The organism is Streptomyces sp. NPDC104307 (genome assembly GCF_055584045.1).
The window spans coordinates 110525-167081 of sequence record NZ_JBVJMU010000018.1; the positions used below are offsets into that span (position 1 = coordinate 110525).

The following is a 56557-nucleotide window of genomic DNA, read 5'->3' on the forward strand; positions in this document are numbered from 1 at the left end:
CGGTACTGCCTGCGTCTCTCAGATCCCGCCGAACTCGCCGGCCTTCACGCCCGCCACGAAGGCAGCGAACGAACCGACAGGCACGTTCAGAGCAGGGCCGCTCACGTTCTTCGAGTCACGGACCGGGACAATGCCGGGTACGGCGGCGAGGTTGACAGCTACCTCGACGCAGTCACCGCCGTTGGAGCTGTACGAGGACTTGAACCAACGGAGGGATTCGGTCGTCACGGAGTGCCCTTTCGTACCTCACGGATCATGGCTACGGAGTCCGCTTGAGACAGCGATGCAGCCTGTAGTTGATGGTAGCCCGTAAGCAGGGGCAGAACAGCGGAGCTCTCACGGTCAACGTGCCCCTGAGCATGAGACTCGGCGTACGCGACCATGGACCGGTCCGGCAGGGTGAGGAGGTTGACCGGTAGGTTGAAAGGTCGCCGCTCGCCTATGTCGAAGGGGGCCACCTGGAGCACACTATTCGGCAACTCAGCAAAGCGGCAGAGATGTTGAAACTGGGCGTCCATCACTTCGTCGCCGCCGATCGGCCGACGGATACAGCTTTCGTCCATCACCACAAGCATCATGGGCGGGCGGTCTCGCAACAGCGCCGCCTGTCGTTCCGCCAGGAACGCAACGCGCTCAGATGCTTGCTCGGCCGTGATGCTGCCACGCCGCACGTCACCGTCCGCCAGGGCTTGCGCGTACTCCGTGGTCTGCAACAGGCCTGGGACGATACCAATTTGGAACAGCCGGATCTCCACGGCCCGAGCCTCATAGCCCACGTACTCCGGGAAGCCCTCCAGCAAGATGCCGTGCTTGATCTCCCGCCACTCGCGCTCGAACGACTTGGTAGTGCCCGCCGTACCTAATGCCACGTCAGCCCGACGTGAGAACGGCAGGGTTGGCGACTTGCGACCAGTTTCGATTGCCGAAATGTGCCTGCCCGAGCAGCCAACCAACGTGCCCAGGTGGTCCTGGGTCCAGCCGCGCTCCTCGCGCAGTCTGCGCAAACGCGCCCCGAAGGCTGCCTGGGCGCTTGCTTCGGGGTTCAACTCTTTGCGGTTTACCAATGTGCTCTCCCTTGGAGCCACGTTGAAGACAGCCCCACCCTAGGCCACGCTGAACGCCCTTGGTAGTGGAATGACTACAGAGAGGTGCGGCGATGCCTGAACACAAGCGCGTCCAACTCCCGCCCGCCGGGGCACTCCTGGTGGACCGGGGCCGTAACGACCGCGTCGGGGAGTTCCGGGGCGCCTCCGGGCCCTACTGGTCGCTGCGGCCGGTCGGCGGGGGGCCCGAGTGGGAAGCCATCCCCGAGTACGTCCGGCCCGCCACCCGCGACGAGCGCCTCCACGCCCGTACCGCGTACGAGAACGCCAGGAGCCGGGGGGACGTGGCATGACCGCCAGCGACAACAGCGCAGCCGAGCCCGCCGAGCCCGCCGCGTGCCGGGTCTGCCAGGAGTTCGAGCTGGCCGAAGCCGTGGCCCGGAGCCAGCGGGACGAGAGCCGGGCGACCGACTGCCGGGTGCTGCGCAGGCGGCACCGGGCGGCCGAGCACGGAGAGCACCCCGAGCACCGGGAGCCGTCGTGAAGCGCGTCCCTGATCATGCGAGCGCGCTGCCCCCGGTGGGCGATCGTGTCCGCGCGGAACCGGAGTCCTGCGCACAGTTCTTCGCCGCGCTGGATGCCGCGATCGATCGGCGCGTCAGCGAACGCGAGGCCGAGGCGGCCGGGCTTGAGGTGCTCGCGGCCGCCGTCGAAGCGGCGGCCGCGATCCTGAAGGCCGAGCGGGAGAGCGCCGCGTGACCGGGCTGGGCTACGGGGCGGAGATCACCGTGACCGACGGGCAGCGCGCCGTTTCGCTGGGGGAGGTCGTGGTGCGCAATCGCCGGCTCGCCCTCCGGTGGCTGCGGCGGCGGGCGCCCCGGCTCGCGGAGGGGATCAAGGGGACGCTGGGGCATCGCGGGGGAACGGACGTACGGGCGGCCGTCCTCCGGAGCTCCACCGTGCTGGACGGACTCCGGGCCTGGGCCGAGGATCATGAGCAGCAGGAGGAGGCGATGGCGCGGCTGGAATCCGGGTGCCCCGACGCGTTCACCCTGGTCGACCCCGCCGCCGGACTGCTGGTGACACTCGCCGTACGGCGCGTCCGGTCGACGGCGGCCGCTCACGTACCGCGCGTCCGGTCGAGCCGGGCCGCTGCCCTGCCGAGCGTCCGGTCGACGGCGGCCGCCGACGTACCGCGCGTCCGGTCGAGCCCGGGTGCCGTGATGGCGCCGGTCGGCGCCCCCGCGCGCTTCGCCTCACGGCAGCACCCGTACGAGCGCGTCCAGTGTGCCCGCCCAGGCGCTGTCGGTCGGGGTTCCGTAGCCGATGACCAGCGCCTCGCGGCTCGCCTCGGCGTCCGGGTGGCGATAGCGGGACAGCCCCTCCACCGACAGTCCCTGCCAGGCCGCGGAGCGGACGACGTCCGCCTCGCTGCCCTCCGGGAGTTCGAGTACGGCGTGCAGTCCGGCGGCGATCCCGCTGACCCTGATGGACGGGGCCCGTTCCGCCAGGGCGGCGACGAGCTGGTCGCGGCGGCGGCGGTAGCGCAGCCGCATGGAGCGCACGTGCCGGTCGTACGCGCCGGAGGCGATGAACTCCGCGAGCGTCAGCTGGTCCAGCGCGCTGGACGACCAGTCGCTCAGCCCCTTGGCCTCGGTCACCTCGCCCACCAGTGCCTGCGGGACCACCATCCAGCCCAGCCGCAGCCCCGGTGCCATGGACTTGCTGGCCGTGCCGAAGTACACGACGTGTTCCGGGTCCAGTCCCTGGAGGGCGCCGACCGGCTGTCGGTCGTAGCGGAACTCTCCGTCGTAGTCGTCCTCCAGGATCAGGCCACCCGTGCTCCGGGCCCAGTCGACGGCGGCCGCCCGCCGGTCGGGGTGGAGCGGTACCCCGGTCGGGAACTGGTGCGCGGGTGTCAGCAGCACCGCGCCCGCGCCCCGTATGCCGGGTAGTTCGCCGGTACGGGAGCCGAGTTCGTCGAGCGGCAGGCAGGGGATGCGCAGCCCGGCCTCGGTGAGCAGGCGGGTGTGCACGTCGAGTCCGTACGATTCGACGGCCACCTCCCGCACGCGGCGCTCCCGCAGCACCTTGCCCGTCATCATCAGTCCGTGGACGAAGCCGGCGCAGATGACGATGCGTTCGGGGTCCGCGTACACGCCTCGGGCCCGTGACAGGTAGTCGGCCAGCACCGTGCGCAGTTCGACGCGGCCGCGTGGATCGCCGTAGCCGAGGGCGTCGTTGGGGGCCGAGGTGATGGCGCGGCGGGCGGCCTTGAGCCATTCGGCGCGCGGGAACGTCGAGAGGTCGGGCGAGCCGGGCATCAGGCTGTAGGCGGGGCTGGTGCGGGGCGGCCGGGAACGCGGCGCCCTGGTCGCCGCGCGGCGCGGCTCGGCGCGCCGGGCGACCCGGGTGCCGGAGCCCTGGCGGGCGGTGAGCCAGCCCTCCGCGACCAGTTCCGCGTAGGCGTCCGCGACGGTGTTGCGGGCGATGCCGAGGTCGGCCGCGAGGGTGCGGGACGACGGCAGCCGGGTGCCCGGTGCCAGCCGTCCGGTCCGGGCCGCCTCGCGCAGGGCGTCCATGAGCCCGGCCCGCAGTCCGGTTGCGCCGGTCGGGTCAATGTGCAGGTCGGCACCGAAAGTGGCCCAGGGATCCGTCATGAAAATGGACCATACCGCTGCGCCATCCCGCGCGTAGCGTCGTATCCATGACCACGAACGAGCACCACCACGCAACGTCCGAGTACACCGCAGAGCACACGCCCCGCATGCAGTGGGCCGAGCACGCCCCCGACGTCTACAAGGCGATGGCCCGACTGGAGGCCGCGTCCCGCAAGGGAACCGACCCGGTCGTGGCCGAGCTGGTGAAGATCCGGGCCTCGCAGCTCAACCACTGCGCGTTCTGCCTCGACATGCACACCAAGGACGCGCTGGCGGCGGGTGAGTCCGTGGAGCGGATCGTGCAGCTCAGCGCCTGGGAGGAGTCGCAGCACTTCTTCACGCCGAAGGAGATCGCGGCGATCGAGCTGACCGAGGCGGTGACCGTCCTGACCGACGGTTTCGTGCCGGACGAGGTGTACGCGAAGGCCGCGAAGCACTTCGACGAGACGGAGCTCGCCCACCTCATCGCCTCGATCATCACGATCAACGCCTGGAACCGGTTCGCCGTGTCCACCCGGATGGTCCCGGGCCACTACACCCCGGGCGACCACCGCTGACCGTCCCGCCCCCCTCCCCCGTCTGGAGCCCCGCGATGACCGCGTCCGAACTGCTCGCCCTGCACCACGGCCGAACCCCCGGCGATCCGCTGGTCCTGCCCGGCCCCTGGGACGCCGCGAGCGCCCGGGTCTTCGCGGACGCCGGGTTCCCGGCCCTGGCCACGCCGAGCGCGGGGGTCGCGGCGTCGCTCGGGTACGAGGACGGGGAGACGCCCGCGGCGGAGATGTTCGCGGCGGTGGCGCGGATCGCCCGCGCGGTCGCCGTCCCCGTCTCCGCGGACATCGAGGCGGCGTACGGGCTGGCGCCGAAGGAGCTGGTGGAACGGCTGCTCGCCACCGGGGCGGTCGGCTGCAACCTGGAGGACTCGGTGGACGGTGTCCTGATGGAGCCGGACCGGCAGGCGGACCGGCTGGCGGAGGTGCGGGCGGCCGCCGGGGACGCGCTCTTCGTCAACGCGCGGGTCGACACGTACGTGCGCGGCGTCCCGGCCGGTACGGACCAGGAGGCGGAGACCGTGCGCCGCGCGCTGCTGTACGTGGCGGCGGGCGCGGACTGCGTCTACCCGATCGGTGCCCCGGCCGAGTCGCTCCCCCGGCTGGCCGCCGCCGTGTCCGCACCGCTCAACGCGCTCGCCCGGCCGGACGGTCCGGGCCCGCGCCGGCTCGGGGAGCTGGGCGCCGCCCGGATCACCTTCGGCCCGGGGCTTCAACGCAGGGCCATGACCGCCGTACACGGGATCGCGGACGAACTGCGCGGCAACTGAGTTCCCGGTGCGCACGGAAGAGGCGTAAGGCCCTAACACCACGCCCCCGGCAGCGAGCGGCTGCCGGGGGCGTCTGCGTACCCGCGAACGGGCGGTGGATCAGATGAGGCCGAGCTCGCGGACCGCGTCGCGCTCCTCGGTGAGCTCCTTCACCGACGCGTCGATGCGCGCACGGGAGAACTCGTTGATGTCCAGGCCCTGGACGATCTTGTACGTGCCGTTCTCGGTGGTGACCGGGAAGGACGAGATGATGCCCTCGGGGACGCCGTAGGAGCCGTCCGACGGAATACCCATCGAGGTCCAGTCGCCGGCGGCGGTGCCGTTGACCCAGGTGTGCACGTGGTCGATGGCGGCGTTCGCGGCGGAGGCGGCCGAGGACGCGCCACGGGCCTCGATGATCGCGGCGCCGCGCTTGGCGACGGTCGGGATGAAGGTGTCGCCCAGCCAGGCCTCGTCGTTGACGAGCTCGGCGGCGTTCTTGCCCGCGATCTCCGCGTGGAAGATGTCCGGGTACTGGGTGGCCGAGTGGTTGCCCCAGATCGTCAGCTTCTTGATGTCGGAGACGGCGGCACCGGTCTTGGCGGCCAGCTGCGAGATCGCGCGGTTGTGGTCGAGGCGGGTCATCGCCGTGAAGCGCTCGGCCGGCACGTCCGGGGCGGCGGCCTGCGCGATGAGCGCGTTGGTGTTGGCCGGGTTGCCGACGACGAGGACCTTGATGTCGTCCGCGGCGTTGTCGTTGATCGCCTTGCCCTGCGGCTTGAAGATGCCGCCGTTGGCGGAGAGCAGGTCGCCGCGCTCCATGCCCTTGGTGCGCGGGCGGGCGCCGACGAGCAGCGCGACGTTGGCGCCGGCGAAGCCGACGTTGGCGTCGTCGGTGATCTCGATGTTGCGCAGCAGCGGGAAGGCGCAGTCGTCGAGCTCCATCGCGGTGCCCTCGGCCGCCTTGAGTCCCTGCGGGATCTCCAGGAGACGCAGGTTGACCGGCACGTCCGGGCCGAGCAGGTGGCCGGAGGCGATGCGGAAGAGCAGCGCGTAGCCGATCTGGCCGGCTGCGCCGGTCACGGTGACATTCACGGGAGTGCGGGTCATGGCGATCTCCGTTAGACAGCTGGCGGTGGGGGCTCCTGGCCCCTGGTGCTGGACATCCCTGAATCTTGATGTGAAGAGATATCCAGCGATCAGGCTATCCGACCCGGAACCCCATGGCCGCCCGGCCCCCTGTGGCACCGCACACAACTCACGGTCACGGTCACGGTCACCCGGTCGCTTCGGCCGTGCATCCCTTCGTGCCGGTGGTGAGGGTGGCGCACGCCTTGACGTCCGCGACCCGCTTCACGGCGACCATCGGGGTGTACGTGTCCAGCGCGGTGGACACCTTGCCGTCCTGGCCCGCACCGCCCGCGCTGATCCGCACGGTGTCGCCGGCCGCCGCCTTGGTGATCCGGGCCCACGCCGCCCCGCAGGGCTCGCTGTAGCGCACCTCGACGACGCTCGCGCCGACGGTGGCGCTGGCGACCGTACGGACGTGCGTGCCGCCGCAGCCCATGTCCTCGGGGTCCTGTCCGGCGCATGCGGAGCCGCTGCAACCGATCCCGGCCGGCAGTCCCGGGGCGCTGGTCTTCGGTGTCGGGGAAGGGGCGGCAGCCCGGTCGGCGTCGGAGTCACCACCGGGGCCGGTCAGCAGCACGGCAGCGGTCACCGCCGCCAGAACGCCCAACGCGGCCACGGCGATCACCAGCTGTTTACGGCGACTGCCGTCGCGGCCCCCGCCATTGCCCCGACCACCGCGGCGGCTTTCGGGCTCCGGGTGCGCGAACGGCGGCTGACCGGGCCCCGCGCCCGTGCCCATGGCCGTGCCCGTGCCCGTGCCCGTACCCACGGCCTGAACCGGCCAGGTCAGCGGCTGCGGCTGGGACTGCTGCTGGGATTGCTGCTGCGGCTGGGACTGCGGCTGTTGCTGTGACTGCGACTGCTGCTGCTGCTGCTGGGGAATGTGCGGAACGGTCCCGCGCTGGACGGGCACGGACGGCGAGCGGCGCCCGCCGCTCGCACCGGCAGCGTCCTCGGCCGTGCCGACGGCACCTGAGGGGCGGCTCCTGCCATGGCCGCGCGACGGCTGCCCGTTCTCACCGAGCGCCGCACGCGCCTGGATGATCCGCATGCCCTCCATCGTCATGTCGTGACGCATCTCGGCCCGGCTCCAGGCCCGTTCCGTCAGCTCCCACATGGTGTTCAGATGGACGTGGTTGGTGCCCGTCACCTCGGCCAGCGCGACGATCGCACCCCTGGGGGCGAGGAGCCGCCCGTTCAGGTACCGCTCCCACGACGTCTTGCTGTACCCCGTGCGGTCGGCCAGCGCGGCGATGCTCAGGCCGCTGCGGTCGACGAGTCTGCGCAGCTGGCCCGCGAATTCCCGTACCTGTGGGCCGAGATCCTCCGGCAGCGCCTTCCAACGAGGCATTACTTCCCCCCTGCTTCCCAATTCCCGCTTCACGTCGATTCGGCTTCCGCTTTCCCGTTTCCGGATGCGCCCCGCGCACCGCTCGCCCCCTGCCCGGAAGCAGTGGTCTTCCGTTCCGGGCTACCCAGGGAGATACGCGAACGCGGGCTGTCAGTTCCTCGCGAGGCAGCGCACGGTTGCACTCGTGCGTCCGGCACGCACCCTCGCGCGCCCCTGCCCCGCCGGCCCACGGCCATCCGTCGGCTGTCGTACACCGGCTGTCCGCCATCGTTGCCTGGCGATCACACCGTGGCGGAATGGTCACTTCCGTGCCACAGGCCACAGTCATCCCTTGAACAGACCTTCCCCAACCACAAGGCTGGGACCAGGACGGGGCAAGGCCGCTCAACTCGCCGCATTCCGGAGGATTTCGCTCCGGCGCGCCCCGCCCCCGGTGTCCGTCCCTTCTCGGGGGAGGGGGCGGGCACCGGTGAGCGGAACGGTTCAGCGGATCGTGAAGTGGACCGCGTTCTCCAGGAACGGGATGTCCAGCCACGGCTTGGGCTGGGCCATCAGCGAGAGCATCACGATGAGGACGCCGAGCAGTCCGTACGTCACCAGGTCCGTGAAGCGGGAACGCACCGCGAGCATGCCCACCGAGGGGATCACGAGCCGGAGCACCGCGCCCCCGATGAGGGCCACGCCGATCAGTATCGTGCCGATCCGGAAGGCCTCCTCGAAGGGGTCGGTGGCCACCACCAGCAGCCCGATCGCGGCCGTGCAGAGCACCGCGAGCAACGGCCACTGCCTGGCGGGCGCCGGCGCGTCTCCGCCCGCCGCCCGGCCGCCGCCCTCGGGGCGCGCGGTGTCCGTGGTGAGCGACGCCGCCTCGCGCGAACGGCCCGTCGTGGACCCCTCGGCGGGAGCGGGTGCCAGGTGGCTGCCGGTGCGGCCGTCCGCGGCGGTGTCGTCTGCCGCGCCACCCGGCGCCTCCACGGCTTCGGCTTCGGCTTCCGCTTCCACTTCCGCGTCATCGCTCTCGGCGGCCGGCCCGTCCGCGGCGGCGGCGCGGTCGGCCGGACTCGTACCAGCACCCATGGGGTTCCTTCCGGTTCGGATCAGCCCGCGGCCGGGGCGGAGTCGCGCTCGGCCGCCTCGACCACGTTGACGAGCAGCTGGGCGCGGGTCATCGGGCCGACGCCGCCCGGGTTGGGCGAGATCCACGCGGCGACCTCGGCCACGCCCGGGTGGACGTCTCCGACGATCTTGCCGTTCTCGTCCCGGCTGACGCCGACGTCGAGCACGGCCGCGCCCGGCTTCACGTCCTCGGGCTTGATGATGTGGGGCACCCCGGCGGCCGCGACGATGATGTCGGCCTGCCGCAGCTGGGCGGACAGGTCACGCGTACCGGTGTGGCACTGGGTCACCGTGGCGTTCTCCGACTTGCGGGTCAGCAGCAGCGGGATCGACCGGCCGATGGTGACGCCGCGTCCGACGACCACGACGTGCGCTCCGTTGATCTCCACACCGTGGTGGCGGAGCAGCTGCACGACACCCTGCGGGGTGCAGGGCAGCGGGCCCTTCTCATTGAGCACGAGGCGGCCGAGGTTCATCGGGTGCAGACCGTCGGCGTCCTTGGCCGGATCCATCAGTTCCAGGACGCGGTTGGTGTCGATTCCCTTGGGGAGCGGCAGCTGCACGATGTAACCCGTGCACTCGGGATCGGCGTTCAGTTCGCGTACGACGTCCTCGATCTCCTCCTGGGTGGCGGTGTCGGGGAGTTCGCGCTGGATGGAGCCGATGCCGACCTGGGCGCAGTCGCGGTGCTTGCCCGCCACGTACCACTTGCTGCCCGGGTCGTCCCCCACCAGGAGGGTTCCCAGGCCGGGGGTGATGCCCCGCGCCTTGAGGGCCGCCACGCGGACGGTGAGATCGGACTTGATCGCGGCTGCGGTGGCTTTGCCATCGAGAATCTGGGCAGTCATGGGGGGCATTCTCGCGGATGACCCCACCCGGGGACCAATCACAGGTAGCGGCCGTGGACACAAGGTTGCACTTGGACAACTTCTCACGCAGCGGCTGGACAAACTTACGTCCCGCTTATAACGATGAAGGCCGCAGTGCCGCAGAAGTACCCGGGGGGCGGACCACTGATGTTTTCTTCCTCCGCGCGGCCGCATTCGTCCCCGTATGTCCGTTGGAGGAAACACCCACATGAGCTTCGGCGACCCGAACCCGAACAACCCCTACGGGCAGCAGCCCGGCCAGCCGCCGCAGGACCAGCCGGGCTACGGCTATCCCCAGCAGGCTCCCCAGGGCGTTCCGCCGCAGGGCCAGCCGGGCTACGGCTACCCCCAGGCACCCGGCATCCCGCCGCAGGGCCAGCCCGGTTACGGCTACCCGCAGCAGCACATGGGCCAGCCCGGCGCCCCGGTGCCCGAGGGCTACGCGAACGTGCCCGGCCTGGGCATGGTCGAGGTCGGCACGTACGGAGCCCGCTTCGGCGCCCGTCTGCTCGACATGATCTTCGCGTACATCGTGGTGTTCATTCTCAACATGATCATCTTTGGCTCCGTCGCCGCCGGCGTCAGCGGGGACGATGACGGGTCGTCCGCCGGACTGGCCGTCGGGTCCTTCATCGGCGCCGCGATCCTCTCGGCTCTGACGGTCATCTTCTACGACGTCATCTTCGTCAGCACGATGGGCTCGACGCCGGGAAAGATGATCCTCGGCATGCGGATCGTCAGTTCCCGGACCGGCCAGAAGCCGTCCTTCGGCCCGGCGCTGGTCCGTTGGGGCTTCCCGATCGGCCTCGGGTACATCACCTGCTTCCTGGGCTACATCCTCATCGTGATCTCGCCGTTCTTCGACAACACCGGACAGCTGCGCGGCTGGCACGACAAGGCCGCGAACACCCTGGTGATCAAGAAGTAACGCCGTACGGCGACGCACGAAGGGCCGGTCTCCCCGAACTTGTTGGGGGAGACCGGCCCTTCGTGCGTCGGACTCAGTGGAAGAAGTGCCGGGTGCCCGTGAAGTACATCGTCACGCCCGCCTTCTTCGCGGCCTCGACCGCCAGCTCGTCACGGACCGAACCGCCGGGCTGGGCCACGGCCTTGACGCCGGCCCCGGTCAGGATCTCCAGCCCGTCGGGGAACGGGAAGAAGGCGTCGGAGGCGGCGTACGAGCCCCGGGCACGCTCCTCGCCCGCGCGCTCGACGGCGAGCTTCGCGGAGTCGACGCGGTTGACCTGGCCCATGCCGACGCCGACCGAGGCACCGTCCTTGGCGAGCAGGATCGCGTTCGACTTGACCGCGCGGCACGCCTTCCAGGCGAAGGCCAGCTCCCGCAGCTCATCGGCGGAGAGCGCCTCACCCGCGGCGAGCGTCCAGTTGGCCGGGTCGTCGCCCTCGGCCTGGAGCCGGTCGGTGACCTGGAGCAGCGCACCGCCGTCGATCGGCTTGACCTCGACCTCCGCGGACGGGGCCTCGGGACAGCGCAGCACCCTAATGTTCTTCTTGCGGGACAGCACCTCGACGGCGCCGTCCTCGTACGCCGGGGCGACGATGACCTCGGTGAAGATCTCCGCGACCTGCTCGGCCATGGCGACGGTCACCGGGCGGTTGACGGCGATGACACCGCCGTACGCGGAAAGCGGGTCGCAGGCGTGCGCGTTGCGGTGCGCCTCCGCCACGTCGGCGGCGATCGCGATGCCGCACGGGTTGGCGTGCTTGATGATCGCGACGCAGGGCTCGGTGTGGTCGTACGCGGCCCGGCGCGCGGCGTCGGTGTCCGTGTAGTTGTTGTACGACATCGCCTTGCCGTGCAGCTGCTCGGCACCGGCCAGTCCGCCGGTACCGGAGGTGTAGAGCGCGGCGGGCTGGTGCGGGTTCTCGCCGTAGCGCAGGACGTCCTGGCGCTCGTACGTCGCACCGAAGAAGTCGGGGAAGCCCGAGTCGTCGGCGGCGGCGTAGTCGTCCGCGAACCAGGAGGCGACCGCGACGTCGTACGCGGCGGTGTGCTGGAAGGCCTCGGCGGCGAGCCGCTTGCGGGCGGTCAGGTCGAAGCCGCCCTCCTTGACGGCGGCGAGCACGTCGGCGTAGCGCTCGGGGCTGGTGACGACGGCCACCGACGGGTGGTTCTTCGCGGCGGCACGGACCATCGACGGGCCGCCGATGTCGATCTGCTCCACGCACTCGTCGGCCGAGGCGCCGGAGGCGACGGTCTCCTTGAACGGGTAGAGGTTGACGACCACCAGGTCGAACGGCTCCACGCCCAGCTCCGCGAGCTGCTCGCGGTGGGCGTCGAGCCGGAGGTCGGCCAGGATTCCGGCGTGGACGCGGGGGTGCAGCGTCTTGACGCGGCCGTCGAGGCACTCGGGGAAGCCGGTGAGCTCCTCGACCTTGGTGACCGGCACTCCGGCGGCCGCGATCTTCCCGGCGGTGGAGCCGGTGGAGACCAGCTCGACACCGGCCTCGTGCAGTCCGCGGGCGAGGTCTTCGAGCCCGGTCTTGTCGTAGACGCTGACCAGGGCGCGGCGGATGGGCTTATTCACCGACATGATCGAGATGAACCTTTCGTCCCTCAATGCGATAGCCGTCACGGGCGAGCCGCCCCACGGCCTCGACGAGCAGCTTGCGCTCGACTTCCTTGATGCGTTCATGGAGGGCCGCTTCGCCCTCCGGGGTGTCCTCTTCGGTCACCTCGACCACGCCCTGCGCGATGATCGGACCGGTGTCGACGCCGTCGTCGACGAAGTGGACGGTGCACCCGGTGACCTTCACGCCGTACGCGAGCGCGTCACGTACCCCGTGGGCACCGGGAAAGCTGGGGAGCAGGGCGGGGTGGGTGTTGATGATCCGGCCGCCGAACCCGGCGAGGAACTCCTTGCCGACGATCTTCATGAACCCCGCGGACACGACGAGGTCCGGGCGGTGCGCGGCGGTGGCGGAGGCGAGCGCGGCATCCCACTCCGCACGCGTCGCGTGGTCCTTGACCCGGCACACGAACGTGGGGATTCCGGCCCGTTCGGCCCGCTCCAGGCCGGCGATTTTGTCGCGGTCCGCACCGACCGCCACGACCTGCGCGCCGTACCCCTCGGGGTCGTCACCGATCGCGTCGAGCAGGGCCTGGAGGTTCGTACCGGAGCCGGAGACCAGGACGACCAGTCGGGCCGGGGCGGCGGAGGAGAGCGGGGAGGCCACGGCTGGGCCCTTTCTCGCGTGTGGAGCAGTTCGAAGCGGCCGCGCCACGGCGGCCATGCTGTTTGTACGGTCGTACGAAAGAACCACGCCCCCCGATACGGGGAACTCTACGAACGCGCCGACCGTCAGCAACGATACCGGCACCTTGCGAGGGCCTTGCGTGACGGGGGTGAGGGACCGGTGGCGCTCCGGTCGGCGCCGGGAGCGGGTGCCGCGGGCGGCAGCTGTCGGCCACCGCGCGTGCACGCCCAGCTTTCGGCCCCTCCTCGCCGGGAGGTAGCGTCAGGGACAGCGAACCGTCCGCAGGGCGGCAATGACGAGATGGGGAAGACGTTCACCATATGCCGGACCGACGCCGCCGCACCGCCTTCCGCCACCCGCTGACCGAGCCGAGCTCACTGCTGATGCGGGAGCGCCAGTCCCCCACGCCGGGCTCCTCCTCTTCTTCGCCCTCCTCCTCTTCCTCGTCCTCTTCCTCGTCCTCTTCTTCGTCTCCTTCGTCCTCTTCGCCGTCGGGGCCCTCCGGGTCAGGGCCGCAGGACGACAATCCCTTCGCGCCGCCGCCGGAGGACCGCCCGGACCAGCCGTGGCAGCCGCGCCACCCGGTCAACGGCGGGAACGGCGGGAACAACGGAAACGGGGACGGTGGGGACGCGCCGGAGGACGGCTCCACGGACAACCGGCCCGTCTGGGGCAGCCAGTGGAGCAGCCAGCAGCCCGGACGCCAGAGCGGCGGCTTCGGCGGGCAGCCCGCCGGACCCACCGGACCGAACGGACCGGGTGGCGGCAAGGGCGGCCCCGAGGGCAAGCCCGGCGGGTTGCGCTGGGACCCGACCGACCCCGTCCAGCGCCGGGCGCGCTACTCCCTGCTCGCCGGCATGTGGGCCTTCTTCTTCGCGATCTTCGATCTGCCGGAGATCGCCCTGCTGCTGGGGGCGCTCGCGACCTACTGGTCGATCAGCGCGCTCCGGGCCAAGCCGAAGGACCCGTCAGCGACCGGCGACAAGGCCGCCGCGCAGCCGGCGGCCCCGGGCGCGGACGCCGCTCTCCAGGGGCCCGGTACCGCCGCAGGCCCGGCCCCCGCGCCGGGTTCGGCTGCCGCGCCGAGCGCACCGGGCGCAGCCGGTGCGCCGGGTTCCAATGTCTTGCAGCGCGGCAGCAGGCAGCAGACGACGGCCGCGGTCAGCGGTCTGGTGACGGCCCTGATCGCTCTGGCGATCGTCGCGACGTCGTTCACGGTGCAGCTGGTCTACCGCGACTACTACACCTGCGTGAACGACGCCCTCACCAAGTCGGGCCAGGTGGCCTGCAACGACCTGCTGCCGAAGCCGCTGGAGCCCCTCTTCGGCGTCAAGAAGTAGCGTCCGGAGCCGGCTTCAGGAAGTGGTGTCCGGCGGGCGGACCGGTCCGGCCTCGGCCGGCTGGTCCGCCCTTTCGCTGTCCGCCCGTTCGCTGTCCGCCCTCGCGTGCCAGGGATCGGTCGGCAGGAAGTCGTACAGCTCGGCGTCCTCGTCGTCCGCGCTGTCCTTCGCGTCCTTGGCGCCCTTGGTGTCTTTGGCGCCCTTGGCGTCCTTGTCACCCTCACCGTCCTTGGTCTTGGCGTCCGCGTTCCGCCCGGTGGTGCCTTCCGGGACGGGGACGGGGGCCGGTGCGGGTGCGGGTGCGGGCCCCGTGCTCTTCGCCGGCTGCTCGGGCTGCTCGGGTGCGGTACGTCCACGCAGCCGCCAGGCCCGCAGCAGCAGCGCCAGCGGTACGCCGAGTACGGCCGTCCACACCAGGGCCGCCGCCCCGATGCGCCACCACACCGGGCCGAACTCCGCCAGCGCCCGGGTCCCGAGCGGTCCGCCGGCCGCCGCCGCGAGGAGCGCCGCACCGGCCCCGCACCCCAGCGCCCCCAGCGCGGCGGTGAACGCGGTCTCCCGCAGGCTCCACGCCTCCTCGCGCTCACCGTGCGCGGGCGCCGCCCGTCGCACGGTGAACCAGGCGACCGCCAGCGCCGCCGCGACCGGGACCGCGGCCGTCGCCCAGTTCGGCGGCGTCCCCGCGCCCTCGGCCGGCATCGCGGCCAGCAGCGGGAAGTCCGGCACCGCCGGGCGGCCGGTGAACGCCATCGGGCCGACCGTGGCCCCCGTACCGAGCGCGAACCCCGGCCCGAGCCCGTACGCCGCACCCCACACCGCCGCGTTCGGCACCAGCAGCAGCGCCAGGAACAGCACCGCGAACCGGCCGGCCCAGTCGCCGGAGATCCGCAGGAACGAGTCCTGGACCGGGTCCGCGTGCCACACCAGCGCCACCGCGACCACCAGCGCGCCCCCGCCCAGCAGGACCATCACCCCGGCCGCCGCGGAGCGGCCCGCCGCCTCCGCCCGCCGGACGAACCGGGAGCGCGCCATCGCCTCGTGCAGCCGCACCGGCGCCCATGACGGTGGCGGCCCGACCGGGCGCCCGGCCGCCGTCCACACCCCGGCCGCCGCCGCGCCCGCCACCACGAGGAGCGAAGGGAACAGCAGGGACAGCGGCTCCGCAGACAGCGAGGCCCCGCGTGCGTAGAGCGCGACCGGCGCCCCGACCAGCAGGTATCCGCCCGTCACCAGGGCGAACGCGGCTCCGGGCGAGGGGGCTCCGCGCCCTTCGTCGGGCTCCAGCGCGTCCCTGACCGCGCGGTGCACCAGCCAGACCGGCATGGCGGCGAGCAGCAACGGGACGACGCCGACGGGGGCCGGGGTCCCGGTCAGGGTGTCGGTTCTGATCAGTTCGGCGCCATGGGCGAGCAGCCAGAGTCCGGCGGCCGTGTGGACAGCCTCGCCGGAACCGCTGCCGGAGGCCGGGGAACTGATCCACAGCACCATGACGAGCACCGCGATGGAGCCCAGCCCGAGCCCTGCGGCGAGCACCCCGCGCAGCAGCGCCGAGGCCAGTACGGCGGGCCGTCCCTGGTCTGCCGACAACGAGGGGCTGCGTTCGGTCACTTGGGTCACGCCGCAATGCTCCCAACGACACGCGCTTAATCCATGTAACGGGCGAATGACCGCTGTGTCGCTCAATATATGTTTATGTACTTTTTGACCCAGTGCAGACCGGGCGGGGAACCCTCATGACACAGAGCACGACCGGCACGGCCGCCGCCCAGCCGCTCCCCTCGCCCAAGGAGCGCCGCAGGCTGCGCGAGGCGAAGTCGCTGACCGAGGAGCAGGTCGCGGCGGCCGTGGGGGTCACCCGGGCCACGGTCCGGTCCTGGGAGACGGGCCGCACCAGTCCACGCGGGCGCAAGCGCGAGGCGTACGCCCGGCTCATCGGAATGGCGGACGCGACGTCCACGGCTACGCCTCCCCCGAAGCCCCCCGTGGAACCGCACGTCGAGGTGCCCGTCGAGGTGACCGGCCGGACGCCCGGCGAGAAACCCGGCGCGTCATCCGTCGAGCCTCCTGCCGACCCCCTTGAGGAGACGCCCACCGAGACACCCGGCGGGCCCCACGGCGAGAGGCCCGCCGAGCCGCCCAGCGCCTCCCCCGCCGAGGCGTTCGACGCGCTGTACCGGCACACGGCCGCCGCGCTGTTCCGCCAGACCTATCTGCTGACCGGCCGCCGCAACCTGTCCCGCGAGGCCGTCGGCAAGGCCTTCGACCTCGCCTGGCAGCGCTGGCCGGAGGTCGCCGTGGACCGCGACCCGGTGGGCTGGGTACGGGCGGCCGCCTACGAGCACGCGATGTCGCCGTGGCGGCGGGTGCGCCCCGAACACCGCCACGCCGATCCGCCGCCCGAGGCGCCCGGCCCCCGCGCGCTGCTCGACGCGCTGCTGTCCCTGCCGCCCGCGTACCGCCGCACGCTGCTGCTCCACGACGGGGTCGGGCTCGGGCTGCCCGAGACCGCAGCGGAGACGGAGGCGAGCACCCCGGCGGCGGCGGGGCGGCTGATGACCGCGCGGGCGGCCGTCGCGGAGAAGCTGCCCGAGCTCGCGACGGCGACGGCACCGGCCGAGCAGGCGGCGCTGCTGCACGAGCACCTGGGCGCGCTCGCCCGCGCCCAGCCCGCGACCTCGCTGCCGGTCCCGGAGCTGATCCGGACAGGCAGCGAGCGCAAGGCGCAGCTCTGGACGCGGGCGGCCATCGCGTTCACCGTGCTGCTGATCGGCCTGACCCTGATCACCCTGGCCACTGCCCCGAGGAAGTACGAAACGCCTCAGTCGCCCGCGCAGAAGGTCAGCGGGGTGCCGGCGCTGGGCGGGCCGCAGAAGCTCACGCCGCAGGACAAGAAGCTCCAGAAGAAGCTCGGCGGCGAGCTGGTGCGCGGCCCGGCCCGGCTGGTTCCCCGGGTGGGCTGAGCCCTGGGGCGTGTCCTGAAAGCCCCGTACACGAAAGACGCGGGCCCGTACCCCCGGCCGGGGGTACGGGCCCGCGTCTGTGCGCTCGGTGACGCGATCCTGCGGTGCTGCTCCGACGCGGTGAGGCGTCAGGCGCCGAGGATCTCGCGCGCCAGCTTGGCGGTCTCGGTCGGCGTCTTGCCGACCTTGACGCCGGCGGCCTCAAGGGCCTCCTTCTTCGCCTGCGCGGTGCCGGAGGAGCCGGAGACGATGGCGCCGGCGTGGCCCATGGTCTTGCCCTCGGGGGCGGTGAAGCCCGCGACGTAACCGACGACGGGCTTGGTGACGCTCTTCGCGATGAAGTCCGCCGCACGCTCCTCGGCGTCGCCGCCGATCTCGCCGATCATGACGATCAGGTCGGTCTCGGGGTCGGCCTCGAACGCCGCGAGGGCGTCGATGTGCGTCGTACCGATGACCGGGTCGCCACCGATGCCGACGGCGGACGAGAAGCCGATGTCACGCAGCTCGTACATCATCTGGTAGGTCAGCGTGCCGGACTTCGACACGAGACCGATGCGGCCGGGCTTGGTGATGTCGCCCGGGATGATGCCGGCGTTGGACTGGCCGGGGGTGATGAGACCCGGGCAGTTCGGACCGATGATCCGGGTCTTGTTGCCCTTGGCGTTGGCGTACGCCCAGAAGGCGGCCGAGTCGTGCACGGCGATGCCCTCGGTGATCACGACGGCGAGGGGGATCTCGGCGTCGATCGCCTCGACGACGGCGGCCTTCGAGAAGGCCGGCGGCACGAAGAGGACGGACACGTTCGCGCCGGTCTTCTCCATCGCTTCCTTGACGGAACCGAAGACGGGTACCTCGTTGCCGTCGAAGTCGACGGAGGTGCCGGCCTTGCGCGGGTTCACGCCGCCGACGATGTTGGTGCCGTCGGCGAGCATGAGCTTGGTGTGCTTCATGCCCGTCGCGCCGGTCATCCCCTGGACGATGACCTTGCTGTCCTTGGTGAGGAAGATAGCCATGGTGGTCTGAGTCCCTCTTCCTTACTTCGCAGCCGCGGCGAGCTCGGCGGCCTTGTCGGCCGCGCCGTCCATGGTGTCCACGCGCTGAACCAGCGGGTGGTTGGCGTCGGAGAGGATCTTGCGACCCAGCTCCGCGTTGTTGCCGTCGAGGCGCACGACGAGCGGCTTGGTGACCGCTTCGCCCTTGGTCTTGAGCAGTTCGAGCGCCTGGACGATGCCGTTGGCGACCTCGTCACAGGCAGTGATGCCACCGAAGACGTTGACGAACACGGACTTGACGTCCGGGTCGCCGAGGATGATCTCCAGGCCGTTCGCCATGACCTCTGCGGAGGCGCCGCCACCGATGTCGAGGAAGTTGGCGGGCTTCACGTTGCCGTGGTGCTCACCGGCGTACGCGACGACGTCCAGGGTCGACATGACCAGACCGGCACCGTTACCGATGATGCCGACCTCGCCGTCGAGCTTGACGTAGTTGAGGTTCTTGGCCTTGGCCGCAGCTTCGAGCGGGTTGGCTGCCGCCTTGTCCTCAAGAGCCTCGTGCTCCGGCTGGCGGAAGTCGGCGTTCTCGTCGAGAGAGACCTTTCCGTCCAGGGCCAGGATCCGGCCGTCCTTGGTCTTCACCAGCGGGTTGACCTCGACGAGGAGGGCGTCCTCCGCGACGAAGGTGTCCCACAGGGTCACCATGGCCTCGGCGACACCCTCGGCCACCTCGGCCGGGAACTTCGCCTGGGCCACGATCTCGCGGGCCTTCACGATGTCGACACCGTCAACGGCGTTCACCGGGACCTTCGCGAGGGCCTCGGGGGTCTTCTCCGCGACCTCCTCGATGTCCATGCCGCCCTGCACGGAGGCCATGGCCAGGAAGGTGCGGTTGGTGCGGTCCAGGAGGTACGAGACGTAGTACTCCGCCTCGATCTCCGGGGACAGCTCGGCGATCATCACCTTGTGGACCGTGTGGCCCTTGATGTCCATGCCGAGGATGTCGGTCGCACGGGCGACCGCCTCGTCGGGGTCGGCCGCCAGCTTGACGCCACCGGCCTTGCCCCGGCCACCGACCTTCACCTGCGCCTTGACGACAGACTTGCCGCCCAGCCGCTCGGTCGCCTCGCGGGCTGCCTCAGGCGTGTCGATGACTTCACCGGCCAGCACCGGTACACCGTGCTTGGCGAAGAGGTCCCTCGCCTGGTACTCGAACAGGTCCACGCGCGTCCGTCCCTTATCAAATGGTCTCGCGGTTGGTTTTCTGCGTGGGCGTGCCGCGAGGGGCAACGTGACTGCTCTGTCACTAGGAAGGCGCACACGGTGACCGAATACGCGGCATGTCCATCTCGCAGGTTATCCCCGCGCCCCGCAGGACCCTAAATCGCAGATCCCCCCTGGGCGGTGATTACGGTCACAGGCCGCCCTGGTGGCCGGGTCGCAGTGGACAAATCGGCCCCGGTACGACGGTCGGGGGACGGCCTGTCCGGGCCGGGAGACACCGCCGTCACGCAGGGGCCTCCCGGTCCGGCACGGGCACCGGTCGCTTCTCGATCGCGGCCGCCATCACCTCCGGGAAGAGGTCCGGCGTGCAGGCGAAGGCCGGAGCACCCAGCGCGGCGAGCGCCGTCGCGTGGTCACGGTCGTAGGCGGGCGCTCCCTCGTCGGAGAGGGCCAGCAGGGTCACGAACCGCACCCCGGACGCCTTCATCGCGGCGACCCGCTTCAGCATCTCGTCGCGGATGCCGCCCTCGTACAGATCGCTGATGAGCACGACGACGGTGTCCGCCGGGCGGGTGATCCTGGACTGGCAGTAGGCGAGCGCCCGGTTGATGTCGGTGCCGCCGCCGAGCTGGGTGCCGAAGAGCACGTCCACCGGGTCGTCGAGCTGGTCGGTGAGATCGACGACGGCCGTGTCGAAGACGACGAGTCTGGTCCGCAGGGCGCGCATGGAGGCGAGCACGGCGCCGAAGACCGAGGCGTACACGACGGAGGCCGCCATCGAACCGGACTGGTCGACGCAGAGGATGACGTCCTTGCGTACGGACCGCGCGGCGCGCCCGTAGCCGATGAGCCGCTCGGGCACGACCGTGCCCGTCCCGGCCGCCCCGTCCTCGCCGGGGAGGGTCAGATAGTTCTTGAGGTTGGCCCGGATGGTGCGGTTCCAGTCGATGTCGTGGTGACGCGGCCGGCTGACCTTCGCCGAGCGGTCCAGCGCACCCGTGAGCGCGGTCCTGGTGCGGGTGGTGAGGCGGCTCTCCAGCTTCTCGACGACCTTGCGCACGACGGCTCGCGCGGTCTCCTTCGTCGTTTCCGGCATGACCTTGTTGAGCGAGAGCAGGGTGCCGACGAGATGGACGTCCGGCTCGACTGCCTCCAGCATCTCCGGTTCGAGCAGGAGCGCGGAGAGGCCCAGCCGGTCGATGGCGTCGCGCTGCATGACCTGGACGACGGAGCTGGGGAAGTACGTACGGATGTCCCCGAGCCAGCGGGCCACGGAGGGCGCGGACGCGCCGAGCCCGGCCGAGCGGCCGCTGCCGCCCCGGCCGCCGGGCTGTCTGCCGCCGCTCTCGTACAGCGCGGTCAGTGCGCCGTCCATCGCGGCGTCGCGTGCGGTCAGGGTGCGGCCGGTGCTCTCCGCACTGTCCGCGCCCAGCACCATGCGCCAGCGCCGCAGCCGTTCGGCGTCCGCCGCCTTGGTGTCCGTGGCTGTGTGGGTGTCTACGTGGGTGTCCGTGGGGGTGTTCCTCTGTGTGTGCGTGTTCCTGGTCATCCCGTCGCCCCCAGTGTCTGTTCGTCGTTCCCGGTCGCCGCCGCTCCCTCGTCCAGGCCCAGCAGGAGGCGGAGCACCGGCAGCACCGCGTCCGCGCGTGGACCGTCCAGGACCGGGCCGAATCCGGGGGCCGTCGTCCCGCCGGGGACCGCGACCGCGCCGGCCCCTCCCCCGGCGGCCGGGCCGCGCCGGACGAGCTCGCCCAGCGTGCGCCGGACGCCCGATTCGTACGCCGAGAACGTGCGGCGCAGCAGGGGCAGCACGTCGGTGAAGGTGTCCGGGGCGACTCCGGACAGCCAGGTGTCGACCAGGGCGAGCAGCCTCTCGTCGTGGACCAGGAGCATGCCGCCGCCGGCCGCCCCGCCGACGAAGCCCTCGATCCACGCGGCGGCCTCTGCGGGCGGTGTGCCGGACGAGAGGGCCAGGCCCATCAGCCGGGCCGCGTCGTCCTGTTCGAGGTGTCCGTCGTCGAGCAGCAGTCGGGCGGACCGGCCCCGGATCACTCCCGCGACCGCGTCCCGGGCGGCGAGCTTGTGCAGGACCGCTCGCCAGCGCTCGCGCAGCCCGTCCGCGTTCGCCGGTACGGCGCCGGCGAGCAGGCCGACCGCTGTGTGGACGCCGTCCACCTGGCGGCGCAGCGCGGCGGCCCCCTCGTCGTCGAGTCCGGTGCAGGCGGGGGGCAGCCCGACGCAGATCCGCTCCGCGAGCCCCGCCGCGACCTCCCCGAGCGCGGCGGTGTCCGTGGACCGGACGTCTCCGTAGCGCAGCGCGCGGGCCAGGGACGGCAGGGCGTCCGCGAGGTGGCCGACGTCCGTGTCGAGCGCGGCGCGGTCCGCGAGCATCCGCATGACGACGGGCAGCGCGTCGGGCAGTCCGGCCAGCAGGCACCGTTCCGCGAGCGCGGTGACGTCGGCCAGGGCGGTGGCCGACAGGGCGTCCGACTCGGCGCGGGCGGTGGCGGCGGAGAGCACGGTGGTGCCCCAGATGCCCGCCTCCGCGACGCGTACGTACAGCTCCGGTTCCCAGCGCAGCCGCCAGCTCTCCCGGAAGGTGCCGGTGCTCCCCCGGCCCGCTGTGGGCTCGCCCCAGCCGACGCCGAGGAGCCGCAGCCGGTGCAGCAGCCGGCTTCGCGCCGCGTCGGTGTCCTTGCGGAGGTCGAGCTCGATGTCCCGTTCGGACGCCTCCGGTCTGAGCCGCAGGGTGCGCTGCCGGCGGGTGAGGTCGCGCTGGAGCGGCACGGCGGGGGCGGTGTCGGGTACCTCGCCGAGGGCGCCGCCGACGATCAGCCGGTCCCGGACGAGGGCGAGCGGCATGTCGGAGCCCTCGCACATCACGGCCCGCACGGCGTCGGTCGCCTCGCTCAGTCCGGCGAGCGGCCGGCCGCGCATGGCGGCGAGGGTCCCGGCGAGCCGGACGGCCTCGATGACGTGGGCGGACGACACGAACCGGTCCTCGTCGCGCAGGAGTCCGGCGACCTTGGTCATCCACCGTTCGACCGGGCGGTCCGGGGAGGCGAAGAGGTGTGCGTACCAGCCCGGTGAGTCGATCCCGGCCCCGTATCCGCTGTGCCGGGCGAGCCGCTGGTGGGTCCAGGGCACCCAGGTCAGCTCGGCCTTGACCTTGGGCAGTCCCTTGAGGAGGGCCCGGTCGGCCGCGAGCGTCGTCCTCGCTTCGAGCGCGGGTACGTGCCAGGCGCCGCAGACCACGGCGACGTCGTCGTCGAACTCCTTGCGGGCCGTGCGCAGCTGGATCCGCATGTACGCCTCGCGGACCGCGTCCCTGGGGTGGCCGCCGTCCCCGTACACCTCGCGCAGGGCGGTCATCGCCTCGCCGAGCGCGGCGAAGGGCGCCAACGGGTCGACGGGGGCCCCGTCGTGGGCGCGGTGTTCGACGACGTCCTCCCACCAGCGCTCGGGGTCGTCGTAGCCCGCGGTCTCGGCCAGCACCCCGATGGGGTCGACCGGGACGGGCGGCGGGACCGCTTCCCCGGCGTCCTCGGACGCCTCCCGGCGCTCCTCTTCTTCCCTCTTCCCCTCCTTCTCTTTCTTCTCCTCGTCCTTCTCCGCCATGGCCAGCGAGTGCGCGGCGGGGAGGTCGATGAAGCGGACCGGCACGTCGTGCGCGAGGGCCCAGCGGATCGCGACCCATTCGGGCGAGAACCCGGCGAGCGGCCAGAAGGCCGCCCGGCCGGGATCGTCCACCGCGTGGGCGAGCAGTGCGACGGGCGGCCGCATCTGCTCGTCGGCGGCGAGCGGCAGCAGCGCGTCGCCCTCGGGCGGGCCCTCGATCAGCACGGCCCGGGGCCGGGCGGCCTCCAGTGCGGCGCCGACGGCGCGGGCCGAGCCGGGGCCGTGGTGCCGCACCCCCAGCAGCAGCGGCCCGCCGGGGCGGCGCGGGGTGCCTGAGCGCGGGGCAGCTGAGCGCGAGATCCCGGGGCGCGAGATCCCGGGGCGCGGGGTGCCGGTCACGCGGAGGCCTCACGGCAGGCGCGGTAGAAGTCCTTCCAGCCGTCCCGCTCACGCACCACCGTCTCCAGGTACTCCTGCCAGACCACCCGGTCGGCGGCCGGGTCCCGCACGACCGCGCCGAGGAGGCCGGCCGCCACGTCACCCGCGCGCAGCACCCCGTCACCGAAGTGGGCGGCGAGCGCGAGGCCGTTGGTGACTACGGAGATGGCCTCGGCCGTGGACAGCGTCCCCGAGGGCGACTTGATCCTGGTGCGGCCGTCGGTGGTGACCCCGTCGCGCAGCTCGCGGAAGACGGTGACCACGCGGCGGATCTCCGCGAGGCCGTCGGGTGCGGGAGGCAGGTCGAGCGCGCGGCCGACCTGCTCGACGCGCCGGGAGACGATCTCGACCTCCGCCTCCGGGGTGGCCGGCAGCGGCAGGACCACCGTGTTGAACCGGCGGCGCAGCGCGCTGGACAGCTCGTTGACCCCTCGGTCGCGGTCGTTGGCGGTGGCGATGACGTTGAACCCGCGGACCGCCTGGACCTCCTGGCCCAGCTCGGGCAGTGGCAGGGTCTTCTCGGACAGGATGGTGATCAGCGAGTCCTGCACATCGGCGGGCATCCGGGTGAGCTCCTCGATCCGCGCGGTCATGCCCTCGGACATGGCGCGCATCAGCGGGCTCGGTACCAGCGCGTCGCGGCTGGGGCCGTGCGCGAGGAGCTGTGCGTAGTTCCACCCGTAGCGGACCGCTTCCTCCGGGGTGCCCGCCGTGCCCTGGACCAGGAGGGTCGAATCTCCGCTGACGGCGGCCGCGAGGTGCTCCGACACCCAGGTCTTGGCGGTGCCGGGCACCCCGAGCAGGAGCAGCGCCCGGTCCGTGGCGAGGGTGCTGACGGCGACCTCCACGAGACGGCGCGGCCCCACGTACTTGGGTGAGATCACCGTGCCGTCGGGCAGCGCACCGCCCAGCAGGTACGTGGCGACGGCCCAGGGCGACAGCCGCCAACGGGCGGGGCGCGAGCGGTCGTCGGCGGCCGCGAGCGCCTTCAGCTCGTCGGCGAAGGCATCTTCCGCGTGCGGGCGCAGCGCCTCTGCGCCCACGGCCGCGGTGGTTTCTGACACGGTCATGGATCCCCCTCCAGATCGGTCGTCCCGATGTGCTTCCCACCGTGCACCATGGCACTGACAATCAACGTTCGCGCAGGTCACATCAGTTGTCAGTGGTGCGGCCTACCGTCGTATGCATGCTGCTGACTGACGGGGGAGAACCCTTGGGCACCGCCGCTCCGGCGGTGCGCTGGACGGTGGAGCAGGTCCTGGCCCTGGCTCCTGACGACGCTTCACGCAAGGCAGGGAACAAGCTCGGTACGGCCGGTCCGTGGTCGGACACCGGCCGGGAGGAGCAGGGGGCGTTGTGGGGGCTGTGCAGAGGGAGCGGGAGTACGCCGTACCGGACGGTGGTCGACACCACGGGGCCCGCGTACACGTGCAGTTGCCCCAGCCGGAAGTTCCCCTGCAAGCACGCGCTGGGCCTTCTGCTGCTCCGGGCGTCCGACGAGGCGGCCCTGCCCTCGGCCGTTCCGCCGGACTGGGCCGGTGAGTGGCTGGCGGGCCGGCGCCGCCGCGCGGAGGCCTCTGCGGTGCGGGAGGAGCCGGACGGCGGCGCGGGCGCGGCCGCCGGGCCCGCCGATCCGGCCGCCGCCCGGCGCCGGGCCGAGCGCAGGGCCGAGCGGATCGGCGGCGGCGTCCGGGAGCTGGAGCGGCGCCTGACCGACCTGGTGCGCGGCGGGCTGGCGGCGGCAGAGCAGTCCGGGGACGGGCTGTGGGAGGAGACGGCGGCCCGGATGGTCGATGCCCAGGCGCCCGGTCTCGCCGGCCGGGTGCGGGAGTTGGGGGCGATGCCGACATCCGGGCCGGGCCGGCCGGTGCGGCTGCTGGAGGAGTGCGCGCTGCTGCATCTGCTGGACACGGGCTGGCAGCGCATCGACCGGCTGCCGCCGCCACTGGCGGCCACGGTCCGTACCCGCGTCGGGCTGCCGGCCGCTGCCGGGGGTGCGCCGGTCCGTGACCACTGGCTGGTCCTCGCCCAGTACGACACCCCGGAGGGCAAGATCGTCGCCCGCCGTATCTGGCTGTACGGGCGGGAGTCGGGCCGCACCGCGCTGCTGCTGTCCTTCGGGGCCCCCGGCCGCTCCCCCGGCCAGGCCCTGCCGGTGGGTGTCACGCTGGACGCGGAGCTCACCCCGCATCAGGGGGCGGGACAGCTACGGGCCGAGCTGGGGCCGCAGTTCGGCTCTCCGGTGCCGGCCGCTACCCCGCCGCCGGGTGTCACGGTCACCGGGGCCATCGCCGCGTACGGACGGGCCCTGGGCGACGACCCCTGGCTGGACTCCTGGCCGGTGACCCTGCGCGACGTCATACCCGTGCCGTCCCGGGACGGCTGGCAACTGGTGCACGCGGAAGGGGATTCGGCCCTGCCGGTCGCCCCGGCCGCGCTGTCCCGGCCCGCCCTGTGGAAGCTCGTCGCGCTGTCCGGCGGCGGACCGCTCACCGTCTTCGGGGAGTGCGGCCACCGCGGCTTCGACCCACTCGCGGCCTGGGCGCCCACGGACGCGCACGCGAGCAGGGGCGCGCAGTCGGCCACGGACGCGCGGCCGGCCCACGCCGAGACGGTTCCGCTCATCTGACTCCCGGCGGACCCGGCGGACCCGGCGGACCCGATGGACCCGATGGACCCGGCGAACTCCCCTGCTTCCTGTGACTCCTGATGGAGGAACGATGACCCGTACCAACCCACCCAGCACGCCCACCGCCCCCGCCGCCCCCGCCGCACCCGCCGCACCCGCCGCCCCGTGGGACGAGCTGGTCACCTCGGCGCTGCTCGGCACGGACCGCCGCCGGCCACCGGGTGTGCCGGACGGCGCCGGTCCGGACGGCGCGGCGGTCGCGCTGCTGGACGCGGCCGCCCTACACACCGTGCGGCGCCGGGCGGGACTGCTGCCCGCCCCTGCCGCGCCCCGGCCCGCTCCGGCGCCCGCCGACCCCCGGCCGGCCCTGCCGGGGCCCGCCCGGAGCCGGCTGGAACGGCTGCTCGCGGACCGGGCGGCCCCGAGCGGTTCCGCCGGCAGACGCGGCACCGCTCCCGATCTGACCGAACTGATCCCGCAGTGGCTGGCCACCGCCAATCTGCACGGATACCGAGCACCGGACGTGACGCTGCCCGCCCTGCTGGACGCGGCCCGCGCGCGGACCGACCTGCGGCCGCAGGCCCTGGCGTTCGCCGGACCGCGCGGGCTCTGGCTGGCCGGGCTGAACCCCGAGTGGAAGTTCGCGCTGCGCGGTGCGTCCGGCACCGCGCTGCTGCCGGCCGTGACCGACCGGGAGGCGGTCCACCGGCTTTGGGAGGAGGGCCTGTTCGCGGAGCGGGTCGCGCTGCTCTGCGCGGTACGGGCGCACGAGGCCGACGCCGCTCTCGCCCTGCTCGCAACCACGTGGGCCACCGAGCGGGCCGAGGACCGGCTGATGTTCGTCGACTCACTGCGCACCGGGCTCTCCGACGCCGACGAACCCTTCCTGGAGCAGTCCCTGACCGACCGCAGCCGCAATGTGCGGGCGACGGCAGCCGAGTTGCTCTCCGCGCTGCCCGGCTCCGCGCTCGCCCGCCGGATGGCGGACCGCGCCCTGTCCTGCGTGAGCCCCGGACTCACCGGTACCGGCCCTTCCGTCGCCGTGGAGGCCCCACACGAGTGCGATGCGGCGATGCAGCGCGACGGCGTGGTGGCGCTCCCGCCGACCGGGCGGGGCGAACGGTCGTGGTGGCTCGGCCAGTTGGTGGAGTCGTCGCCGCTCTCGATCTGGCCGGCCCGGTTCGGCGGCCGCGAGGCGCGGGAGATCGTCGCGCTTCCCGTGGCCGACGGCTGGAGCGAGGAGCTGCACGCGGCCTGGTGCCGGGCCGCCGCCCGGCAGCGGGACCCGGAGTGGGCGCGGGCGCTGCTCGGCGCCCCCTCTACACCGCCGTCGAACGGTCCGGGCACGGCCTCGCTCGCCGAGCGGTCGAAGCTCCTGATCGTGCTGCCCGCCGCCGAACGGGCCGCCTGGGTCGCCGAGTTCATCGCCGCGCACGGACTGTCGGAGGCGTTCCAGCTGCTGGGGGTCTGCCCGACCCCCTGGGCGGAGCCGCTCGGCCGCTCCGTCGTCGACGCCCTCGACATCGCCCGGGACGCCGGCAGCTACCCGTGGAGCTTCAGCGGAGTGATGGGCCTCGCGGAGCGCTGCCTGAATCCGGCGGAGGCCGACCGCCTGGAGGTCCTCACCACGACCCCCGACGAACCGGCGGACGCCTCCCCCGGCGCGAACGGCTACTGGTCGGAGGCGTTCCAGCGGCTGGTCTCCACCCTGCGGCTCCGCGCGGCGATGGACGCGGAGCTGGCACCGGGCGGGATCAGGCCTCCGCCGGCTGACGGACGTTCGCGTTGACCCAGGAGACGATCTCGACCGTCGTCGCACCCGGAGTGAAAATCTCCGCGACCCCCTGCTCCTTGAGCGGTGCGATGTCCGCCTCCGGAATGATGCCGCCGCCGAAGACCTTGATGTCCTCGGCCTCGCGCTCCTTCAACAGGGCGATGACCTTCGCGAAGAGCGTGTTGTGCGCTCCGGAGAGGATCGAGAGTCCGATCGCGTCGGCGTCCTCCTGGATCGCGGTGTCCACGATCTGCTCGGGAGTCTGGTGGAGCCCCGTGTAGATGACCTCCATACCGGCGTCGCGCAGTGCCCGCGCGATCACCTTGGCCCCTCGGTCATGGCCGTCGAGGCCCGGTTTGGCCACCACCACTCGGATCGGACCGGTCACACCCATCACTGCCTCCACACGCGTCTCCCGCCCCTGAAAGGCCGGGGATGTGAACGAACGTTATCCACAGCATCCCGCAAGCCGCTGTTTCGCGGTGGGCGGGGAGGGGGAAATCACACGTGGGACATGTTCACCGGGCGCCGTTTCCCGCAGCACGCGGCACACCTGCCGTGCGGGACCGACCGCCGGGGGAGCCGCACGAGGTCGTCGTACCACCGTGCCGTCAGCCGCACGGCACGGTGGTACGGCTCACCGACCGCCCCACCGGCCGGTCACCGAAGGTGATCCGGAAGGCACGGCGGGCGGCGGGTCCCGGACGGTGAACCGCCGCCCGGACGTCCGACACGGCGCCCCACGAGGGCATACGGGGCGGGAGCCGCCGCTCCCCGGGTGCCGGAAGCAGGAGGTCGGTCAATGAAGACCCTGCCTTTTCTTCCCCTACTGCCGCGCCGGACGGGCCCGCGCAACGCCTGGCTGTCGTCCGCACTGCTGAGAGCGACCGCGCTGGAACTCGTGGTGCTCGCCGGACACGCGCTGATCTACCCCACCGGCATCGCCGGCGAGCGGCGCCCTCCGCCACGCCCGGCCGCCGAACCGGCCCCCGCGCCTCCGGGGTCCACGGCCCTGCCCGGCGCACACGCCGGAAGCAGCGGAAACACCCGGCACATCGGCCGTCCGGACCGGCCTCCCGTCGTGCTCCTGCACGGTTTCATCGACAACCGCTCGGTCTTCGTGCTGCTGCGCCGCTCGCTGGCCCGGCACGGCTGGCGGCATCTGGAGTCGCTCAACTACTCCCCGCTGACCTGCGACATCCGCACCGCCGCCGAGCTCCTCGGCCGCCACGTCGAAGAGATCTGCGCCCGCACCGGACACCGCGAGGTCGACATCGTCGGGCACAGCCTGGGCGGCCTGATAGCGCGCTACTACGTACAGCGACTCGGCGGTGACCAGCGGGTCCGCACCCTGGTCACGCTCGGCACGCCGCACTCCGGCACCGCTGTCGCTCCGCTGGCCGGCGCCCTCCCGATCGTGCGCCAGATGCGCGGCGGCTCTGCGCCGATCGAGGAGCTCCGGCTTCCGGCACCCGGGTGCCGCACCCGGTTCATCAGCTTCTGGAGCGAGCTGGACCGGGTCATCGTCCCTGCCGAGGCGGCCTGCGTCGACCATCCCGACCTCGACGCGACCAACGTCCGCGTCAGCGGGATCGGCCATCTCGCGCTGCCCGTGCACCCGGCCGTGGCCGCCGGGGTCCGTCAGGCACTCGACGCACAGGAGCCCGGAAATAGAACGGATGTCGAACATAGAGCCAAGGCTGTGTGAGCGGTCCGTCGAAAGACAGCCGATTGCCCGATTCCTGATCGCCCGCGAGCCGTGGAAGATTGTCGGCGTCGCGTACCGCCGGGTACAGTCGCGGCCACTGCTTTCCCCCGAGGTCCCCCACGGGCCCCGGACCCAAGGTCCTGCTGCCGAGGCGAGAGAGAAGTTGGTGAACGACCAGCACCCCCACGCCGGGTATGTCGGATACGACAGCCACTCCATGAGCGGTTTCGACGACGACCCGCTCTTCGGCTCCCTCCCCAGCGGTTATGACGGCCCGTACGACACCACGGCCGGTTACGCCGCCCCGTACGACACCGGCCAGGCCGGTCACAGCGGCCAGTACGACACCACCCAGTGGGACACCGGCGCACACCGCACCGCCACGTACGACCACGCCGCCGACTACGCGGCCTACACCCCCCACTTCCAGCAGCACCCCCAGTACGAAGCGGCCCCGCAGTACGACGCGGCCCCGCAGCAGTACGGCACCACCGGCACCTGGGCGACAGCAGAGGCCCACGCGAACATCCCCGCACAGGGCGGCGCCCCCGACTCCTCCGGCCAGTGGGACACCTCCGGCTGGTACGCGAACGGCCAGTGGTCAACCACCGACACGGCGGGATACGACTCCGGCGCGTACGACGCCACCGCCTGGAACACCGGCGCCACGCCCGAGCACGCGCAGCAGACGCCGCAAAATCTGACGGCATCGCACGAGCCCGAACAGACACGGCAGCATCCGTACGAGACGTACGAGACGTACGAACCGTACGAGACGCCTGAGGCGTACGGGACGTACGAGCCCGCCCAGGCCGTGCCGACGACCCCCGGGGCCTCCGAGACCTCCGAGACCTCCGAGTTCAGCCTCCCCGAGGCGGACCCGGAGCCGGAGGCCCACCACCCCGCAGGCCGTCAGGTCTCCCGCGGTGGCAGCCGCAGCCGCAGGCGTTCGCCCGCCAAGCGCTCCGCCCTCCTCACCATCGCCGTCCCCTCCGCCTGCGTGATGAGCGTGGCGGGTATCGCCGCAGCTTCCGTGGGCGGCATGGGTGGCGGCGAGGAGAAGAGGGACGACACCACGACGATGGCGGCCGCGGACCCCGGCACGGTCAAGCCGGTGGCCGCGAACAACAAGCTGGACACCCAGCTCGCCAACCTCAGCGCCGACGCGGAGAACTTCGCCGGCCGCGCCAGCCGCACCCAGGAGCGCATCGACCTGAAAGAGCGGCAGGCCGCAGAGAAGAAGAAGCGCGAGGAGGAGGCCGCCCGCAAGGAGGCCCTGCGCCCCAAGTACGTCATGCCGGTCAAGGAACACGGACTCAGCGCGTACTTCGGCCAGGCGGGCGTCAACTGGATGTCCGTGCACACGGGCATCGACTTCCCCGTCCAGTACGGGACCCCGGTGATGGCGGCGACCGACGGCACCATCCGTACGCAGTACAACACCGCCTACGGCAACATGGCCATCGTCACGATGGCCGACGGCACCGAGACCTGGTACTGCCACCTCAGCAGCACCCGGATCCGCTCGGGCCACGTCAAGGCCGGAGACGTGATCGCGCACTCCGGGAGCTCCGGCAACTCGACCGGCCCGCACATGCACTTCGAGGTGCGGCCCGGCGGCGGCGCGGCCGTCGACCCGCTGCCCTGGCTCCGCAGCCACAACATCGACCCGACCTGATCCGGCCCGCCTCCAGAAGGATCCCGAAGGTACCGGGCCGGACCGGTACGCCCCGCTACAGCTTCTGGACCGGGGCGTACCGCAGCAGCAGCTTCTTCGGCCGCTCGTCCCCGAAGTCGACCGTGGCCTTCGCCTGGTCACCGATGCCGTCGACCGCCGTCACCGTGCCCAGACCGAACTGGTCGTGCGTGACCCGGTCACCGACCACCAGCGTGATCGTCGGCTTGTCCGACGTCCGCCGGGTCGCGAAGCCCGAGGGACCGGAGCGCGAACGGGACGCGGACAGCGATGAGGTGATGCCCGACGTCGGTCCCGCCGGAGCCGCCATCGGGCCCTTGCGCTTCCACTCCAGGTGCTGCTCCGGGATCTCCTCCAGGAACCGCGACGGCGGGTTGTACGAGGGCTGGCCCCACGCGCTGCGCATCGACGCCCGGGTCAGATAGAGCCGCTCGCGGGCGCGGGTGATGCCGACATAGGCGAGCCGGCGCTCCTCCTCCAGCTCCTTGACCTGGCCCAGCGCGCGCATGTGCGGGAAGACGCCGTCCTCCATGCCGGTCAGGAAGACCACCGGGAATTCGAGGCCCTTCGCCGTGTGCAGGGTCATCAGCGTGACGACTCCGGAGCCGTCGGTGTCCTCGTCGGGGATCTGGTCGGAGTCGGCGACGAGCGCGACCCGCTCCAGGAACTCGGCGAGCGTTCCCGACCCCTCCTCCTCGCCCCGGTCCTGCTCGAATTCGAGCGCCACGGAGGCGAGCTCCTGGAGGTTCTCGATCCGGGTCTCGTCCTGCGGGTCGGTGGAGGCCTGGAGCTCGGCCAGGTAGCCGGTCCGCTCCATGACGGCCTCCAGCACCACGGCCGGGCCCGCGCCCGACTCGACGATCGTGCGCAGCTCCTCCATCAGCGTGTTGAACCGCTTGACGGCGTTGGCGGAGCGGGCGGCCATGCCGTACGCCTCGTCGACGCGGCGCAGCGCCTGCGGGAAGGTGATCTTCTCGCGCATCGACAGGGCGTCGATCATCGCCTCCGCCCGGTCTCCGATGCCGCGCTTGGGCACGTTCAGGATGCGGCGCAGCGGGACGGTGTCCTCCGGGTTGGACAGCACCCGGAGGTAGGCCAGGACGTCCCTGACCTCCTTGCGCTCGTAGAAGCGCACCCCGCCGACGACCTTGTAGGGCAGGCCGACCCGGATGAAGATCTCCTCGAAGACACGGGACTGCGCGTTCGTCCGGTAGAAGATCGCGACGTCGCCCGCCTTGGCGTCGCCCGCGTCGGTCAGCCGGTCGATCTCGTCCGCGACGAACTGCGCCTCGTCGTGCTCGGTGTCCGCGACGTAGCCGGTGATCCGGGTGCCGGAGCCGGCGTTGGTCCAGAGGTTCTTCGGGCGGCGGCTCTCGTTGCGCTCGATGACGGCGTTGGCGGCGGACAGGATCGTCTGGGTGGAGCGGTAGTTCTGCTCCAGCAGGATCGTGGTCGCGTCCGGGTAGTCCTCCTCGAACTGGAGGATGTTGCGGATCGTGGCGCCCCGGAAGGCGTAGATCGACTGGTCGGCGTCACCGACGACGCACAGTTCGCCGGGGGCGTCGGCGGCGCCGGACGGGCCGACCAGCTCCCGTACGAGTGTGTACTGGGCGTGGTTGGTGTCCTGGTACTCGTCGACCAGGACGTGCCGGAAGCGGCGGCGGTAGTGCTCGGCGACGTCGGGGAAGGCCTGGAGCAGGTGCACCGTCGTCATGATGATGTCGTCGAAATCCAGCGCGTTGGCCTCGCGCAGCCGGGACTGGTACATCGCGTAGGCCTGGGCGAGGGTCTTCTCGAAACCGTCCGTGGCCTGTCCGGCGAAGGTCTCCTCGTCGATCAGCTCGTTCTTGAGGTTCGAGACCTTGGCCGTGAACGACTTCGGCGGGAAGCGCTTCGGGTCGAGGTCGAGATCGCGGCAGACCAGGGCCATCAGCCGCTTGGAGTCCGCCGCGTCGTAGATCGAGAACGAGGAGGTGAAGCCGAGCTTCTTCGACTCGCGGCGCAGGATCCGGACGCACGCGCTGTGGAAGGTCATGACCCACATGGCGTTGGCGCGGGGGCCGACGAGCTGCTCGACGCGCTCCTTCATCTCGCCGGCGGCCTTGTTGGTGAAGGTGATCGCCAGGATCTGGCCGGGGTGCACCCCGCGCTCGGCCAGCAGGTGGGCGATGCGGTGCGTCAGTACCCGGGTCTTGCCCGAACCGGCCCCGGCGACGATGAGCAGCGGGGAGCCCGCGTGCACGACGGCGGCGCGCTGCTCGGTGTTCAGCCCGTCGAGCAGCGCGGCGGCGTCGATGACCGGGCGGTGGGCCCCGTCGCGGTAGTACGCGTCGCGGGGCGGCGGGGGCCCGTCGAACACGCCTCCGAAGAGGTCCTCCGGCACCGCTTCGGGTGCGGAGTCCTCGGGGGGCGGCGGGGGCCCGTCCTCCGTGTGCTGGAGGCCGGCCAGGAAACTGTCGTCAAAGAGGCTGCTCATCGCTGTCAGAGTCTAGGCGGCCCTACTGACACCCCGGGCCCGCATGGCAGAACCCGTCCCTCCGGAGCCACAGACGGCGATGCCCGGACCACCCTGCGTAGGAAAATGGCGCGCCGCGCCCGGCCGTGCGGCGCGGGTTCCGCAAGGTCACGAAAATGTATCGGGCATATCGAACATCAACCTTCACAGCGGCACCATGAGTTGGCTAGCGTGCTCGTTCGGACGGCCGTACCCCCGAGGCGAACCACGCCGAGCGGGCGTCCACGCCGAATCCGGGCCGCCCGTACGGGGTCCGGAACCGGGGACCCACACGCAGCACCGGGGTGAATCGGTCCGCATCCCCCACCAGGACCGTAGGGCAGCCTTCCGTTCCGCCCGAACCCGACAGCTAACCTGGTAGGCGGTCCACGGAAGGAAATGCCGGTCTTGGCATCGCATCGCAAACCGCGCCCCCGGGTGCGCAGCACCGCCCCCGCCATCGGGTTCACGACGGCCGCACTCGCCTCCGTGACCCTGCTGTCCACGCAGAGCGCGCTGGCGGCCCCGGCCCCGAAGCCCAGCATCGAGGACGTCCAGAAGAAGGTCGACGACCTCTACCGGCAGGCGGGCACCGCGACCCAGCACTACGACGAGGCGAAAGAGGCGTCCGCCGCGCAGCGCACCAAGGTGGACGGGTTGCTGGACGACATCGCCAAGCGGGCCGACAAGCTGAACGACGCCCGCCGCACGCTCGGGAACTACGCGGCCGCCCAGTACCGCGACGGCGCGCTCGCGCCGACCGCCACCTTCTTCCTGGCCAACGACCCGCAGTCGTTCTTCGACCAGACCCACCTGATGAACCGGATGGCCACCAACCAGCAGCAGGCCGTCACGGACTTCCGTACGAAGCAGGCGGAGGCGTCGAAGAAGCGGGCGGAGGCGGTGACGAGCCTGGAGACGCTCACCGCGTCGCAGACCAAGCTGCGCACCAGCAAGCAGAACGTGCAGAACAAGCTGACAGAGGCGCGCACGCTGCTGTCGAAGCTGACCGCGCAGGAGAAGGCGCGGCTGGCCGAGCTGGAGGAGAAGAAGAAGGCCGAGGCCGCGCGCAAGGCCAAGGAGCTGGCGAAAAAGCAGGCGGCCGCGAAGGCGGAGGCCGAGCGCAAGGCCAAGGAGGCCGGCAGCGACAGCGGCACGGGCTCCGGTACGGGCACGGGTTCGGGCTCAGGCACCGGTTCCGACACCGGTTCCGGCACCAGTTCCGGTTCGGACAGCAGCGCGACGACGAAAGCCGGGAAGGTCCTCGCGTTCGCCAGGGCCCAGATCGGCAAGCCGTACGTCTGGGGGGCGACCGGCCCGTCCTCGTACGACTGCTCGGGGCTGACCCAGGCGGCCTGGCGCTCCGCAGGTGTCTCGCTGCCCCGGACCACCTGGGACCAGGTGAACGTCGGCACCCGGATCGCCACGGCGGACCTTCAGCCCGGGGACCTGGTCTTCTTCTACGACGACATCAGCCACGTCGGGATCTACAAGGGCGACGGCATGATGATCCACGCACCGAAGCCGGGGGCCAATGTGCGCGAGGAGTCGATCTACTACATGCCGATCTACGGGAGCGTGCGCCCCGGCTAGGACCTGTCCGGCGGACCGGGCCCCCGGGCGCTCGGGCCCCGGGCGCTCAGGTCCAGAGCGTGGCGATGAAGATGTTCACCATCGTCAGTCCGCCCACCGCCGCGAAGAGGCCCTTCTCGACCTTCTCCTCGTCCCGCTTGACGTAGACCAGCCCGAGGATGACGACGAGGATCAGCAGCTTGATGCCGATCTTGACGTTGTTCACGGGGTGGTCGTCGGCCTGGTCGAGCCCGACCAGGGCGATTCCGGTGACCAGCATGGTCAGCGCGCCGTGCAGCATCCCCGGGACGAACCGGGCCGTCCCCGCGCTCATCGCCTTCATCTGGGTGAGGAAACCTCCCAGCAGGGCGGCGATTCCGATGATGTGAAGAGCGACGAAGACATCGATGAGTACACGCATGGTTCCGCACCCTAGCCCCGGCCATACCAGGCATCGGCAGCCAGGTCAGGCTTACTGGATGCTTGACTCATGAATGCACCAATTGCCTGACTCTGGTGCAATTTTTCCTGTCATTCAGAAACAACGCACCGCCAAATTCGGGCAATAAGCGTCATTACGACTCTTCCCCGTGCCCCGGGTTTAGCGTCCCTACCAGGTGACCGGATCACCGCCGCTCCGCACCCGGACGGCGCCGCCCGGTCGCCCCGCCGAGAGATCCGGCGGCGGGCCGCTCCCCCTGTTGGTGACCCGCCGCCGGACCGGGCGGGTCCGCCGGTAGGCCCCGGCGGGCAGTCGACAGGAAGGACCACCGCCCTCGTGGCCGCGCACCGGAAACCAAAGCAGCGCCCGTACACCGGCTCTGCTGCTCGCACCGCAGCGACCCTCGCCCTCGCCGGGGCCGCGACCGCTGCCGCGCTGCCGGGATCCGCGCACGCAGAGCCGAAGCCCACCGCCGCACAGGTCAAGGCCCAGGTGGACCGGCTGTACCGGGAAGCGGAGGTCGCCACCGAGCAGTACAACGGCGCGAAGGTGAAGACGGCCGCCATCGCCAAGTCGATCGACGCGCTGCGCGACGAGGCCGCCCGCAGGACCGAGCGGCTCAACACCTCGCGCGAGGCGCTGGGCTCGTACGCCGCCGCGCAGTACCGCGCGGGCGGCCTCGACCCGTCCCTCCAGCTGGCCCTCTCCTCCGACCCGGACCAGTACCTCCAGCGCGCCTCCTACGTGGAGCGGGCCGCCTCCGGCCGGGCCGACGAGCTCCGCGCCGTGCGACGCCAGGTGGCGGACGTGGCGCAGCTGCGCTCGGAGGCGGCGGGGCAGCTGGCCGAGCTCACCGCCCGCCAGGCAGAGCTCCAGAAGCACAGGACGACGGTCCGGGCCAAGCTGTCGGAGGCCCGCGCACTGCTGGCCCGCCTCTCCCCCGCCCAGCGCGCCGCCTACGACGCCTCCGACGGCGGCGGCCGGGGCGCGGGCCACGCAGACCGCAGCGCCCCGCGCGGCTCGGCGCAGGCACCGAACGCCCGCGCGGCGGCGGCCGTCGCCTTCGCGTACGGGGCCCTCGGCAAGCCGTACGTCTGGGGCTCCACCGGCCCCTCCTCGTTCGACTGCTCCGGCCTCACCCAGGCCGCCTGGCGCTCAGCGGGTGTCTCGCTGCCCCGGACCACGTACACCCAGATCAACGCCGGGCAGCGGGTCGGAAGGTCCGAACTCGCGCCGGGGGACCTGGTGTTCTTCTACTCGGGCGTCAGCCATGTCGGCCTCTACATCGGCAACGGCCGGATGATCCACGCCCCGCGCCCCGGAGCCCCGGTCCGCATCGCGCCGATCGACGAAATGCCCTTCGCGGGAGCGACCCGGGTGGCATAGGCTCCCGTCCTTCCGACCCACCGGACAGAAGGACACCCGCGCATGCCCATGGACTTCGACGTCCAGACCCACGCCCGTACGCTCGCCCTCCGCTCCCCGGACCACTACCGGGTGGGCCCGTTCACGGTGCGCCACAACGTGAACTGGTCGCTGAAGTACGCCAACTACGCGATCCCGGACCAGGGCGCGGAACCGACACCCGGCGAACTCGACGCCCTGATCGCGGCGTTCCGGGAGCGGGACCGGATGCCGCGCCTGGAGTACCTGCCCGGCTGGGCGCCCTCGGTCGAACCCGCGCTGCTCGCCGCCGGGTTCACCGTCGAGAACCGGGCCCCGATCCTGGCCTGCGCCCCGGAAGGCCTGCTGCCGCCGAAGCCGGTGGACGGTCTGGTGACGGCCGAGCCGGTCACGGCGGCGGAGTTCGACGCCGCCGCGCTCGTCCAGCACCTGGGGTACGGCGGGACCGGCGAGCCCGAGGGCGGCGAGGCGGAGTGGCTTCGCAACGCGGCGGCGAACGGCGGCGTCGCCGCGCTCGCCACCCTCGACGGCGCCTCGGCGGGCGCGGGCGGCTGCTCGGTGCCGGTCGACGGGCTCAGCGAGCTGGTCGGCCTTGCCGTCGCCGCGGAGTTCCGCCGCCGGGGCATCGGCGCCGACCTCTCCGCCCGGCTCACGGCGACCGCGTTCGAGCGGGGCTGCCGGGTGGTGTGGCTGGAGCCGGGCGACGCCGATGTGGAACGGATCTACGCGTCCATCGGCTACCGCAGGGTCGGCGAGAAGCTGAACATCTCGCTCGATCCGGAACGGGAAGCCGGCTGACTCAGACCAGCCGTCGGGCCGTCGCCCAGCGGGTCAGCTCGTGCCGGTTGGACAGCTGGAGCTTCCTGAGCACCGCGGAGACGTGCGACTCGACCGTCTTCACCGAGATGAACAGCTGCTTGGCGATCTCCTTGTACGCGTAGCCCCGGGCGATCAGCCGCAGCACCTCGCGCTCGCGCTGGGTCAGCCGGTCGAGGTCCTCGTCGACCGGCGGCGCGTCCGTCGAGGCGAAGGCGTCGAGGACGAAGCCGGCCAGCCGGGGCGAGAACACCGCGTCGCCGTCCTGGACCCGGAAGACCGAGTCGACCAGGTCGGCGCCGGTGATGGTCTTGGTGACGTAGCCTCGGGCGCCGCCCCTGATGACCCCGATGACGTCCTCCGCGGCGTCCGAGACGGACAGCGCGAGGAAGCGCACCGGGTTCTCCACCGCGCCCATGAACGGGGCGCAGCGGCGCAGCACCTCGACGCCGCCGCCGCCCGGCAGGTGCACGTCCAGGAGGACGACCTCGGGGCGGGTCGCCGTGATGACGGTGACCGCCTGGTCGACGTCGGCGGCCTCGCCGACGACCTCGACGCCGGTCTCCTCCGTGCGGCCGATCTCGGCCTGTACGCCGGTGCGGAACATCCGGTGGTCGTCGACGAGCACGACTCGTACCCGGCGCTCCGGGTCCGCGTGGCCCCCGGTCGGCTCAGTGGTCCCGTTCATCGCTCGTCCTCTCCATCTCCAACTCGACTTCCGTGCCCCCGCCGGGCACCGAACGCAGCCGGGCGGTACCGCCGTTGCGCTGCATCCGGCCGATGATCGACTCTCGTACGCCCATTCTGTCCCCCGGTACGGAGTCCAGGTCGAATCCCGGCCCCCGGTCGCGTACCGAGACGAAGACCGTGCGGCCCTCGACCTCGGCGTAGACCTGTACGGCGCCGCCCTCGCCACCGTACTTGGCGGCGTTGACCATCGCCTCGCGCGCTGCCTGCATCTGTGCGGTCAGCCTCTCGTCGAGCGGGCAGTCGCCCACGACGACGACCTCCAGCGGGACGCCGTGCTTGTCCTCGACCTCTGCGGCCGCGCGTTTGACGGCCTCGGCCAGCGTCTCGGGTTCGTCGTCCTCGTCCTTGCCGGTGCCCTCGGGGTTGTACAGCCAGTTGCGCAGCTCGCGTTCCTGGGCGCGGGCCAGTCTGCGCACCTCGCCCGCGTCCTCCGCGTTGCGCTGGATCAGGGTGAGGGTGTGCAGCACCGAGTCGTGGACGTGGGCGGCGACCTCGGCGCGTTCCTGGGCCCTGATGCGCATCAGGCGTTCCTCGGAGAGGTCCTGGGTCATCCGGACGAGGTAGGGACCGGCCAGCAGGGCGATGCCGGTGAGCACGGCGATGGCCGCGGTGAGGACGTTGCCGAGCTGGGCGGCGGAGCCGCGTACCACCATGAAGCCGGCGAGGCCGAGGCCGACCAGGGCGACTCCGGCGAGCCCGCGGGCCAGGTTCAGGACCCGGCGGCGGCTGCCGACCTCCATCCAGCGGGCCCGGCGGGCGTTGTCCGCCTGCCGCCAGACCAGGACGGAACCGGCGCCGATCAGCAGGGTGGGCCAGATGTAACGGTCGGCCTTGCTGCCCATGTCGACGTTGCCGACGAAGATCACGGCGCCGATGAGGAGCGCGACCAGGGCGAAGACCTGGCCCCGGTCGGGTTTGCGGAGCCGGCGTCGGCCGTCGGGGGCGGTCTCGAAGACGGACCGGGGGCTGTCCACGCCGCCGACGCCGAGCGGGACGACGATCCAGAACACGGCGTACAGGAGCGCGCCGAGGCCGTCCGCGAAGAACAGTCCGAGGAAGACGAACCGCACCCAGGCGACCGGCAGCCCCAGGTGTCCGGCGAGTCCGCGCGCGACGCCGCCGAGCAGCCGTCCATCGGCGCTGCGGTACAGCTTGCGCAGCGGTGGCTCCTCCGGGTCCGGATTGAGGGAGCTGGCGGCTCGGGTGGTGGCGGCTGGCATGACCCGATCGTCACACGTGTGTGCGGCCGTTGGCATCAGGGTCGGCCCCCACTTCGACCCTGAGAGCCGGGAGGGAACGAAGGGGGCGGGCGCCGGGGCCCGGAACGGTCCCTTCAGGGTCGGGAGGGGGCGATCTCAGGGTTCGTCCAGGGTCGGGGCGGGTGCCGGAGGTGCCCGGCGCCCGTCACCATGGAGCCATGACCGTTCCCCAGGATGCGCCGCCCGGCGCCGTACCGTCCGCCGGGCCCGGCGGGAAGCTGCACCGCAGCTCGCGGCAGAAAGTGGTGGCCGGGGTCTGCGGCGGCCTCGGCCGGTACTGCGACGTCGATCCGGTGATCTTCCGGATCGTGCTCGGGGTGCTCTCCGTGACCGGCGGTCTCGGGCTGATCTTCTACGGCTTCGCGTGGCTGCTGGTCCCGCTGGACGGCGAGGAGGAGAACGAGGCGCGCCGGCTGCTGTCGGGCCGGGTCGAGGGGGCGTCGCTGATCGCGGTGCTGTTCGCGCTGGTCGGCTGCGGGCTGTTCCTGTCGATGCTGGGCAACGGCGGCACGCTGGCGTTCTCCGCGATGCTGGCCCTCGCGGTGATCGGCTTCTCCGTGTGGACGCAGCACCGCAGGACGGTCGATCCGCAGGGCCCGCTGCATCCTGCGGCCGCGCAGGCGGTCTCGGACGCGCCGCCGGAGGTGAAGGCGCCGCCGAGGCCCGACAGCCCGTCCTGGTGGCGGGACCCGATCATCAAGGACGGCACCACGGGCCCGGTAGGTCCCGGCTATCTGTGGGGTCCTGCGGACACCACGCTGGACGGCCGGGCGGCCGGGCCGCGCGGGGCGACGGCCACCGACCCGTTCCGGACGCCCAGGAAGTCGCGGCAGAACCCGGAGGCGACGTCGATCGCCGGGGCCGTCTTCCTGCTGGCGGTGCTGGCGGGCGCGGTGGGCGCGCAGGCGAACTGGGACTCCCAGCCGCTGGGGCTGAGCCTGCAGATCGGGCTGACCGCCGCGCTCGCGGTGTTCGGGGCCGGGATGCTGGTCAGCGCCTTCGTCGGGCGGACCGGCTTCGGTACGGTGCTGCTCTCGATGATCACCGCGGGCCTGCTGGCGGGGGCGTCCGCGCTCCCCGCCAACATCACCGCGCACTGGGTGCGCGAGGAGTGGCGCCCGGCCTCGGTCGCTGCGGTACAGCCGCGCTACGAGGTGGGCTCCGGGGTGGCTGACCTGGATCTCACCCGGGTCTCCGTGCCGAAGGGCGACACGCTCAGGACCCGGGTGGAGGTCGGTGCGGGCCGGGTCGTCGTGCGCGTGCCGAAGGCGGTCACCGTGCGGCTGAGCGCGCGGGCCGGTCTGGGTGACGTCACGCTGCCGGGCGAGGCGCCCGGCGGCGGATCGCGCCAGGGCGACGTGGACATCAGGGTCTCGGAGAACGAGCACCGCACGCTCTCCCCCGAGCCGGGCGGCCCGCCGGCCGGGACCGTGGAACTCGATCTGGAAGTCACCATCGGACAGGTGGAGGTCACCCGTGCTTCGTCATGAGATCCGGCCCGGACGGGCGGTGGCGGGCCTGGTGATGATGGGCCTGGCGGCCGGTTACGGGGCGGACGCCGCCGGTCTCTGGCACGTTCCGTGGGTGTTCTTCGTCGCGCTGTTCGCCGGCGGCCTCTTCATCGCCGTGCTGACCACCTGGGTCGCCTACCGGATCCGGCGCCGCCGCGGCGGGAGGACGCCGTCCACCGAGAACGACGTGGCCCCGCCGAGCAGCAGCGGCAGCCAGGCCATGAGGTAGATCAGGTCGTTGCCGAGGTAGTACGGCTCGGTCTGCCAGCTGACGGTCAGCCACAGGCTCAGCGAGATCAGCGCACCGCCGAGCGCGGCGATCCTGGTCCACAGGCCGAGGAGGGTGCCGAGCCCGACGAGGAGTTCACCGATCGCGATGGCGTAGCCGAAGCCGGACGGGCCCTTCAGCGCGAGGTCGACCAGGGCGGGGATCGCGGCGGAGTCCCGGACCGCGTTCATCGTCTGCCCGATGGAGCCATCGCCGGTGGCGTGGAAGAAGGCGCTGTCGGTCAGCTTGTCGAGCCCGGCGTAGACGAAGGTGGTCCCGAGGAAGATCCGCAGCGGCAGCAGGGCGTGCTCCCGTGCCAGCTCCCGCAGGCTCTTCGGCTCGCCCAGCCCGCGCCCGTTCATGCCGTAGTGCATTGGTGCCCCGCCTTCCGCAGCCCTGCGGCGGACCGCCCGGTCCCGCTCACAGGGCCATTCGACCCTCGCCGGACCGTTCGACCCGTCACCAGACCCTACGGCCTTCCGGGTAGCCGGTTCCCGGGGCCCCGGAGCCCGCCGGGGGCCCCGGGGCTCAGTCCGTCACGTCGATCTCGACCCGGTTCGACTCGGTGCCGGACGCCGTGACCACCTGCACCTCGACCACCCCGGGCTCCACCTCCACCGGCACCGGCACGGTCAGCACGGTGTCGGTCGGGTTGGCGAAGCCGCCCGGGACCGGGACCAGCGGTACGTGGACGTGGACCGGGCCGATCCGCACGACCATCCGGGCCAGCCGGTCCGGGGCTCCGGCGCCGGGCGGCACGAATCCCGCGCCGCGGATCTCGATGTCGTCACCGGTACGGATCGGCGCGTCCAGATCGCCCGCCTCCCGGGCCCTGACGACCGAAAGCACCACGGGCCGGCCGGACTCCGTGTACTTGCCCGCGAAGTACGCCGCCGCAGAGACGGCCACCAGCAGGGCCAGGCCCCATGGCAGATCGGGCAGCTGCTCGGGCCGCCGGGCGAGGCGCACCCCGGCGAAGAGCACGGCGACGGTGGACACCAGCACGTAACTCACGTCCGTGAAGCTGCCGCGCCCCGCGTCGTCGGTGAGCAGGTCGGCGGCGCGCGGCCGGTCGGCCCGCAGTTTCTGGAGCCGTCCGGACAGCACCCGTACGCCCACCACCCGCCGGACCACCACGGCGATGGCGCACACCAGCGCCAGCACGGTCACCACCCCGGCGCCGCGCGCCAGGTCCAGGCCCTCGATCAGCGCGTCGCGCTGCGCGTGGCCGGAGGCGACCGCCAGCTGGAGGGCGAGGACGAGTACGGAGAAGACCGCGAGCAGCACCCAGGACGCGGCGACCGTCCGGGAGGTGGAGAGCCGGTTGTCCTCACCGATCAGCGGGGCGAGGAGGCCGCCGCGCCCCCGGTGGATGTGGGCGGCCCCGGTCAGCAGCCCGGCGGTGACGAGTCCGGCGACCAGTCCGGCGGTGCGGGCGTGGCTCCAGCCCGCGCCGATCGCGGTGGCGGCCTCCGCGAGGGCCAGTACGGCGACGGCGCCCCACACGATGAGCAGGGTGCGCTGCCACACCCGGTACAGCCAGGCGTCGCCCGCCTCCCGGCCCCGGTCCGCGACGGCGCGCGCCGACTGGGTCAGCTCGTCGGAAACCCACTGCCGGGTCGCGGAGGGCGACTGGGCGACGGCGGCGGGCAGCCCCTGACCTGCGGCGAGTCCGTCCCGCTTGGCCAGGAAGGCGGCCACCGCGCGCCGGTGTCCCTCGCGCGCTCCGTGCGGGCAGTCGCCGCACGTACAGCCTCCGCCGTGCGCGCCTTGTCGTGCCTCGTCCAACGCCACGGAGAACGCCGCCCTTTCCCGCCCCGGTACAGCTGTGGTCAATTCAACTCAGCTGTGATTGCTGCGAATTGTGCCGTACCGGACGGGGTACTCCCGCATCGGGGCGCGTCTGCGGGTGGCTTCGTCAGAACGTTCGAGCGATGCGCTGCCACTGCGGCTGGTAGTTGATCCAGGCGACCAGGTCGCTGCCGAGCTGGTCCCGGGTGGTGAGTGCGTCCCGGTGCTCGATCAGCACCGGCTTCCCGGCCGCCCGCGCGGCCAGCTGCACCTGGCAGGACCGCTCAAGGGTGAGGAACCACCAGGCCGCCGCGTCCACCGAGTCGCCCACGGTCAGCAGCCCGTGGTTGCGCAGGATGACCGCCTTGCGGCCGCCGAGCGCGGCGGCGATCCGGCGCCCCTCTTCCTCGTCCACGACGACCCCCGTGTACGCGTCGTAGAGGGCGTGGTCCTCGTAGAAGGCGCAGGACTCCTGGGTGATCGGCTCGATGAGCTCCCCCAGTGCGGCCAGCGCGCGCCCGTGCACGGAGTGGGTGTGCGCGACGGCGACGACGTCCGGGCGGGCCCGGTGCACCTGGGCGTGGACGGCGAACGCGGCCTGGTTGACGTGGTGGCGGCCCTCGACGACCTGCCCCTCCCCGTTGACCAGGATCAGCTCCTCGGGGCGCAGCCCCTCGAAGGGGGCGCCGAAGGGGTTGACCCAGAAGCAGTCGGGGAACTCCGGGTCGCGTGCCGTGATGTGCCCGGAGACGCCGTCCTCGTACCCGTACTCACCGAACAGACGCAGCGCCCCGGCGAGGCGTTCCTTGCGGTACGCGCGTTCCTCGCCGAGGGAGGTGTGCACGGGCGGCATCGCGAAGTGGAGCTGGTCCACCGGTATGGGGGCGGGCTCTGGCATGGCGGCTCCTCTGGGCTCCCGGGCGTACGAAACCAGGCGTACGGGATCAGACGTACGGGACCGGAAGTTACCGCCGGTTGCCGCAGGTGGCCAGAGGTACGACGATGCCGCCGCCCGGAGGACCGGACGACGGCATCGTCATGAGGGGGTTGGGACTACTCCCACTCGATGGTGCCCGGGGGCTTGCTGGTCACGTCGAGGACGACGCGGTTGACGTCGGCCACCTCGTTGGTGATGCGGGTGGAGATCTTGGCGAGGGTCTCGTACGGCAGTCGCGACCAGTCCGCCGTCATGGCGTCCTCGGAGGAGACCGGGCGCAGCACGATCGGGTGGCCGTAGGTGCGGCCGTCGCCCTGGACGCCGACGCTGCGGACGTCCGCGAGCAGGACCACCGGGCACTGCCAGATGTCGCGGTCCAGGCCGGCCGAGGTCAGCTCCTCGCGGGCGATGGCGTCGGCCTCGCGCAGCAGGTCGAGCCGCTCCTTGGTGACGTCACCGACGATCCGGATGCCGAGGCCGGGGCCCGGGAAGGGCTGGCGCTGGACGATCTCCTCCGGCAGGCCGAGCTCCTGGCCGACCATCCGGACCTCGTCCTTGAACAGCTGGCGCAGCGGCTCGACGAGCTGGAACTCGATGTCGTCGGGGAGGCCGCCCACGTTGTGGTGGGACTTGATGTTGGCGGTGCCGGTGCCGCCGCCGGACTCGACGACGTCCGGGTAGAGGGTGCCCTGCACGAGGAAGGCGACCTCGGGGCCGTCCTCCTGGAGGATCTCCAGCTGGGCCTGCTCGAAGACGCGGATGAACTCGCGGCCGATGATCTTCCGCTTCTGCTCCGGGTCCGACACACCGGCCAGGGCGTCCAGGAAGCGCTTCTCCGCGTCGACGACCTTCAGCTTCGCGCCGGTCGCGGCCACGAAGTCCTTCTCGACCTGCTCCGTCTCACCCTTGCGCATCAGCCCGTGGTCGACGTACACGCAGGTCAGCTGGGAGCCGATGGCCTTCTGTACGAGAGCCGCGGCGACCGCGGAGTCCACGCCGCCGGAGAGTCCGCAGATGGCGCGCTTGTCGCCGACCTGGGCGCGGATCGCGGCGATCTGCTCCTCGACGACGTTGGTGGTCGTCCAGTTCGGCTCGATGCCCGCGCCCCGGTACAGGAAGTGCTCAAGGACCTGCTGGCCGTGCGTGGAGTGCAGGACCTCCGGGTGGTACTGGACGCCGTAGAGCTTCTTCTCGTCGTTCTCGAAGGCGGCGACCGGCACGACGTCGGTGGACGCGGTGACGGTGAAGCCCTCCGGGGCGGCGGAGCAGGCGTCGCCGTGCGACATCCACACCGACTGCTGGTCCGGGGTGCCCTCGAAGAGGGTCGAGCCGCTCTTGGAGACGGCGAGCGCGGTACGGCCGTACTCGCGGGCGCCGTTGTCGTCGACGGTGCCGCCGAGCGTGGTGGCCATCAGCTGGAAGCCGTAGCACATGCCGAAGACGGGGACCCCGGCCTCGAACAGCGCGCGGTCGAGCGAGGGCGCGCCCTCCGCGTACACGGAGGAGGGTCCGCCGGACAGGATGATCGCGCGGGGGTTCTTGGCCAGCATCTCGGCCACCGGCATCGTGGACGGCACGATCTCGCTGTAGACCCGGGCCTCACGGACGCGGCGGGCGATGAGCTGGGCGTACTGAGCGCCGAAGTCGACAACGAGGACCACGTCGGTGGTGGTGTCGGGGGCGGCGGGGGGTGCTGCTGGCACGGGGCGGCCTTCCGGCGGTGGAGAGGGGGTCGGTTCTTCCGATTCTACCGGCCGTGGGCCATCGCCCCGCCGGACTCCCGTCTCACCATCCGAGCCCGGTGTGAGCCCCGGCCGGGAGCGGGTCCATACTGTCTGCCATGCGTCAGCACACGACCTTCGTCTTTACCTATGGCACCCGGCCCGCCGGCTGCCATGGTCGTGCTGCTTGAGCAACTGACAAGCAACGTTCCAGGCGCCCCGGGCCGACAGGCCCGGGGCGTTCTGGCGTTCCGGGCCCGGTCGGTCCCGGGGAGCCGCAGCTACCCGGGAGACCCACCATGAGCAGCAGCACCGCAGCGGCCCGCCCCGCGACCTCCGCCTCCACCGCGGAGGCGACCGGCGCGCACACCGAGGAGGCCGCGTCCCTGATCGGCGACGCCCGTGCGCGCATCGACGCCCTGGACGACCGGATCATCGGTCTCGTCCAGGAACGGATGGCCGTCTCCTCCGTCATCCAGGAGGCCCGGATCACCTCCGGGGGCCGCCGGGTGAACCTCTCCCGGGAGATGGAGATCCTCGGCCAGTACCGGGACGCGCTCGGCAAGCCCGGCACCTCGCTGGCGATGACGCTGCTGGAGCTGTGCCGCGGCCGCGTGTGACCCGCCGCGGGGCGGACGGCCCTTGGCACCGCAGGGCGGTAGGGGCGTATCCCTGTTCGGGCGGAGTCTCACCCGTACGGCGCGTGACCGGGCCCGCGGCGGCTTCGTTGGTCCCGGTGTCCGTGCCAGCCAGGGGCGGCGGTGGCAGGAAACCACGCGTGGCTCCGCCGGGGCGTGTGGCGTACCGCAGGTACGCCGTGGGACCGCGCACCGGCGTGCGTGACCGGTCGGCAGGGGACAGCAGCCCGGTCACCCGCAGGGTCCGCCCCCGGACTAGACCCAGGGGCTGGATCCTCGAAAGAACGGCCGGCTCCGGGGACGCCCGGGGCCGGCCGTTCTTCCGTGTCCGCTCGCGCCCCAGGGTCAGTGGGCCGCGCGGCGGCGGGACACCGTGTAGAGGACCCCGCCCGCGACCAGGGCGACCGCGGCCGCGGCGCCGGTCATCAGGGCGACCGAACCGGTGGCGGCGAGGCCGCCGCCGGAGTCACCGCCGGTGCTGCCGGAAGAGGACGAGCCGGTGGAGCCGCCGCCGCTGGTGACTCCGGAGTCGCCCGAGCCCCCGGTGGATCCGGTGGATCCGGTGGAACCAGTGGTGCCGGTGGTACCTGTCGAGGACGAGCCTGTGTCACCGTCGCCGGTGGTGGCTCCGGAATCGCCCGTACCGGAGTCCTTGGCGTTCAGGACCAGCGAGGCGGTGTTGTTGGCGGGCTCGGGGTCGAACCGCAGCTTCGGGTCCTGGAGGAAGGGGTTGCGGACGACGACCTTGCCGGACGCCCCCTCGACCACCTTGGTGATCTTCAGCTCGAAGGGCAGCGCGAAGTCGGCGTCCTCGCGTACGGACATCGGGGTGGAGCAGAAGTAGCGCGGGGCCCCGGTCTGGTCCTCGCGGTACTCCCCGGCTGCCGTCACACCCCGGCAGGACTCGGGCTTGGCGACGACCGAGGCGCCCTCGGGCACGGTGACGTCGACGGTGGCGACGTCCTCGCCGGAGCGGATGTAGCCGATCCACGCCGGGCCCCGGTTACGGAATCCGACCTTCACCGCGACCGAGTCGCCCTCGGCGCCCTTCGCGCGGTCACCGTACGCCGCGAAGTCGGCGGTGTTGGAGGTCTGGAAGTCGACCTCCTGCTGGTTGTCGCTCGGGTCCAGGTCGGCGGCCAGGGCCGCCGGGGCCTTGCGCAGGGCCAGCGTGGCGCCCTTTCCGGCGCTGTACTTCGCACCGGCGCGCTGCCCGGCGCGGGCGGCGGAGCCGTCCTCCTCGACGCGGTAGAGGAAGGAGTCGTAGAAGGCGCGCTCCGTGGCCCTGATGGCGGGCGGCTCTGCCAGCGTGTAGGCGACGCCGGGCTCGTAGCTGCCGTCGAAGGAGCACAGGGCGGTGGTCCAGGCGCCGGGGCTGCCCATGCCCCCGTCGGACTCGCTGTACTCGCAGTTCCGGTACCGCTCGGTGAACTCCATGCCGCGCGTGTACCGCAGGGTGAGCAGCACGCCCTCGGCCGCGCGGGTGCCGTTGTTCGTGAAGGTGACGGGCACCGGCTGGGTGTCGCCGGTCTTCAGCTCCGTCCGGAACGGCAGCCGCTCCATCGACAGGTCGGGCCCGCCGATGCCGATCCGGGCGGTGAACGAGGTGAACGTGGCCCCGTCCGCCTCCGCGGTGACCTCGATGGCGCCCGTGTCGCCGTCCTCGCTGCCCTTGGCCGCGGTGACGTCGAGCTTCGCGAGGGTGCTCAGGCCGGGGAAGATGCCCCAGTCGTGGCAGACCGCGCTCGTCCCGGAGACCGAGCAGTCGGCGCTGCCCTCCTTGTCGAAGGCGACGTCCGCGACGCCCTTGATCCCGCTGAGGTCGAAGCGGACGGTGTACTCGCCCTCGAAGGCGCCGTTCTCCTCGTCCTCCGAAGGGTTGTTGACCGTGAAGTCGAGCGACGCCTTCTGCGGGGCACCCGTCGCCGGGTACGGGTGCAGCGCGGTCTCCGCCGGGCCACCGAGCGTGAACTCGGGGGCGGCGGCCTGCGCCGGAGCGGTCAGGGCGAGGGATCCGGCGGCCAGCAGACCGGCGGCGGCGAATCCTCCCGCGGCCCTGCGCAGAGCGGCTCTCGGGGTCGTGCTTCTCATATGGCGGGCTCTCCGGGGTGGTGAGGAGCTGAGTGATCGCCTTTGCGGCGACGTGGGTACGACCCCGGGCCCGGGTGAATAGTTGCGCGGCTCCAGATCACGGATCGAGCACACCGCGAGGCGTGACCGACGTCACATAAGGATTTCGTGAACTTCGGGACAACCATCGGGATGCCTTGCAGGTCATGCATGCGGAACCACCGGTCACATCCGTAACTCGGCTTCACCGGTAGAGCATGAGGGGGCTGCACTCGGAGGGGGGTGCAGCCCCTTCTGCTGTCCCGGTTCAGGTCCGCTGTCCCGGTTCAGGCCTTTCCGGTCTTCCCGGTCTTCTCGGTCTTCTTCTGCGGCATCGCGGGCATCCCCAGGAACGGCAGCCTCAGCGCGCCGAAGGCCTCCGCCGGGACGGCCGGCGCCTGCGGTTCGACCGCCGCCAGCCGCTCGTACGCCTCTCCCGCCGCCGGACGGGGATCCCGCTCCCCCTTGTTCGGCCAGAAGGACATGGCGCGCTCCGCCTGCGCGGTGATCGTCAGCGACGGGTTGACGCCGAGGTTGGCGGAGACCGCGGAGCCGTCGACCACCGAGATGCCCGGGTGCCCGTACAGCCGGTGGTAGGCGTCGATCACCCCGTCCTCGGGACTCGCACCGATCGGGCAGCCGCCGAGGAAGTGCGCGGTGAGCGGGGTGCCCATCAGCTCACCGATGTTGGAGCCCGCGAAGCCGTTGATCTCCTCCGCGAGCAGCGTGGCGCCGCGGGTGGCCTCCGCGATCTGGGTCGGGTTGGGCGCGCCGTGCCCCTGCCGGGCGGTGAGCAGGCCCTTTCCTATGCCGCCCGGCTTGCGGTAGGCGGTCAGGGAGTTGTCGAGGGACTGCATGACGAGCCCTATGATCGTCCGCTCCGACCAGCGCCGGTTGGAGAGCGAGCGCATGGCGAGCGCCGGGTGCCTGGCCATGCTGCCGAGCCAGCCGAGCACCCGGTGGGTGCTGTAGGGGACCTGGAGGATGGTCATCCCGCCCATCGCGTTGGATCCCTTGCCGTAACGGACCGGTTCGATGTGGGTGTTCTCGTCGGGGTGGATCGAGGAGGTGATGGCGACCCCCCTGGTGAAGTCGGCCTTGGTGCCGTGCTTCTTCCGGTAGCGCCGGTCGGAGGTCTGCGCCCCTACGAGCCCCTCGGAATTGGTCCGGGTCAGCTCGCCGAGCCGGGACGAGACGCGGGGCAGCAGCCCCCGGTCCTTCATCGTGTGCAGCAGGGTCTGGGTGCCGTACGTGCCCGCCGCAACGACCACCTGGCGGGCGCGCAGCCGGGTCGGCTTCGCCTTCCGGCGGCGGTCGGTGGGCACGGTGATGACGCGGTAGCCGCCCTCCGGGTGGTCGGTGACCGCGACGACAGAGGTCATCGGGTGGATGACCGCGCCGGCCTTCTCCGCGAGGTGGAGGTAGTTCTCGTTGAGGGTGTTCTTCGCGCCGTGCCGGCAGCCCGTCATGCACTCGCCGCACTCGGTGCAGGCCTTGCGGGCGGGGCCCGCGCCGCCGAAGTACGGGTCCGCGACCGTTCCGCCGGGCTTGGCCCGCGCCGTCCCGTCGGCGTCCTTGCCGTCGCCGAAGAAGACGCCGACCGGGGCGAGATGGAAGGTGTCCCCGACGCCCATCGCCTCCGCGGCCGCCTTGAGGTGGACGTCGGAGGGGGTCGTCGTCGGGTTGAGCCGGACCCCGAGCATGCGGGTGGCCTGGTCGTAGTACGGCTTCAACTCGTCCTGCCAGTCGGTGATGCCCGCCCACTGGCGGTCCTCGAAGAACGGCGCGGGGGGCACGTACAGCGTGTTGGCGTAGTTCAGCGAACCGCCGCCGACCCCCGCCCCGGCCAGCACCATCACCTTGCCGAGCAGATGCACCCGCTGGATGCCGAAGAGGCCGAGGGCGGGGGCCCAAAGGTAGTTCTTGAGGTCCCAGGAGTTCTTGGGCAGGGTGGCGGGGGTGAACCGGCGGCCGGCTTCGAGGACGCCGACCCGGTAGCCCTTCTCGCTCAGCCGGAGGGCCGACACCGCACCGCCGAAGCCCGAACCGACGACCAGTACGTCGTAGTCGTACGCGGCGTCGTCGTCGGCCGCGCCGCCGGGTCCGGCCTGATTCTGGGCAGGGCTGTCCTGGGACATGGCACTCCTCCGTACGAAAAGGACAGAAATGCTGAGGTGGTGCGGGGGCAGTGGGGCAGTGGGGTCAGCGCAGGCGGAAGGCCTTCATCGCCTTCAGGCTGCGGCTCATGAACGCCGCGTACTTCTCGTCGTCCATCCCGAAGGACGGGGCGAGCGGGATCAGCCGCTGCTGGGCGACCGTCTGGGCCTCGGTGTACTTGAGGATGCCCTCGGAGCCGTGCCGGCGGCCGAGACCGGATTCCTTCATGCCGCCCATCGGGGACTGCACGCTGCCGTACGCGGGGGCGTAGCCCTCGTTGATGTTGACCGTGCCGGTCCGCAGCCGGGCGGCGACGGCGTGGCCGCGCCTGCCGTCCTTGGTCCAGACACTGGAGTTGAGGCCGTACGGGGTGGCGTTGGCGAGGCGGATGACCTCGTCCTCGTCGCGGAAGCGGTAGATGGAGACGACCGGCCCGAAGGTCTCCTCCGTGCAGACGGCCATCGGCGCCTCGACGCCGTCCAGGATGGTCGGCTCGTAGAAGAGCGGGCCGATGTCGGGGCGGGCGACGCCGCCCGCGACGAGCCTGGCGCCCTTCTCGACGGCCTCCGCGACATGCCGGCTGACGGTCTCCAGCTGGCGTTCACCGACCAGCGAGCCCATGTCGGCCCCGTAGGCGAGGGAGTTGCCGAGCCGCATCGCCTTCGTACGGGCGGCGAACCGCTCCACGAAGTTGTCCGCGACCGACTCGTGCACGTACAGCCGCTCGATGGAGATGCAGAGCTGTCCGGCGGAGGAGAAGCAGGCCCGGACGGCGCCCGCGGCGGCCTTCTCCACGTCGGCGTCCTTGAGGACCAGCATGGCGTTCTTGCCGCCGAGCTCCAGCGACACCCCGACGAGCCGGGCAGCGGCGCCCTGGGCGACCTCGCGGCCGGTGCGGGTGGAGCCGGTGAACGAGACGTAGTCGGCGTGCTTGACGACCTCGGGGCCGACCACCGGCCCCTCCCCCAGCACGACCTGGAACACCTCGGCGGGCAGCCCGGCCTCGATCAGCAGGTCACGGGCCCACAGCGCGGTCAGCGCGGTCTCCGTGTCGGGCTTCATCACGACGGCGTTGCCGGAGACGAACGCGGGCAGCGCGTCACCGACGGACAGCTCGAAGGGGTAGTTCCACGGCGCGATCTGGCCGACGACACCGCGCGGCTGACGCAGCTCGGTGACCTTGGTGAGGGTCGGCACGACCCCGGTGTGCCGCTTCGGTTTCAGGTACGAGCCGGCCTTGCGGCCGTAGTGCCGGGCGGCGACGGCGACGGCCTGGACCTCCTCGTGGGCGTGCAGCCGGGCCTTGCCGGTCTCCAGCTGGATGAGGTCGAGGACCTCCGACTGGCGGCCGAGCACCAGGTCGTGGAAGCGCAGCAGCACGGCGGCCCTGGCCCGGACGGGCGTCGACGCCCAGGCGGGCTGGGCGGCGCGGGCCCGCTCGAAGGCGGCGGCAACGTCCTCGGGGGTGGACTCCGGCAGGTCGGCCAGCTTCTCCCCGGTGAACGGGGTGTGGTTGGCCGTACGGCCGGAACCGGCGACGCCACGGGTCAGCTGGGCGATCACCTCGGGGGTCACGACGTCGGCGGCCGTGCGCACGCCCGCGGGCGCGGCGGCCACGGGGTTCGAACCGGTGGGGGCAACAGGGGCCTGCGAGTCCGTCATGAGGGCGAGAGTACGTCCAGCCGGATGCTTTGGGTACCCGTGGGTAACGGCTTTTCACAGTCCCCACAAGAGCCCGCCGCGAGGACCCGCCGATCGAGCCAGTGTCCACTGGCTACATAAGCGCTGATCAGGGGCTATCTTCGCGGTCGCGCATCACGGCCGCGGTCAGGAGGAGCGGATCCGGTCGCGGACGGCCCCGAGCAGGCGGGGCCGGTCCCTGCCGTCAGCCGGTGTCCCCCGGCGCGCGCCAGCCGCGCAGCATGGTGTCGAACTGCTTCCGGGTGGTGTCCCAGTCCGCCGCCGGACCCGTCATGTACAGCGCATACTCCGGCCCGCCGTCGCCCGCGTAGTACATCTGGTCGATGGCGTGCCGCTCCTCGCCGCTGTTCTCGGTCCAGGTGAACTCCCAGAGCGATCCGGGGTGGTCACGGTAGAAGTTGGCGCGCAGGGCCAGGCCCCGGTACTGCGGCAGCCGCTTCCGCAGGCCCGGCTCCATGTTCTGCATGTGCAGGTACGGGGTCTCGAAGTCGGGGTTCTGGTCGATGCTGATCCGGAGGTAGCGCTTGCCGTTGTCCGGGGTGTAGTCGATGTTGGCTCCGTTCGTCCGGCGCTGCCAGCCGTCCGGTACGAGGAGCTTGAACCCCTCCGGGTCCTGGACCCGGTGCCAGCCGGCCGGTACGTCCTTGAGCGTCGGGTCCGGTTTCGGGCCCGGCTTCTTCGAGGGGGCCGACGAGGACTTGTGGGGAGCCGGGTCCTGCGACCGGTTGCCCGCGTCCGCGGTGCCGCCGCTCGCGGTGCCGGTGTCCGGGCGGTCGCGGTACTTCATCGCGGCGATCCCCGCGCCGCCGCCGAGCAGCGCCGCCAGGGCGAGCACCAGCAGGGCCGTACGCCACCGGGCGCGGCCGCGCCGGGCCGCCGGGGCGGGCCCTGCGGGCGGGACGGCACCGGGGTGGTGCGGCTGCCCCGTGGAGCCGGGGTGCGGCAGCTGACCCGTGGAGCCGGGGTGCGGCAACTGGGCCGTGGAGCCGGTCGCGCCGCCGGGGCCCATCGCACGCCGGGCCTCCTCCGACAGCTGCTGCGTCGGGACGAACTCCTGGGCCGCCCGGGGCTGGCGCCCCTCCATGGCCTCCAGCAGCATCCGCTCCGCCTCAGCCGCCGACGGCCGGTCGGCCGGCTCCTTGCGGAGCAGCGCCGTGATGACGGGGCCCAGCGCCCCGGCCCTGACGGGCACCGGGGGTTCCTCCGCGACGACGGCCTGCATGGTGGATATCGGGGAGGTGCGCCGGAACGGCGAGCTGCCCTCGACCGCGGTGAACAGCGTGGCGCCCAGCGACCACAGGTCGGACGCGGGGCCGGGATCGCCGCCGCGGACCCGCTCGGGCGCCAGGTAGTCGATGGACCCGACCAGCTCACCGGTCCTGGTGATGGTCGAGTCGCCCTCTATCGCCGCGATCCCGAAGTCGGTGAGCAGCACCCGGCCGTCCCGGGCGAGCAGGACGTTGCCCGGCTTCACATCGCGGTGCAGCACCCCGGCGCTGTGTGCGGCGCGCAGCGCGCCCAGCACGTGGAGGCCGATCCTGGCGGCCTCGCGCGGCACCAGCGGCCCGGCTTCCTTGGCGGCGTCGGCGAGTGACGGGCCGTCGACGTACTGCATGACGATCCACGGCCGGTTGTCGTACTCGATGACGTCATGGACGGTGACCACGCCCGGGTGCGTGATGCGGGCGGCGGCGCGGGCCTCCTTCTGCGTACGGGCGTGCAGCACCACCCGGTCCGCCTCCGCGACGTACAGCCCGGCGGTCAGCTCCTTGACGGCGACGGTGCGGTGCAGCACCTCGTCGTGGGCTCTCCAGACCTTGCCCATGCCGCCGCGCCCGAGGACTTCACCGAGCCGGTATCGCCCGGCCAGCAACAGTCCCGCATCCGTGCCCTGTGATCGATCCACGTATCCCTGCCCCGTTCCTTCGGATGACAGGTTACGGAGGGGAGGTGCGGCCACGGAACCTCGCACCGCCCACGAGATCGCACTGTGATGCTTGTCGCGTCATCCGGTCGCTCTGGGGTCCCGTCAGGTATCAGGGCGTCACGCGGTAGGAAGCGATGGCTTGTTGGTAGATGTCCGAAACCTTGTCGCGCCGGCTCTCCGGGCCGATGACCTGGATGAGGTGGTAACGGCCCTTGACGATCATCGCGAGGTTGCGTACGTACACCTCCCGGCCGGAGCTGTCCTGCCAGGTGAACTGACCCTCCGCCATGGCCTGTCGGCCGACGTCTATGCGGCGCAGCCCGCTCGCGGACGACCAGCTGGAGTCCCGGAAGGGCTTCAACTCGGGTTCCTTGTCGCGCTGGTAACCGAGCGGATCGGCGCCGTTCGCCTTGACGGTGTCGCGGCCGGGGACGATCAGCAGGGTGAAGCCGTCGCTGCCGTAGTGGACCTGTCGCTCCGTGTTGGCGGGGCTGCGCTGCCACCCCTTGGGCACCCCGACCTCGAAGCCCTCGTCGTCCTTGCGCAGCACGTAGCCGGACGGGAGCGCCACGGCGGACCGGCTGGTCTGCGGCTTCTGCTTGCCGGGGGACCGGGACGGGGAGGTGGAGGATTTGCCGGAGCTGCTCGGGCGGGCGGAGCCGGGCTCCGGCGATCCGGTCGCCGTACGGGACGGACTGGCGCCCGCGCCGGACTGCGAATCCGACTTGGGCATGAACTTCACGGCGTACACGATGGCCGCGACCAGCGCCAGCAGGATCAGCACGAGCAGCAGCCGGCCGAGCCGTCGCGGCGCGCGCCGCCCGTCCTGCTGCGGGCGCGGCGGGGTACGCAGCGCCTTGGGGCCCTTGGGCCCGCGCGGCGGCCTGACGGCCCGGGGTTCGCGCGGTTCCACGCGGACCGGCTCCGCCTCCGGCCGGCCCCTGGACTGGCGGTGGCGGCCGTGCGCGGCGCCGCCCCGGCGGCTGCGGCGCTTGCGGACGAGCTCGCCCCGGCGGCGCACGACGGGCAGCTTGGTCTCGTCCACGGACGGCAGCGGCACCACGTCGAGCCCGGCCTCGGGCTCTGGCGCGGAGCGCACGAGGGAGCGCAGCCAGCCGCGCAGCTCCTCGAAGTCCGGCCGCTCGGTCGGGTCCTGCCGCAGCAGCGATTCGACGACGGGCCGCAGCGCGCCGCACTCCTCCGCGAAGGCGGGCGGCTCACCGCAGACCATCTGGACGAGCTCGGCGGCGTTCTCCTCCGGGTACGGGGCGTGGCCCTGGACGGCGCGGTAGAGCAGCGCGCCCAGTGCCCAGAGGTCGGTGGAGGGGCCGATGGGTGGTGCGAGCTGCCAGTTCTCGTGGACCGGTCCGGCCTGCTCGGGCGCCCAGCGCTCGGTGACCGCGCCGACGACGGCGATCCGGGCCTGCCGTGCGCGTTCGGCGGCGAGGGTGGTGGCGGGGCCGCGGTAGGCGGAGGTGTCGCGGTTCCCGGCGACGATCTCGTCCCAGCCGCCCTGGGCGGCCGCCCGGGACTCCCCGGTCCCGGCGGCGGGCGGCGTGGGGCGGATGACGGCCGGGGTGGTGCCCTGGCGCCGGGAGTCGGCCCGCAGGGCGTCCTCGCTGGAGCCGCCGGCCGGGACCGGGCGTCCGGCGCCGGGGCCGTCGTCCCAGGAGCCGGTCAGATGCAGCCGCCGGGGCGGCGCCTGACCGCCGTCACCGTCCTCGCCGTACGTGGCGTCCTCGTCGTCGTACTCGTCGTCCTCGTCGTCGTACGGGACGGCGTCGTTGCCGTAGTCGTACGCGTAGTCGTCGGCCAGCGGGTCCAGCGGGTCGGACGGCCGCGGACCGGCCGGGCCGGTGCCTTCACGCTGGACCGGCAGCACGCCGGTGTCCCGCGCCTCGTCGGTACCGGCACGGCGCTCCTCCTCGCTGACGCGTGCGGCGGCGGCGCGGGCCCCCGCGCGGTACGCGGCGATGGCGCCCGCGCGCGCGG

General features: G+C 72.2%; 47 protein-coding genes and 1 riboswitch (1 of these 48 only partly in view). Of the genes, 18 read left to right on the forward strand and 29 right to left on the reverse strand.

Going from position 1 to position 56557, the window contains the following annotated elements; genetic code table 11:
• Positions 1 to 18: 18 nt before the first annotated feature.
• Positions 19 to 228: a DUF397 domain-containing protein gene (locus ACZ601_RS32615; protein ID WP_469544741.1), complete on the reverse strand. Its 210-nt coding sequence runs from the start codon at positions 226 to 228 to the stop codon at positions 19 to 21.
• Positions 225 to 1064 carry a Scr1 family TA system antitoxin-like transcriptional regulator gene (locus ACZ601_RS32620; protein ID WP_469544743.1) on the reverse strand — a complete coding sequence of 280 codons (840 nt, stop codon included), beginning with the start codon at positions 1062 to 1064 and terminating at the stop codon, positions 225 to 227. Before ACZ601_RS32620 ends, ACZ601_RS32615 begins: the two co-directional genes overlap by 4 nt.
• Before the next feature lie 92 nt (positions 1065 to 1156).
• Between ACZ601_RS32620 and ACZ601_RS32625 the strand changes: the two genes are divergently transcribed.
• Genes ACZ601_RS32625 through ACZ601_RS32635 form a run of 3 tightly spaced genes read left to right on the forward strand, consistent with a single transcriptional unit; the run spans position 1157 to position 1802 of the window.
• Complete coding sequence (locus tag ACZ601_RS32625) at positions 1157 to 1396, forward strand: hypothetical protein (protein WP_469544745.1); 240 nt, start codon at positions 1157 to 1159, stop codon at positions 1394 to 1396.
• Complete coding sequence (locus ACZ601_RS32630; protein WP_469544747.1) at positions 1393 to 1587, forward strand: hypothetical protein; 195 nt, start codon at positions 1393 to 1395, stop codon at positions 1585 to 1587. The genes ACZ601_RS32625 and ACZ601_RS32630 overlap by 4 nt, the downstream gene beginning before the upstream one ends.
• Positions 1584 to 1802 (forward strand): hypothetical protein, encoded by a 219-nt coding sequence (locus ACZ601_RS32635; protein ID WP_469544749.1) that lies wholly within the window; start codon positions 1584 to 1586, stop codon positions 1800 to 1802. The genes ACZ601_RS32630 and ACZ601_RS32635 overlap by 4 nt, the downstream gene beginning before the upstream one ends.
• Positions 1803 to 2299: 497 nt before the next feature.
• On the opposite strand, the gene pdxR is transcribed toward ACZ601_RS32635, so the two are convergent.
• The gene (pdxR, locus tag ACZ601_RS32640; RefSeq protein ID WP_469544751.1) at positions 2300 to 3703 is read right to left on the reverse strand and encodes a MocR-like pyridoxine biosynthesis transcription factor PdxR; all 1404 of its coding nucleotides are present in this window, start codon (positions 3701 to 3703) and stop codon (positions 2300 to 2302) included.
• 47 nt (positions 3704 to 3750) lie between these two features.
• Here pdxR and ACZ601_RS32645 point away from each other — a divergent pair, with 47 nt between their 5' ends.
• Both ACZ601_RS32645 and ACZ601_RS32650 read left to right on the forward strand, forming a co-directional pair.
• Positions 3751 to 4260, forward strand: coding sequence for a carboxymuconolactone decarboxylase family protein (locus tag ACZ601_RS32645; RefSeq protein ID WP_469544752.1), 510 nt, complete (start codon positions 3751 to 3753; stop codon positions 4258 to 4260).
• A 35-nt stretch (positions 4261 to 4295) separates the two neighbouring features.
• Positions 4296 to 5024 carry an isocitrate lyase/PEP mutase family protein gene (locus tag ACZ601_RS32650; protein WP_469544754.1) on the forward strand — a complete coding sequence of 243 codons (729 nt, stop codon included), beginning with the start codon at positions 4296 to 4298 and terminating at the stop codon, positions 5022 to 5024.
• 99 nt (positions 5025 to 5123) lie between these two features.
• Here ACZ601_RS32650 and ACZ601_RS32655 read toward each other — a convergent pair whose 3' ends face one another.
• From ACZ601_RS32655 to ACZ601_RS32670, 4 genes are all read right to left on the reverse strand, one after another.
• Positions 5124 to 6113, reverse strand: coding sequence for a malate dehydrogenase (locus ACZ601_RS32655; protein ID WP_024488992.1), 990 nt, complete (start codon positions 6111 to 6113; stop codon positions 5124 to 5126).
• 166 nt (positions 6114 to 6279) lie between these two features.
• Positions 6280 to 7485 carry a helix-turn-helix domain-containing protein gene (locus ACZ601_RS32660; RefSeq protein ID WP_469544757.1) on the reverse strand — a complete coding sequence of 402 codons (1206 nt, stop codon included), beginning with the start codon at positions 7483 to 7485 and terminating at the stop codon, positions 6280 to 6282.
• Positions 7486 to 7968: 483 nt separating this feature from the next.
• Entirely contained in the window at positions 7969 to 8562 is a 594-nt protein-coding gene (locus ACZ601_RS32665; protein WP_469544759.1) for a DUF3017 domain-containing protein, read from the reverse strand.
• A gap of 20 nt (positions 8563 to 8582) precedes the next feature.
• Entirely contained in the window at positions 8583 to 9449 is an 867-nt protein-coding gene (locus ACZ601_RS32670) for a bifunctional methylenetetrahydrofolate dehydrogenase/methenyltetrahydrofolate cyclohydrolase (RefSeq protein WP_311303676.1), read from the reverse strand.
• 229 nt (positions 9450 to 9678) lie between these two features.
• Here ACZ601_RS32670 and ACZ601_RS32675 point away from each other — a divergent pair, with 229 nt between their 5' ends.
• Positions 9679 to 10398 carry an RDD family protein gene (locus ACZ601_RS32675; RefSeq protein ID WP_469544761.1) on the forward strand — a complete coding sequence of 240 codons (720 nt, stop codon included), beginning with the start codon at positions 9679 to 9681 and terminating at the stop codon, positions 10396 to 10398.
• Positions 10399 to 10471: 73 nt separating this feature from the next.
• On the opposite strand, the gene purH is transcribed toward ACZ601_RS32675, so the two are convergent.
• The gene (gene purH, locus ACZ601_RS32680; RefSeq protein ID WP_469544763.1) at positions 10472 to 12025 is read right to left on the reverse strand and encodes a bifunctional phosphoribosylaminoimidazolecarboxamide formyltransferase/IMP cyclohydrolase; all 1554 of its coding nucleotides are present in this window, start codon (positions 12023 to 12025) and stop codon (positions 10472 to 10474) included.
• Complete coding sequence (purN, locus tag ACZ601_RS32685; RefSeq protein ID WP_469544765.1) at positions 12012 to 12668, reverse strand: phosphoribosylglycinamide formyltransferase; 657 nt, start codon at positions 12666 to 12668, stop codon at positions 12012 to 12014. The genes purH and purN overlap by 14 nt, the downstream gene beginning before the upstream one ends.
• A gap of 341 nt (positions 12669 to 13009) precedes the next feature.
• Here purN and ACZ601_RS32690 point away from each other — a divergent pair, with 341 nt between their 5' ends.
• On the forward strand, positions 13010 to 14029 hold the full coding sequence (locus tag ACZ601_RS32690; protein ID WP_469544767.1) for a hypothetical protein: 1020 nt from the start codon (positions 13010 to 13012) through the stop codon (positions 14027 to 14029).
• Between the two features lie 15 nt (positions 14030 to 14044).
• Here ACZ601_RS32690 and ACZ601_RS32695 read toward each other — a convergent pair whose 3' ends face one another.
• The gene (locus ACZ601_RS32695) at positions 14045 to 15637 is read right to left on the reverse strand and encodes a cell division protein PerM (protein WP_469544839.1); all 1593 of its coding nucleotides are present in this window, start codon (positions 15635 to 15637) and stop codon (positions 14045 to 14047) included.
• A gap of 125 nt (positions 15638 to 15762) precedes the next feature.
• Between ACZ601_RS32695 and ACZ601_RS32700 the strand changes: the two genes are divergently transcribed.
• Complete coding sequence (locus ACZ601_RS32700) at positions 15763 to 16989, forward strand: helix-turn-helix domain-containing protein (protein WP_469544769.1); 1227 nt, start codon at positions 15763 to 15765, stop codon at positions 16987 to 16989.
• Positions 16990 to 17117: 128 nt separating this feature from the next.
• Here ACZ601_RS32700 and sucD read toward each other — a convergent pair whose 3' ends face one another.
• The 5 genes from sucD to ACZ601_RS32725 all read right to left on the reverse strand — a co-directional run bounded on the left by sucD (position 17118) and on the right by ACZ601_RS32725 (position 24331).
• On the reverse strand, positions 17118 to 18002 hold the full coding sequence (sucD, locus tag ACZ601_RS32705) for a succinate--CoA ligase subunit alpha (protein WP_024488439.1): 885 nt from the start codon (positions 18000 to 18002) through the stop codon (positions 17118 to 17120).
• Positions 18003 to 18023: 21 nt separating this feature from the next.
• A complete protein-coding gene (gene sucC, locus ACZ601_RS32710; protein ID WP_469544771.1) occupies positions 18024 to 19205 on the reverse strand; it encodes an ADP-forming succinate--CoA ligase subunit beta in 1182 nt (393 codons plus the stop codon).
• A gap of 283 nt (positions 19206 to 19488) precedes the next feature.
• Positions 19489 to 20754 (reverse strand): VWA domain-containing protein, encoded by a 1266-nt coding sequence (locus ACZ601_RS32715; RefSeq protein WP_469544773.1) that lies wholly within the window; start codon positions 20752 to 20754, stop codon positions 19489 to 19491.
• Positions 20751 to 23183 carry a DUF5682 family protein gene (locus tag ACZ601_RS32720; RefSeq protein WP_469544840.1) on the reverse strand — a complete coding sequence of 811 codons (2433 nt, stop codon included), beginning with the start codon at positions 23181 to 23183 and terminating at the stop codon, positions 20751 to 20753. The genes ACZ601_RS32715 and ACZ601_RS32720 overlap by 4 nt, the downstream gene beginning before the upstream one ends.
• A 35-nt stretch (positions 23184 to 23218) precedes the next feature.
• The gene (locus ACZ601_RS32725) at positions 23219 to 24331 is read right to left on the reverse strand and encodes an ATP-binding protein (RefSeq protein WP_469544775.1); all 1113 of its coding nucleotides are present in this window, start codon (positions 24329 to 24331) and stop codon (positions 23219 to 23221) included.
• A 116-nt stretch (positions 24332 to 24447) separates the two neighbouring features.
• Here ACZ601_RS32725 and ACZ601_RS32730 point away from each other — a divergent pair, with 116 nt between their 5' ends.
• Together ACZ601_RS32730 and ACZ601_RS32735 are read left to right on the forward strand one after the other, a co-directional pair.
• Positions 24448 to 25890: an SWIM zinc finger family protein gene (locus ACZ601_RS32730; protein ID WP_469544777.1), complete on the forward strand. Its 1443-nt coding sequence runs from the start codon at positions 24448 to 24450 to the stop codon at positions 25888 to 25890.
• A 91-nt stretch (positions 25891 to 25981) separates the two neighbouring features.
• Positions 25982 to 27679 carry a DUF5691 domain-containing protein gene (locus ACZ601_RS32735; protein ID WP_469544779.1) on the forward strand — a complete coding sequence of 566 codons (1698 nt, stop codon included), beginning with the start codon at positions 25982 to 25984 and terminating at the stop codon, positions 27677 to 27679.
• Here the strand turns inward: ACZ601_RS32735 and ACZ601_RS32740 are convergent.
• On the reverse strand, positions 27645 to 28058 hold the full coding sequence (locus ACZ601_RS32740; protein WP_311303688.1) for a cobalamin B12-binding domain-containing protein: 414 nt from the start codon (positions 28056 to 28058) through the stop codon (positions 27645 to 27647). The two genes, ACZ601_RS32735 and ACZ601_RS32740, sit on opposite strands and share 35 nt — an antisense overlap.
• Before the next feature lie 408 nt (positions 28059 to 28466).
• Here ACZ601_RS32740 and ACZ601_RS32745 point away from each other — a divergent pair, with 408 nt between their 5' ends.
• The gene (locus ACZ601_RS32745) at positions 28467 to 29372 is read left to right on the forward strand and encodes an esterase/lipase family protein (protein ID WP_469544781.1); all 906 of its coding nucleotides are present in this window, start codon (positions 28467 to 28469) and stop codon (positions 29370 to 29372) included.
• Positions 29373 to 29538: 166 nt separating this feature from the next.
• On the forward strand, positions 29539 to 31050 hold the full coding sequence (locus ACZ601_RS32750) for a M23 family metallopeptidase (protein WP_469544783.1): 1512 nt from the start codon (positions 29539 to 29541) through the stop codon (positions 31048 to 31050).
• Positions 31051 to 31105: 55 nt separating this feature from the next.
• Here the strand turns inward: ACZ601_RS32750 and pcrA are convergent, their stop codons facing one another.
• Complete coding sequence (pcrA, locus tag ACZ601_RS32755; protein ID WP_469544785.1) at positions 31106 to 33544, reverse strand: DNA helicase PcrA; 2439 nt, start codon at positions 33542 to 33544, stop codon at positions 31106 to 31108.
• A 254-nt stretch (positions 33545 to 33798) separates the two neighbouring features.
• A riboswitch (cyclic di-AMP (ydaO/yuaA leader) is annotated at positions 33799 to 33963 on the forward strand.
• On the opposite strand from pcrA, the gene ACZ601_RS32760 reads away from it, so the two are divergent.
• Positions 33962 to 35155: a C40 family peptidase gene (locus ACZ601_RS32760; RefSeq protein ID WP_469544787.1), complete on the forward strand. Its 1194-nt coding sequence runs from the start codon at positions 33962 to 33964 to the stop codon at positions 35153 to 35155. It overlaps the preceding riboswitch by 2 nt.
• Positions 35156 to 35201: 46 nt before the next feature.
• Here the strand turns inward: ACZ601_RS32760 and ACZ601_RS32765 are convergent, their stop codons facing one another.
• A complete protein-coding gene (locus ACZ601_RS32765) occupies positions 35202 to 35555 on the reverse strand; it encodes a hypothetical protein (RefSeq protein ID WP_402114292.1) in 354 nt (117 codons plus the stop codon).
• A 357-nt stretch (positions 35556 to 35912) separates the two neighbouring features.
• Between ACZ601_RS32765 and ACZ601_RS32770 the strand changes: the two genes are divergently transcribed.
• On the forward strand, positions 35913 to 36962 hold the full coding sequence (locus ACZ601_RS32770; protein ID WP_469544789.1) for a C40 family peptidase: 1050 nt from the start codon (positions 35913 to 35915) through the stop codon (positions 36960 to 36962).
• 42 nt (positions 36963 to 37004) lie between these two features.
• Positions 37005 to 37778 (forward strand): GNAT family N-acetyltransferase, encoded by a 774-nt coding sequence (locus tag ACZ601_RS32775; RefSeq protein ID WP_469544791.1) that lies wholly within the window; start codon positions 37005 to 37007, stop codon positions 37776 to 37778.
• A gap of 1 nt (position 37779) precedes the next feature.
• On the opposite strand, the gene ACZ601_RS32780 is transcribed toward ACZ601_RS32775, so the two are convergent.
• Both ACZ601_RS32780 and ACZ601_RS32785 read right to left on the reverse strand, forming a co-directional pair.
• Complete coding sequence (locus ACZ601_RS32780) at positions 37780 to 38484, reverse strand: LuxR C-terminal-related transcriptional regulator (protein WP_469544792.1); 705 nt, start codon at positions 38482 to 38484, stop codon at positions 37780 to 37782.
• A complete protein-coding gene (locus ACZ601_RS32785; RefSeq protein WP_440574120.1) occupies positions 38468 to 39766 on the reverse strand; it encodes a PspC domain-containing protein in 1299 nt (432 codons plus the stop codon). Before ACZ601_RS32785 ends, ACZ601_RS32780 begins: the two co-directional genes overlap by 17 nt.
• A gap of 197 nt (positions 39767 to 39963) precedes the next feature.
• Here ACZ601_RS32785 and ACZ601_RS32790 point away from each other — a divergent pair, with 197 nt between their 5' ends.
• Positions 39964 to 41295, forward strand: a complete 1332-nt coding sequence (locus ACZ601_RS32790) for a PspC domain-containing protein (protein ID WP_469544795.1) — start codon at positions 39964 to 39966, stop codon at positions 41293 to 41295.
• Positions 41282 to 41545 (forward strand): hypothetical protein, encoded by a 264-nt coding sequence (locus ACZ601_RS32795; protein WP_469544797.1) that lies wholly within the window; start codon positions 41282 to 41284, stop codon positions 41543 to 41545. The genes ACZ601_RS32790 and ACZ601_RS32795 overlap by 14 nt, the downstream gene beginning before the upstream one ends.
• Here ACZ601_RS32795 and ACZ601_RS32800 read toward each other — a convergent pair.
• The 4 genes from ACZ601_RS32800 to guaA form a co-directional block, all read right to left on the reverse strand.
• On the reverse strand, positions 41452 to 41958 hold the full coding sequence (locus tag ACZ601_RS32800) for a DoxX family membrane protein (RefSeq protein WP_469544799.1): 507 nt from the start codon (positions 41956 to 41958) through the stop codon (positions 41452 to 41454). The genes ACZ601_RS32795 and ACZ601_RS32800 overlap by 94 nt on opposite strands.
• 154 nt (positions 41959 to 42112) lie before the next feature.
• Positions 42113 to 43378 carry a hypothetical protein gene (locus tag ACZ601_RS32805; RefSeq protein ID WP_469544842.1) on the reverse strand — a complete coding sequence of 422 codons (1266 nt, stop codon included), beginning with the start codon at positions 43376 to 43378 and terminating at the stop codon, positions 42113 to 42115.
• A gap of 124 nt (positions 43379 to 43502) precedes the next feature.
• Complete coding sequence (locus ACZ601_RS32810; protein ID WP_469544801.1) at positions 43503 to 44273, reverse strand: class II aldolase/adducin family protein; 771 nt, start codon at positions 44271 to 44273, stop codon at positions 43503 to 43505.
• Positions 44274 to 44428: 155 nt separating this feature from the next.
• Positions 44429 to 46015, reverse strand: a complete 1587-nt coding sequence (gene guaA, locus ACZ601_RS32815; RefSeq protein ID WP_469544803.1) for a glutamine-hydrolyzing GMP synthase — start codon at positions 46013 to 46015, stop codon at positions 44429 to 44431.
• Between the two features lie 317 nt (positions 46016 to 46332).
• On the opposite strand from guaA, the gene ACZ601_RS32820 reads away from it, so the two are divergent.
• The gene (locus ACZ601_RS32820; RefSeq protein WP_469544805.1) at positions 46333 to 46653 is read left to right on the forward strand and encodes a chorismate mutase; all 321 of its coding nucleotides are present in this window, start codon (positions 46333 to 46335) and stop codon (positions 46651 to 46653) included.
• A gap of 363 nt (positions 46654 to 47016) precedes the next feature.
• Here ACZ601_RS32820 and ACZ601_RS32825 read toward each other — a convergent pair whose 3' ends face one another.
• The 5 genes from ACZ601_RS32825 to ACZ601_RS32845 all read right to left on the reverse strand — a co-directional run.
• Complete coding sequence (locus tag ACZ601_RS32825; protein WP_469544807.1) at positions 47017 to 48762, reverse strand: peptidase; 1746 nt, start codon at positions 48760 to 48762, stop codon at positions 47017 to 47019.
• A 305-nt stretch (positions 48763 to 49067) separates the two neighbouring features.
• Positions 49068 to 50918, reverse strand: coding sequence for a GMC family oxidoreductase N-terminal domain-containing protein (locus ACZ601_RS32830; protein ID WP_469544809.1), 1851 nt, complete (start codon positions 50916 to 50918; stop codon positions 49068 to 49070).
• 64 nt (positions 50919 to 50982) lie between these two features.
• Positions 50983 to 52599, reverse strand: coding sequence for a succinic semialdehyde dehydrogenase (locus ACZ601_RS32835; RefSeq protein WP_469544811.1), 1617 nt, complete (start codon positions 52597 to 52599; stop codon positions 50983 to 50985).
• A gap of 223 nt (positions 52600 to 52822) precedes the next feature.
• Positions 52823 to 54544 (reverse strand): protein kinase domain-containing protein, encoded by a 1722-nt coding sequence (locus ACZ601_RS32840; protein WP_469544813.1) that lies wholly within the window; start codon positions 54542 to 54544, stop codon positions 52823 to 52825.
• Positions 54545 to 54674: 130 nt separating this feature from the next.
• Positions 54675 to 56557, reverse strand: the 3' portion of a protein-coding gene (locus tag ACZ601_RS32845; RefSeq protein WP_469544815.1) for a protein kinase. 1087 nt of this gene lie beyond the right edge of the window; the window shows 1883 of its 2970 coding nt (coding positions 1088-2970); its start codon lies beyond the right edge, outside the window; it ends in the stop codon at positions 54675 to 54677.

What these genes read in the sequence shown, in the direction of transcription:
- ACZ601_RS32625 (WP_469544745.1), top strand. Translation starts at nt 1,157, where the DNA reads ATGCCTGAACACAAGCGCGTCCAACTCCCGCCCGCCGGGGCACTCCTG.
- ACZ601_RS32630 (WP_469544747.1), top strand. Translation starts at nt 1,393, where the DNA reads ATGACCGCCAGCGACAACAGCGCAGCCGAGCCCGCCGAGCCCGCCGCG.
- pdxR (WP_469544751.1), bottom strand. Translation starts at nt 3,703, where the DNA reads ATGACGGATCCCTGGGCCACTTTCGGTGCCGACCTGCACATTGACCCG.
- ACZ601_RS32645 (WP_469544752.1), top strand. Translation starts at nt 3,751, where the DNA reads ATGACCACGAACGAGCACCACCACGCAACGTCCGAGTACACCGCAGAG.
- ACZ601_RS32650 (WP_469544754.1), top strand. Translation starts at nt 4,296, where the DNA reads ATGACCGCGTCCGAACTGCTCGCCCTGCACCACGGCCGAACCCCCGGC.
- ACZ601_RS32655 (WP_024488992.1), bottom strand. Translation starts at nt 6,113, where the DNA reads ATGACCCGCACTCCCGTGAATGTCACCGTGACCGGCGCAGCCGGCCAG.
- ACZ601_RS32660 (WP_469544757.1), bottom strand. Translation starts at nt 7,485, where the DNA reads ATGCCTCGTTGGAAGGCGCTGCCGGAGGATCTCGGCCCACAGGTACGG.
- ACZ601_RS32665 (WP_469544759.1), bottom strand. Translation starts at nt 8,562, where the DNA reads ATGGGTGCTGGTACGAGTCCGGCCGACCGCGCCGCCGCCGCGGACGGG.
- ACZ601_RS32670 (WP_311303676.1), bottom strand. Translation starts at nt 9,449, where the DNA reads ATGACTGCCCAGATTCTCGATGGCAAAGCCACCGCAGCCGCGATCAAG.
- ACZ601_RS32675 (WP_469544761.1), top strand. Translation starts at nt 9,679, where the DNA reads ATGAGCTTCGGCGACCCGAACCCGAACAACCCCTACGGGCAGCAGCCC.
- purH (WP_469544763.1), bottom strand. Translation starts at nt 12,025, where the DNA reads ATGTCGGTGAATAAGCCCATCCGCCGCGCCCTGGTCAGCGTCTACGAC.
- ACZ601_RS32690 (WP_469544767.1), top strand. Translation starts at nt 13,010, where the DNA reads ATGCCGGACCGACGCCGCCGCACCGCCTTCCGCCACCCGCTGACCGAG.
- ACZ601_RS32700 (WP_469544769.1), top strand. Translation starts at nt 15,763, where the DNA reads ATGACACAGAGCACGACCGGCACGGCCGCCGCCCAGCCGCTCCCCTCG.
- sucD (WP_024488439.1), bottom strand. Translation starts at nt 18,002, where the DNA reads ATGGCTATCTTCCTCACCAAGGACAGCAAGGTCATCGTCCAGGGGATG.
- ACZ601_RS32715 (WP_469544773.1), bottom strand. Translation starts at nt 20,754, where the DNA reads ATGACCAGGAACACGCACACACAGAGGAACACCCCCACGGACACCCAC.
- ACZ601_RS32725 (WP_469544775.1), bottom strand. Translation starts at nt 24,331, where the DNA reads ATGACCGTGTCAGAAACCACCGCGGCCGTGGGCGCAGAGGCGCTGCGC.
- ACZ601_RS32730 (WP_469544777.1), top strand. Translation starts at nt 24,448, where the DNA reads ATGCTGCTGACTGACGGGGGAGAACCCTTGGGCACCGCCGCTCCGGCG.
- ACZ601_RS32735 (WP_469544779.1), top strand. Translation starts at nt 25,982, where the DNA reads ATGACCCGTACCAACCCACCCAGCACGCCCACCGCCCCCGCCGCCCCC.
- ACZ601_RS32740 (WP_311303688.1), bottom strand. Translation starts at nt 28,058, where the DNA reads ATGGGTGTGACCGGTCCGATCCGAGTGGTGGTGGCCAAACCGGGCCTC.
- ACZ601_RS32745 (WP_469544781.1), top strand. Translation starts at nt 28,467, where the DNA reads ATGAAGACCCTGCCTTTTCTTCCCCTACTGCCGCGCCGGACGGGCCCG.
- pcrA (WP_469544785.1), bottom strand. Translation starts at nt 33,544, where the DNA reads ATGAGCAGCCTCTTTGACGACAGTTTCCTGGCCGGCCTCCAGCACACG.
- ACZ601_RS32760 (WP_469544787.1), top strand. Translation starts at nt 33,962, where the DNA reads ATGCCGGTCTTGGCATCGCATCGCAAACCGCGCCCCCGGGTGCGCAGC.
- ACZ601_RS32765 (WP_402114292.1), bottom strand. Translation starts at nt 35,555, where the DNA reads ATGCGTGTACTCATCGATGTCTTCGTCGCTCTTCACATCATCGGAATC.
- ACZ601_RS32775 (WP_469544791.1), top strand. Translation starts at nt 37,005, where the DNA reads ATGCCCATGGACTTCGACGTCCAGACCCACGCCCGTACGCTCGCCCTC.
- ACZ601_RS32780 (WP_469544792.1), bottom strand. Translation starts at nt 38,484, where the DNA reads ATGAACGGGACCACTGAGCCGACCGGGGGCCACGCGGACCCGGAGCGC.
- ACZ601_RS32785 (WP_440574120.1), bottom strand. Translation starts at nt 39,766, where the DNA reads ATGCCAGCCGCCACCACCCGAGCCGCCAGCTCCCTCAATCCGGACCCG.
- ACZ601_RS32790 (WP_469544795.1), top strand. Translation starts at nt 39,964, where the DNA reads ATGACCGTTCCCCAGGATGCGCCGCCCGGCGCCGTACCGTCCGCCGGG.
- ACZ601_RS32800 (WP_469544799.1), bottom strand. Translation starts at nt 41,958, where the DNA reads ATGCACTACGGCATGAACGGGCGCGGGCTGGGCGAGCCGAAGAGCCTG.
- ACZ601_RS32810 (WP_469544801.1), bottom strand. Translation starts at nt 44,273, where the DNA reads ATGCCAGAGCCCGCCCCCATACCGGTGGACCAGCTCCACTTCGCGATG.
- ACZ601_RS32820 (WP_469544805.1), top strand. Translation starts at nt 46,333, where the DNA reads ATGAGCAGCAGCACCGCAGCGGCCCGCCCCGCGACCTCCGCCTCCACC.
- ACZ601_RS32825 (WP_469544807.1), bottom strand. Translation starts at nt 48,762, where the DNA reads ATGAGAAGCACGACCCCGAGAGCCGCTCTGCGCAGGGCCGCGGGAGGA.
- ACZ601_RS32830 (WP_469544809.1), bottom strand. Translation starts at nt 50,918, where the DNA reads ATGTCCCAGGACAGCCCTGCCCAGAATCAGGCCGGACCCGGCGGCGCG.
- ACZ601_RS32835 (WP_469544811.1), bottom strand. Translation starts at nt 52,599, where the DNA reads ATGACGGACTCGCAGGCCCCTGTTGCCCCCACCGGTTCGAACCCCGTG.